Here is a 57,671-nt window from a genome sequence, read left to right on the forward strand (position 1 = left end):
ATCTTATATTCTTCTACGGCGGCAGTTGTCATTTCACAGTGCGGCTCTATTATCTTGACAAAGTCTGTTTTCGGATTCCCAAAAATTCATAGGCCCTCTTTAACTCGTTTCCTCCCTTAAACACTTCTGATAAGGCTTTTCCAAACCCCTCACTTAACTTTTTCCCAATCGAGAAGGCACGATTGTTTAGCCTCTCGTCTCCCAATTCACAACTGGCAAAGTTTTTTGTCCACCATTCCAACATTTTTTGACCTGCCCTTTAAGATTTTCTCCATTTTACAGTCTCATACTCCCTTCATCCTTTGTTTTTGAAATTTGAACGATAAGCGGGATGATGGCTTCAGAATATTTTTTTCCTGTCAAGAGAATCATTACTCAAACCCTTGCCAGATAAAGCCTCTAGAAGTTTGCATTGCTGGATTTTGGACTTAACGGGAAAAGTCAGCTACATTAATTAGTCTTGCTGTCATCATTGTTTCCTCTTTGTCACTTTTCATCTCATGTTAACACTTTTCTTTTCCTTCATCAACTAAAGGTCACACCCCTTCCAGTAATCTTCCTACCTGTCGAGGAGATATACTTTCCACTATTCCTTGCTTTACCAATTCCTCGGCTAATTCTCGTCCTGTCCAGTGACTGAGCGGACGAGCATAATCCCTTGGGTCATCACAGGCTAATTTGAACAACTGCAATATTTGTTCGCGTTTAAACTTGGCTGGTGCTCCACTACGCTCAGCATCTTTTATTCTTTATGTTATTTCTATTCCCTTTGCCTGCCCTGCTATCCATCTTTCTCTCCATTGACTTGCCATTTTTCGGCTGATTTTTAATTTTCTAGCAATTTCTCGATTATTTTCTCCCTCATCGGGAGCATCTCACCTTTGCAATAAGTAGAAATACTTAACGAGGTAAATGAAAGAGTCAAAAAAGGTAATCATTTAAATAGGAACAGCGATGACGAAGGACTTGTGGTACATTGTCAGAATTCCAACTCGCACCAGTAATTTTAAGACGATGACCAATTTGTTTAACTTGAGATTCGACAGAGCCAGAGCCAATGGAAATGCCCTCTGCCTGCAAATAACCATAATTGACAATCCGATGTTTATGCTTGTTTAAATAAATGATAAAATTCTCAGCTTGAGGCTCTGACCATCCCTCAAAACAGGAGATAGCGGCATCCACTTCACCCGTCCAAAGAAAAGACTTGACCTCCTCAATTCGCTGGAATGACCCCCCAACTTTATAGAGGTTTTCAATTAAGTGATACCAGTCCAAAATTTCAATTCGCTCATGTTTCTGTCCTATCTCACGAAATAAGTTCCAGATACCATCATGTCCATCTCCCAAACAAATTAAAGGCTTAGCCAAAATTTGAGAATTAACCAAGTCTAATAAAGCCGAGTTATCTTGAAAAAAGGCAGCTACCCCCAATTGATGAAAACTGACTCCTTTATAATCACGCCAAATTAAGGGTTCTCCCTTGGGAGTTCTGAGTCGTACCTTCCCACCATCTATGCTAATTTCTTCGACTTCTGTGTTAGAGGGTAATTCTTCAAAATGATAGCGATGTACAAGGCGTTGTTGCGTACTGTGAGAAACAGCAATTCCCGTCAATGATTGGATTTTCTTAGCTGCTTTTTCATAAGACTCATCGCCACTCAGTAGCAAACAGTTCTTCTCTAACATTGGACTCATCTGAGTTCGAGGCTTTAGTTCTAATTTCTTCGCTTGTTTTTCTGTAATGGGCAATTCCCCCAAAATACTTTGGCTCTTCCCCCAACTGTGTGGAAAGTGTATAATAGGGCTTGCTGAAAAAGTCAAAAAACGAAAGAAATGTGGGTTAGGGAAGTATGGACTGAAAAAGCATAGATAACTTATCCTTATGGAAACAAATCAAAATACAGATTTTGTTTAATCTATTGTTCCTTTCTGTCTAAAAAGGTCAACACAAATCACTCCTCACAAAAGAGAGGAAAATTAACACCATTTTTCACAAGAAAAACGACTCTACAACTTTTTACTTTTTGTCTTCTGAAGTAGAGTAGAAAGATTCATTACCAAAAAGTTCATCGCAATTACCGTTTCCGAGGTCTCAGGTAGTTTGGCCATCACTCGACCAAGACTAAATTTCCTCTTTCCCTGTCCGAATTTACCCTCAATGGCATTACGCACTCTTTCATCTGAGCGTGCCTCTTTCTTTTTTTCTTTGCTCACCTCTTTCGGCGGTCTTCCCAATCGGGGACCACTCATTCTTATATCCCTTTCTTTACAATAAGCTCGATTCGCTTTTGTTCGATAGATTTTATCCACATGAACCGATTCCGGATAACATCCTGTTTCCCTTTTATATTCTTCTATTCGCGCTTGTAAATCTCCCGATTCGTTGTAATTATCCCAACTTAATTTGTCTAAGAAGACAAAGCCATTCACATTACTTGCCGATATTTTAGCTCCAAACTCTACTGCTTTTCCCGCTTTTCCACGCACTATTGGACGCACGTGAGGTTGGCTTACACTCACAATTCTGTTTTCTACTTTATTTGTCTTTTTTTCATACATTTCTAACTGTTGCTCATACACTTTTCCTATCGTTACAAGCTCTTCTTGCTCTTTTTTCGTTAGTTTTTCTAACTTTGCTCCCTCTTCTATCATTTTTTCTATATCAGACAAGTTTCTTTTTATATATCCTAGTTGTTTTTTTGTTCCTTTTCTTCTTTCTTTTTTTGACACACGACGTTTTTTTGCTATGGCTAAGTACTCTTTTCTTGCCACTTCCCTATAAGTCCTCGGCTTTTCTTTCCTTTTCTCTTTTATTTCTTCATACAGCTTATCTATTATTTTTTCTGTTTTTTCTCTGGCATCATTCAATATTCCTATATCCGTTGGATATTTTATATCTGCTGGTGTACAAGTCGCATCTAACAATAACTTTCCTTCATTTTCTTTTTTTTCTGATGCTACACCCGTCGCTTTTTTCTATTTCTTTATTAATTTTATTTATTAATTCCATTCCTATTTTTTTACGAAAATGAACCATCATTGACGCATTAAATGCTTCTTTGCTACTATAGCTTTCCATTCCTATAAAGTACTGTAAATAAGGGTTCTCTTTTATTTGTTCTACTGTTTCTCTGTCACTTTTTCCTGAAATTTCTTTGATAATTAATGCTCCTAATGCCATTCTAAATGATTTGGCTGGGGCTCCTTTTTTTTCTGTGAAGTTTTTTGCATATTCTTCCTCATATTCTTCCCAAAGAATCATTTTTGACATTTCTATCCAACGATTTTCTTCGTCTAACTGCCCGCCGAACAGATTTTTCAAGTTTTCTGGTGTTTCAATTGAGTACTGTTGCTTTCGGTACATCTGCTTTCTCTCTTCTTAATGCAATGGTTTTGAGGCATTCTACCCTATTTTCGTGCATTCTAGCGGTTCTTAATTCGCCTACTATTTTTCTCCGTAAAGGTTTCAGCTTTTTTCAGCAAGCCCTATAATAGTAATACCACAGTAGGAGGTGGAGTATGTGGATAAACTTGGATGAGCTACTAGGTTTGCCAAAGGTAACAGTCGTAAACTATCGAGAAATAGATGGTGCTTTGTTCTTAAAATTAAAAATGAAAAACGAAGTAATGGAATGTCCAAATTGTCATAAAGAATTGGAAGATATAAATCAAATAGAATATAATTTGGTTCGGGATTTATCCCTATTGGGAAAGAAAGTATATCTGGAAGTGCCCCGCCGCCAGTTCCATTGTGAAAAATGTCAGAAATACATAACAGAAAGACTGGACTTTATGCGGCTAAGAAAACATTATACAATTCGTTATGAAGAAAAGATTTATGAGCAAGTAAAAAAGAAAAATGTAGAAGAGGTAAGGCAAGAAGAAGAAATAAGTTGGGGAACATTGGAATCAATATTTGAAGAGTATGCAAAGCAGGCAGAAAAGAAGGAATGGGAATTACCAGAAAAGATAAGTTTAGACGAATTTAGTAATAGAAAAGGAAAAAAAGACTTTATTACAACAGTGATAGATATAAATAAAAAGGAATTGTTAGAAGTAATAAAAGGACACAAAAAAGAAGAGATAATAGAAGCCCTAAAGGTGCAGCCAGCAAGGGTTAGAGAGAACGTAAAGGGGGTGCGACCTTTAGTTGATGAAGGAAAAGAAAAGTGTTAACATGAGATGAAAAGTGACAAAGAGGAAACAATGATGACAGCAAAACTAATTAATGTAGAGGGTTCAAAGATAAAAATAGAACTAACATTAGAACTCAGTCGTTCAATGTTGGATACAGAAATAAATATTCAAAAAGGCTTAAACGAAGTAGGTTGCATCGCCAGCAAAGAAGCCTTGAAATATTTAGATACAGATGGTTCACCCTTAAAAATCGGTGAAGAAATCTGGAAGAGTAAGGGAGAGCAACCGAAAGAATATCAAACACCTTATGGTGAGGTTATAGTGAATCGTCATGTATATCAGCGTTCACCTTTGAGGAAAAACGTATTGCCCCTTAGAAAGAGAAGCAAGGATAATCATAACATCAACGCCATTATTGGCAAAACAGGTATCCTCAAAAATGTCAGGGATGGCAGGCAAAGAGGTGAAAAATGATTTATTAGAAAATCATGGTAGAAAAGTAGCGCTATCCTATATCCAAAGATTGAGTGAAGCAGTAGGAAGTGTGGTACAGGCAAAAGAAGAAGCGTGGAGTTATGCCCCGCCCAAGGAGGATAGCCAAATTGCAACAGTGGGAATAGGATTAGATGGAACCTGTATGCTGATGTGTGAGGATGGCTACCGTGAAGCAATGGTGGGAACCGTTTCCCTATACGATAGTGAAGGCGAACGTCAACATACAATCTATCTAGGTGCGGCACCAGAGTATGGAAAAAAGAGTTTTCTAGAAAGATTAGAAAGAGAAATTGAGCGAGCGAAAAACCGTTATCCAGAGGCAACATTGGTCGGGATAGCAGACGGGGCAGAATCAAATTGGAAGTTTTTAGAAAAGCAAACGGAAGAACAGATATTAGATTTCTATCATGCCTCTGGTTACTTAGGTGCCTTGGCAGAAGCGTTGCATCCGAATACCGTGTCAAAACAAAAAGAATGGTTGACTGAAAATTGTCGAGAACTCAAGCATGAAAAAGGAAAAGCAGGAGAACTGCTAAATCTGATGAAAGAAGTCAAAGAAGAAAAAAGTCATTCTAAGAATCTTACCGAGAAACTACAAGCGGCGATTACTTATTACGAGAATCATCAGCATCAAATGGATTATGCTGAATACTTAGAGAAAAAGTATCCGATTGGTTCAGGTGTTACGGAAGCAGCTTGTAAGACGTTGGTCAAACAACGATTATGTTGTTCAGGGATGCGATGGAAGGAAAAAGGAGCAGGAATTATTTTGAGCCTACGAGCTTTGGTATTGACCAAGGAACGATGGAGTCAATTTTGGGCAAAACTTGATCAATATGGGTTCCCTGTAGAACCCTGATTACAACAGCTTTTATCAACTAAAGGTCGCACCCTGTTGACATTGCTTTCTGTTTTCCCTTTCTTTAATATAATGACAATAATAATAGTATAACAAAAACGGGAATATGTCCAGTCGTAAGTTATTTTCTATTTTCTCAAACTCTTACACCATAACTTTTTCTAGCTTTGATCACACGATACCAGTACCGGAATCAGCGTAATGCTCTATTTAGTGATTGATCAAGTTTGTTTGCAGGTTGCTGACTCTCCAAGAGGCTAAGATTCGAGGAGGAAGTACAAAAAACGTCAGAAATCAGCGAAATCTCTCTTGACCTCATAAAAGCGAGATAACGTCTGTATTTTCTGTTACCGTTTGAATTTGGAATTGCTGATTTATTTAGTCGGTTTTGGTCTCGTATATTTAGTGAGTCTTACCAATTGATGCAGACACCAGATCAGACTTTGTTCAGCATATTAGTATATCTTGATCCAAGTCACGGAACTAGTAGTCCAAGGCGTAAGTTTGGGTGCTATAAAATTTAGGCAGCCAAAACCTTCCCCCGATACGTCCATCGAAAGGGCTTCGCCATAGTGCGGTTAAAATAGTCGATGAATTCAAGAATTTGCGTTCTTAAATCATCTTGACTGAGAAAATTTCCTCGTTTCAGTAACTTACGCATTAAAATACCAAACCAAATCTCAATTTGATTGAGCAATGAACAATGCTTCGGTGTGAAGTGAAAAACAATTCGATGATTGGGGTCACTGAGAAAAGTTGCTCTACTCGCCATTGATTGAAGCCCACATTCCGCAGGTAAGCCAAGAGACAAAGTAGTACTTTTGACATGAAGAGCCAAGAAAGGAAAGAATATGTTTGTGTTTGGAGGTCAAATTAACGATAGTTTGAATGCCGTCAATCTCTAACCAACGGATAAACAGAAAAGACTGAAAGACCCAAAGCAGAGTGGGAATGGCGGTCGGTTTACCCTTTTGATTAGGAATAGTCTGATGGGCAAGAGCCAAAGCCTGTCGTAGGCGACGTTGTGCCAAAGTATAAACCAATAAAGAGACAACCATAATCATCATCAAAGCCATAATGCGTTGAGGATTCTTGAGAAAAAGAGCAGAGGCAAAAAAGAAAGGGTCTTTGAGAAAGCGAAAGCCGCGCTCGGTGTTTTGTTGAGCCTTATATTCAGCCAACATCTGGTCGGGACTCAAAACCTGAGAATCAAGAACATTAGTAGCTAAAATAAAGCGTCCAGCCCGATTGATAATCGCCTCGCGATCGACCATTGCCCCCAAATCATCTGATTCATAATGTCCGCCAAACGCCTCAGTAGCAGCCCAATCTAGAGCAAGAGCGTATATCTCACTAAATGTCTCAAACAATTCAGAATCAGCAATATATTTACCACCAGCCTTACGCCGCCGATTTGTTTTCTGAATTTCGTTAACCGCATTTTTGATTGACAGATCCCAAGACCTAGTTGTGCGTTTTTCCGCAGCCCGTTTAATCAAATGTAAGATGACAATCTTCGCGTAGCTAGAAATCTTGTTGATTTTGTCATCCTTGCTCATTTCTGTCATCTCCTCCACCAATAACAAAGCATCGGAGATATTGCCACCCATCAGCAATGTCCGTAATTCTAACAACTCTTCCATACTTTTAACCCCTAGCTTCGTAGCCTAATCTATAGTTTGCTTAACTTTAAAAACAGTATCATCAGTCGCGTTCACATAACGGCTAAGACATTTTCTTCGCTCCTCGTTAAAAAAACTGTTTTTATTATAGTAAAAGATTGGGCGTAAACGCATCGGGCGATCGCCATTTGCCCCTACAAGTTTCGGGGATTACTCTGATAATAAAGCAAAAATTTCTGCACGGCTAACATTTTCACCATTAATTCTTTCAGCGATCGCCTTCGCTAAAGCCATATCTTTCACTGCGGCCATTGCCGTAAAAAGTTTCATATCACCTCCTGTAAACTTGCAACTGAAACATGAGTTAAATAAAATTCTTCTCCTTCCGAATCGCGCAAAGCATCCAAATAAGCATCAATGCCACGCGGTTTGGGCAAGGTTTCTGTATCTGCCAAATGTAAAGCCAAGGCTGATCGCATTAGGGCAATTGTGGCTTCTAAAGTTTCCCCTGTTGCGATACAACCCGCCACATCAGGAGAATAGGCCGAAAAGCCCGTATCACTTTTTTCTAAGACAATAAGATATTGATCCATCATTTTAAACCTGCCTGTCTGAGAAGACTGGCTAAAGTTCCCTTACGAACATCATCGCTCAATTTTCCAGCCATTGTCACCTTTCCCGACTTAGTTGGATGCTTAAACTGCCGATGACTTCCTACTGTATCTATCAAAACCCAACCATCTGCCTCCACTAACCTAATCAAATCTCGAACTTTCGTGACCATAATGGTTAAAGATTAAACGAGTTATTTTGAGTTTGTTCCTAGCGGCTTCTTAACCACCCACTCCAGATGACGACAATAATCAATGCCTATGCTCAGGCTTCTAGTTAAGAAGATTCTAATTTTTGTCTTAACTTACTGCTAACTGCATCAATGACCGTAACAACGACCAATAAAACTATCATAAAAGTCGCCGCTTTGGGACGTTCAAAACCATTGATATAGGTGACTAATTCAAAACCAATTCCTCCGGCTCCGACGACACCGAAAATAGAAGAAATACGGATATTATATTCAAACATATAAAGGGTATAGCCTAGACAGAGCGGTAATATTTGCGGCAAAATTCCGTATTGAGTCATCTGAAACCAGGAGGCTCCGCTTATTTTTAATGCTTCTAAAGAATGGGGATCTACTGACTCGATCGCTTCTTGATAAAACTTAGCGAGATAACCAATGGTATAAACGCTAACGGCCAAGGTTCCAGCAATTTCACCTAGCCCCACTGCTGCCACAAAAATCAAGGCTAAAACAATAGAGGGAATAGAACGAATAAGATTTTGTAGAAAGTTAGCTCCCCAATTTAACCAAGGGGGAGAAAGGCGATGACTACTGGCGATCGCTAGAGGAAAGGAAAAAATAGCCCCCAACGTTGTTCCTACAATTGACATTTGAATCGTTTCAATCAGAGCTTGAAAGGCTAAATCAAGTACTGACCAATCGGGAGGATAAAAATCCGCCAGGAAAACCTGAAGATAATGGGCTGCATTATCTAACACTGTCGTGTCTATTTTTAATCCCTGCCAAGCCCAATAATAAATTAAGATGACAATAATAAGGATGCCAACTTTTTTAAAACCGCGCTGTAATTGTCGCCTATTATCTAATCTAAATTTCAACTTTTTTTCCATTTTTTAGCCCAAAAATTAGTTTAATGCCAGAGATAATTGAGCAGAATTAGACTGACTAAATTTCTGAGATAAATTGCAAGAAGAACCATCATAAATAATTTTACCGGCCTCTAAGATAATGGCGCGTTGGGCATAGCGACTAGCCATTACTAAATCATGTAGCACTGTGACTACCGTTAAATTTTGTTCGCGATTTAAACGGGCTAAATTGTCCATCACTTGATGGGCTGCGAAGGTATCTAAACCAGAAGTCGGTTCATCGGCTAATAGGATCTGGGGAGACTGAATCAAGGCACGGGCGATCGCCACCCGTTGTTGTTGGCCGCCACTCAGTTGACTGACCCGTTGCTCTGCTTGTTCTTGTAATCCTAAATCGGTTAATAAATTCAAAGCTAAACCGCGATCGCTTTGTTTAAATCCGGTCAAAGTCTGCCAGCTAGAACGGGAACCTAATAGACCACAGAGAACATTATCAAGGGCCGACAATTGATGAATCAAACCGCCTCCCTGGAAAATCATCGCTAAATAACGACGTATCTTCTTAAGGTTATGAGCCGTGATCAAATTATCATGAACTCGAATTTCTCCTCGTTTTAAAGGCAGTAAACCGACAAAGGATTTTAATAAACTCGATTTACCGGCTCCATTGAGTCCCAAGATCGCTACAAATTCTCCCGCTTCAATTTGACAGGAAATATCATTTAAAATGGGTCTGCCTGTTGCCGTTTGCTGTGAACTTAATAAATGATAACAAGCAATGGTCATGGTATTCAAAAATCAAACAATCAATAAAGTAATTGACATCAAAGTCTGTACATTTGAGAGATTAAGAAAGATTGCATTCCTCTGAAGGATAGAAACCATTAAGGCTCTAACTTGGCTCTTTCTAAGGCTTTTTCCATGGGAGCAATGTGGCGATTGTGATCAACTTTCACTAACTTCGTAGAATTGTATAAAGACTGAAACATCGTGTTATTACTGGGTTCGTTCAACTTTAAAAAAGCGGTAATCAGGTTGTTTCGTTCTGCGGTTGGTACATCGTCGTCAATGACAATGCCGTGAGCAGGAACCCCAGGAATTGACCAAATGACGCGCAATTGTTTGGCTTCTTCTGGGGTAATCCAGGGAGCTTTGAGTGCGTACTCAGAAACGGCTGCCACATCGGCCTGCTTTTTCAACACGGCTTGCAAGGCACTGGGATAACCATCACCATAGATAACTTGACCGAAAAACTGATTATAGCGATCGGGGTTGGGAATCAGTCCGAGGGCAACAAATTGACTGGTGGGCATAATAAAACCAGAGCCTGATGAACGAGAAGCAAAAGCCATCCGTTTACCGCGCAATTGGGTCAGGGTTTGCTTTTCCGTCGGTTGTTGTCGTAGGGGACTGTCTTTTCGCACCACTAAAACAGAGTTGTAGGTATGGCCACCAGAATAATCTTGGCGAACTTCCGCTAAATATAATTTTGCCTTAGTGGTTTTTTCGGCTCGAATGGCGGCCCGACTGCCTAAAAAAGCGACATCAGCACGGTTTGCCCGCAGAGCTTCAACGGCGGCTCCCTCATCAGCAACCATGGCTTTGACAGGTATTCCAGTTTGTTTTGACAAAAATTGAGCAATTTCATTGGCTTTTCGTTCTAAATCCGTTGCATCTCGACGATTCGCAAAGATGATCACCAGTTGTTTGGGGTTGGCTTGGGCAATCTGGAAAGGGGATGAAGATAGGGCGATCGCGGTTTGAGGAACGATTAAACTATTTAGATAAGTTCCTAACAGTAGAATGGTGGTAGCACCTAGAAAATAGCGGGTGAGGGGCAATGGCAAGGTCATAAAAATTGCAAAAGATTCTCAATAGACTTAGCCTACAATGAAACTATTGCAAATAATTCTCAAAACCCTGGATGATAAGCAAAACAAAAAGCTTAATAATAAAAACATAATATTATCTGATTATTGAGAGGGTTTAGTCGTCCCAAGGCGGCGATCGCCATTATTCCCCAAACTAAATCAGGGTTAGGGTGGTTTGCACTGTTCCGGCACGTTCCCCATAGGCCGTAACCTGAATCTCGGTTTCTAGCGGCCCCTTAACTACCCATTCCAGATGACGACGATAATCCAGTCCAGAGGCTAAAGAGGCAAAGGCTTTATTAGAACGTCCTTCTAGATGGGGAATTTCCTGTTTCAGCAAACCACTCACCAATACCACCGTTCCCGGCAACGTCAATACCACCTCAATGGGACGCACCGCTTTCCGTTCCAGGGCTTTCTGACTAGTGTAGGTTGGCAAAAATCCTTGATTTTCCCACTGCACTACAACATGAAAAATATTCTCTCCCTGGGCTGTTACCACGCTGCGGGCGATCGCTAAACGAGGAGAAGCTAGGGCATGGGCGATCGCAAACCGAAACTGCTTTTCACAGAGTTCTGGTAAATATTGACAAGGAGCATTTTGCCAAACCGATTTAAACTTCCACCCCCCAATTTCTACCCTGCCCAGTTGGGGATGATCAAACGGTTGCCAAGGCACAAACCCTTCACCCTTTAACGCCTCATCGTTCCATTTCAGCAACTGATAGTCATCTTCAGGGGAATGCCAATTCAACCATTGAATGTAATCCGCTTTTTTAATACCAGCCTCCGTCGGTGCATCCCAGAGTTCGATGGTAAAACCAAACCAGCCATAATGATCGTAAGCATAGTTATCCATCACTCCATAGATCACGTCTTTGGGATGGTAGCGAAAATCATGGAATGTAGATAGACACTCGTAACCCGTTAAACTTGTGCCTTTTTCTCCCAATAGTTTATAAATTTCTAAATCTTCAACCGGAAAATAGTCATCGGCATGGGTGCTGTAGGGTCGCAAAATGACTGCTGAATAGGTGTGATAGCTGATAAAGCCGTTAATATTGCGATGTTGCTGCCAAAACTCCGCTTCGGCACGGGTTTCAGGTTCAGAAAACGGAAAATCGCCGGCACCTGGTTGCTGGCCTTCTGGGGCCCAGAGATGGGGATAATTGCGGTTAAAATCCATGCCTTCTGGGGACGGAGCCAGACCAAATTCATAAGAAAAAGGTGGGAGTTTGGAAACTCAGCGTCTTCAGACCTGAGAGGAAAAACGACTCAGGGGAATTTATTCCCCCGTAAAATATGGGTTAAAAACTATAGGAGTAACCATCTTTACGATGAATTGCCCGACAGTATTTATGCCCAATTCCTTGTATTAGCTGTGAGGATGTTGAAATATTGAAACTACCACTAGAACGAACAGCAACTCGTCCAACGTAAGTTACGATTTTCTTTCCAGAAGTTACGATTGCCTTAACAATGTCACCTGTCTGAAATCCTTTAATAAACTTAAGGCGAGGGACATAACGAGATGGGAAGCCAAATTTATCGGTGCGACACATTTGACGGCATCCATGTCCTGTTGCCTTAATCAATAAAGGCTGCTTGGTGACAATCCGTAAAGAATCAATCGTTCCTACACAAGCGGCATCAATCCAATGAGCTTTAGTTAATTTTAATCGAGTGCGATTAAACTTAGTTTGTCCACCAGATCCCGTAGAAACAGGTAATCCAGTGATCTTTAAGGCATTAAATAAAGCCCAACGGGTCGAATTAACGGCGGCGGCATCCTTTAAAGGAGACTTTGCCTGACTCAATACTCGTTTCAAGACATCAGGTTTTCCTGAAAGAAAGTCTTTAATATCCTGAGTTCCCTTGCCAATATTACAGGGTTCACAGGCTAAACAAAGATTGGAAATGCGATTAGTTCCGCCCTTCGCCTTGGGTTGAATATGCTCAACTTGGAGAGGGATATTCTTTGCTCCACAATAGGCACATTGACGGTTCCATTTTTCCAAGAGATATTCCCGCACTTCGTAACCCTGTAACTCTCCTTGTTGGTATTCAATACCAGAGATTTCAGGGTTTTCCATTTTCTGTAAATCGAATCGAACCAACTCCTGAACAATGCTAGTGACAGGACAGTAACGAATCAATTTCTTGACCAAGGTTAGCGTGGTATCTACTCGATGTTGGAGACTGGGAGTTAACCATCCCTTTTCCTTTTTCCGATTAAGGAATCGAGCAGGACGATAGCGAGTTTTACGATTTCGGCGATTACGACGAATAGCGCGACGGGAATCTAAGTCGGACTTGATTTGTTGTCCTCGGTGAGATAATTCGGCTCCCCAAATGACATCTTCTCCATTGAGAATAGCAATCCCTGTTGCTTGAGAGCCTGGGTCGATTTTAAGAGTCAACGAATTGACTTCTACATCTTCTTGCTTCTCCTTGAGAATAATGGTGAAGGGATACCGACGAAATACAGCAGCTTTTTTCTGATTCAGTAACAATCGTGCTTGAGCAGGATGCACTGGATTACAAGGCTGTTTATCGGTATCAATAACAAAAACATAATTAGACATAGATAACTCCAATTTCTTGGGTAATGTTAGCCTCGGTAATGTTTTAAGAGCTTGTTAGATTGAAAGCACTTCCTTAACCCCGTAAAGATGTTTAACTTTCAACAACAGAGCGACAAACTGGCTACGCATTCGTCGGTGTTATGACTCAAAAAACGTAGTCCTCGAAGGACTTAACCTGGTCAGCTAACTGAAGTTAGAGGCACGAAGCCCCCGTACTTCAGTCGGGGGTGCTGACACTGATCATAATTGCGAATCAGTCCTTCCGTGAGCAAGGTATAGTAAGTACTGCCAAACTCTTCCGGCTCTCGTCGCACCATTACCCTGGCATCCTGTTCTGATACTTTCCATGCACCACAAGCATCCTGAATCCGCATTTGCAGAATCAAACCATCCTGGTTAATATCTTCGGGATAAAGACCATCTCGCTCTTCGGGGTAGGGATAGGCGCGAATACTAGAACGCAAACAGTAGGGAGTGGTTAAATATTTCTCGGCTCCATCCACCGCTAAACGAGGTAAAACATAGATAGTATAGTGATCTAAAAGATAGGTAATTTGTGGATCTTGGCCATACTGAGTCACCAGTTGATAGAGACTATAGAGGGCAACGGCTGAGCCAGTCACTTCCCCTGCATGGGTATTAGCATCAATCCAGTAACCCGGCTTGGTCAGGTAATGACCCGTTTGTTGTTGCGTAACGATTAAAACCCAAATATCTTGGCCGCCATAGCTTTGACCGATCACCTGTTGTTTAATTAATTGTGGATAATGAATGACGAGATCGGCTAGAAAGGCTTCAATTTCACGATAAGTAAAATAGTGGCTAAAATCAAAGGGTTGAACGGCCATAGGATAAATTGCTAAGTTAGGAAAAAGAAAAGGCTAGAGATTCAGTAATGGTGTGTGGCTTAATAATCGCTGTCGGCGACGCAGATACCCTTGCATTTAATCCCATTGTTGGCAGTGCGTTGGCAGTGGGAACAGAGGATCGGGTCATCTTGCAATTCTTCACCTTGGGTTGGATGATGACGATCGCTGGAAGGGTGGTTAGGGGTTGAGGTTAAAACGAGCATAATTTAGGGGTCAGAGCAAGAAGTGAAGATCAGGACTGAATTTCCGTCGCTAACATTCAGTCAAGGGTTCTATTTTTTTATTATCTATTTTTTCCTTCTTTTTCTGCAAGGCTGCGCTCTGATACTAGGGGACGGAAACCGAACACCCTACTTTTTCCGTCAATCTAGGGAGTGTTTGCCCTGAAAGCTTTCCACTGTTATCCTTGTTATTCAATCTGTCATTTTTATATCGATGCAATCAAGCTTTACTATTAATTTCAGGAATGACAGAACAGCCCAGGTTCTGAAGCTAATGTCAGATCAAGATTTAGCGGTGGCTTTGTCTGCGATCGGTTTGACAGAGAATCGTCCTGTTTTGGTGGTGATTGGAGGAGCTAGTTTAATTAGTGATGAGGATTTACAGCGTTTACAGCGTTTATTTAGCGAGGTTTTAGCTCCTTTAGCCCAGGAATTGGGGTTAATTGTGGCGGATGGGGGAACGGATGCTGGGGTCATGCGTTTGATGGGCAATGCGAGGGAAGAAATTTCAGGTACTTTTCCGTTGGTGGGGTTTTCTCCTGATGGTTTGGTAAAGTTGCCCGATGATGAAACTAGCTCAACGGAGTTAACGGATTTGGAGCCGCACCATACTCACTTTTTTCTAGTCCCTGGGGATCAATGGGGGGATGAATCACGTTGGTTAGCGAGAATTGCGAGTCAGATTGCGGGGAATTATCCTTCGGTAACGGTCTTGATTAATGGGGGAAGTATTGCGTTGGTGGATGCGCGGGAGAATTTAAAGGTTCATCGGCCGTTGGTGGTGATTGAGGGCAGTGGCAGGTTGGCGGATGAGATTGCTGAGGCGGTGAATCATCCTGAGCAGGAAATTCGGCAGGAAGTGGCTAATTTGACAGAAACGGGTGAGATTACGCTTTTTGATTTGGAAGATTCTTTTACTCAATTTGAGGCAATTTTAAGAAAAAAGTTTTTGTCTTTATGAATGAACCGATGGAATCACCCAATTCAACAGAAGTTTCGCCTCCTGTGAAGTTAAATAAAGATTTATTAGAGAATATTTCACGAACGTTTACGATCTATGACCGTAGTGCAACGAATGCTCAAAAGCGGTTTATTTTTCTGCGGTTATTGATTTTGCGATTAAGTGTGATTGTGACGTTGTTGGCTGTTTTACAGTCTGAGTTTAAAAATTATCACGATGGTTTCGATTTAACTTCGGCCTTGCGTCAATATTTCCCCTATTTTCCTAATGTTCGCAAATTTATGAGCGATTTTTTGGGATTTTTAGTGATTCTTGCTCCGATTTCGGTCAGTATTTTATTAGCTGGAACGGTTAAGTTTGGTCGGGGGGTTAATTGGATTTTGTTGCGGGCTAGTGCGGAAGTGATTAAGCAGGAAATTTATCGTTATCGTACTCAAGTGGGGAATTATAGTAATCCAAAGATGAGGGATCTTAATTTTGCTCAGGAGATTCAGGCGATTAATGAACGTTTGATGAAAACTCAGGTTAATCAAGCGGGTTTGGCTTGGAATGAACCCAATGTTAATAAGTGTCAATCTTGGTTAAAAAAGAGGATTGATAAGTTTTGGTCAAAGTTTTTACCTAGGCAATCGCAGAAAAAACAGGAGAATCAATCTGCTGTAAGCGATGCTAAGCCTGATCCCTATTCTTCGTTAACGGCTCAACAGTATATTAATGAGCGTTTGATCCATCAGTTGAAGTGGTATCGCAAGAAAACCTTGGATTTGGATAAAAAATGGCAATTATGGCAATGGTGGATTTATTTGTTGGGTGGTGTGGGAACTTTTTTGGCGGCGATGAAGTTTGATGTATGGATTGCGGTGACTAATGCGATCGCGGCTTCTATTTTGAGTTTTTTGGAGTTTCGGCGATTGGATTCGACTTTGATTGGTTATAACCAAACGGCAACGAATTTGGAAAATATTCTTTGGTGGTGGTACGCGCTGACTGATAAGGATCGGACGGAACCCAAAAATATTGAGAAGTTGGTGGAGAGTTCGGAGCGGGTGATTCGTTCGGAAACAACGGGTTGGGTACAGGAGATGAAGGATGCGATGGCGGATCTTTATAAGATGGATGAGGATCGTTTGGCTAAGGAGGCTGAAGAGGCTAAGAAAGCTAAAGAGACTGAGGAGGCTGAGAAAGCTGAGAAAGCTGAGGAGGCTGAGAGAAATGGTGATAAAAAGGCTGATGAGGAGACAAAATCGGTAAATCTGGAGGAAGTTCCTAAGCAGGAAGATTCTGGGTCAAATTTGTCATCAACTGATAATTAAATAGGGCATTTGATCCAAAAATCCTTTATAATCTCGATTAAGCATTATTTTACACAAACGCAAAAGCTATGTCGGACGTTTTTATTTCCTATTCCCGTAACGATTCAGAGTTTGTGCGTATTTTGAATAAGGCTCTAGAGAACAGCAAACGCAAAACCTGGGTTGATTGGAAAGGGATAGCCAAGGGGACGGAGTGGTGGAAGGAGATCGAGGAGGGGATTGAGGGGGCTGATACCTTTGTTTTTGTGATTAGTCCTGATTCGGTGGCTTCTACGGTTTGTCAGGATGAAATTAACCACGCCGTCAAATATAATAAACAGATTTTGGCGATTGTCTATCGGGATGCCGACGAGCTTTTAGAGGAAAAAAATTCTGCTCATACAGCAATTAGTCGTCCTAATTGGCTATTTTTTCGGGATACTGACAATTTTGAGCAATCGTTTAAAGAATTAATTGATGCGTTGAATTTGGATATTGCCCATGTTAAAGGTCATACTCGTTTTCTGGTAAGGGCTTTAGAGTGGGATAAAAAAAAGCGCAAAGACGGGTTTTTATTACAGGATGAAAACTTAATCGAAGCAGAGGATTGGTTAAAGTCGGGAGTGAATAAAGACCCGAAACCGACGGATTTGCAAAAGAAGTTTGTTGAGGCAAGTAGAGTATTACGCGATCGCAATATAAAACAGAAAAAACTTTTACTCGGCATTGTGTACTCAACTATTGGGTTGGTTGTTGCCATACCACTGACAATTGCAGGAACTATTTTAGGGAATTTGCATAATCGTCAGAACGTAGTTTTTGCTCAACAGGGTCAACACATTACTGGATCATCAAAATATAGACTCAGTTATACCAGACTATACCAGGGGAAGTTAGAGGCGGAGGGAGCAAAGAATGTACTGAACCAAATCGTGTTTGGAATTCCAATTAAAGATAATAATACATCGATAGATTGTATAGATATTGGTTCCATTCAGAGTAAAGAGCTTGATGGAGATACATCGGGCAAGCACGTAATTAATTTCAATGCTCCGAAAAGACCAGGTGTGTACTATATTTTTTTTGAGAGTGAAATGCAATATACTTGTGAGAACGCTAAAATTCAGTTTAATTCTAAAGATCCACAATCATCATCCCCCAAAAAATCACAAACCTCATCTATTGGAGTTGTGATTGTTGGTAATTTCGTGGACATTGTTTTTCATTGGAAAGATGTCCAACAAGCCTTCAACGACAATATATCTCATACAGTTATGGCTATATTAAAGGCGGATGGATTATTTGTTTCTTTATCTAAATTTTCACTATCACTAAAATCGTCCGATAAGTTAACAAGAGCTCCCAAGCCAATTCCATATCCCGACGGAACGATAGTCAAGATGCCTGGAAACGCGGCAGTGTTTCTCCTCAAGGGAAAGAAACGCCATGTTCTCACCAAGGAAATCTTTGACGACTGCAAGTACAAGGAGAAAATGAAAGCAATCTACGCTCAAGAATTATTAAAAGAGTACCCAGAGGGAGAAGATGTGTCGAGATCAGAGAAATGTTGGCCAGGGCAGAGTCGGGCGGGTACATATTTTACTTGGAAGAATGCAATACATTTAGGATTTTACAATCCCAATAAATCTAATCCAAGAGGTGCAGGCGACTTGATCGCGTATTGCACTTTTCGTGACCCAGAAAGCTTTGAGATGTATCAATCGGCTGTGGAGGTTGATAACGTGGGCCATCTAACCGATAATCAAGTTGACCCATTACAGTCTCAGGGTGCGTGTCCAATGCCTTTACCGTTAGGCTATTTTACTTGGAAAGGAGCAAGCTATTATTCAATGGGGAAAAGTAAATATTGTCTTAAGCAAGAATTCGTCGATCATAAAAATCGCCGTATTAAAGATAAAGAGCCGATCTTCGGTGATTTGAAATCTGAGCCTGATGAGTTTATGTCGCTTTCTGGAGACTGCGGTAAATAGCTGAATATTTGAAAGTGCGATGGCAAAACCTTGGCTTCTGCGAGTGATGACAAAACGGTGAAGTTGTGGAATTTTTACCTCGATAAATTAATGCAAGAAGGCTGCGATTGGATTGGTGCTTATCTCGGCAGTCATCCCGAAGCAACAGAATTACAGCAAATTTGTCAACCCTATCTCCCAGGAAAAACTAACCCAAAACCCTAAATTTACCGCATTTTCAATCGAGTTTAAGTGGCAGATTATAAGGTTAATCAAGATTAATCCCAGACTGTTGTAATAGTTGTTTGAGTCGAGCAACTTCTGCTTCTGCTTCTTCTGTCCGTTGTTGTTCTTGGCTGAGAGCTAACAAAACCTGATCGGCACGTTGTTTTTCTAAATCAGCCCTTTGTTTTTCGGATTCCGCAGGGGTGAGTAACCAGTTACCGTCTCGATCATACCAACGTAACCATAAACGCTCCCTGTTTTGAAAAGAACCTTGCCAAAGCCCTAATCCCAATTGAATTTCTTCTATCCAAATGCCCTGACCTTCTAGGGTTAAAGGTTGATAGCGATTCATTGTTAGGCCAAAGGCGTGGAAAGTATCGGTATAGCGATCAAAAACAAAATAGTAGGGAATCCGCAGAATCTGTTCATAGACAGTCCATTTATTGGGCGGTTGATTGATTTCCCGTAGAGTTTGCCCTAAATCCTCTTTTTCTGTCCCAGGAGAAAGTAATTCAATGGCGATAAATGGATTAACCCCCTCTTGCCAGACGACGTAACTCAGACGTAAATTTTGTTGATCATAGCGACGGAGCGGCCCCAACACCGCAAACCAATCTGGACGCTTATACCATTGGGATTGACGCAGATCGTAGTAAAGATTGAGGTCACTGGCGGTAAATACCTCGTCTTCGGGATAGCTTGGGGGTCGAAAGGTATCGCGCAATAACTCAGGCTGGAGTAGGTGAAATTCATCAGGCAAACCAGGGTCTCCTATTTCTTCGCTGGGAAGGTCGTACATGGTAGGGAGAGCTTGTCGGGGAGAGAGTTGCGGCGAGACTTGATACATCTTACGGCTTGGAAAGGAAGCTATTTTAGTTTAACCCAGAAGTTAGAGCGCGATCGCCCATTCCTGATTTTAAAAATGCGATACCGATTAATTAATAATTATCCATTGTCAATTATCAACTGTCCATTCAACACGCGATACTTTAATAAGATTGAGGTTGAAAATTATCAGGAGTATCCAGTTCAAATACTTCATCGTGAATGCGAGCAACATAAAAACCTTCTTGTAGTGTTTTTTGACGCAACTCAGGAGACATATCAACAGCCGCTAAAATGCCATAGAGTCGTTTATCCCGATGTTCAGGAAAAAAGCTACGAAAACGTTGCAAAATACTTTTTAATTGAGCAATAGACTCTTCCCTGGCATGACTCTTCACCTCGACAATATAGGCAGTATTCAGATCGCCATTAGAATAAGCAAGAACATCAATTTCCACGTGTCGGCCTTCTTTGCTCACTCGCACACTAGGACTAACAACTTCCATACCAAAGCGTTGTCTGAGAATCTTTTCCATTGAAGGAAGCGCAAGACCTTCCGTAAAACTGCCAAATTTTGCACCCAGTCCTCTAATTTGCTTACCTAATTCTTTGAGTTGGCGATCGGTCTCTTTTTGTGCAGTGCTTAATTCAGCGAGAATTTGCCAGACATCATCTGCGGTCGTTACCATAGATTATTTACCTTTATTATTTTCTCTATTTTAATTGGTAGATTAACCCTTAATCCAAGTTAATCTGCGATCGCTGTAAAAGTTGTTTCAGTTTCACAATTTCTAATTCCGCCAGATTAGCCAGTTGTTTTTCTCGTTCGGCTCGCTGCTAGGAAGGTCGTACATGGTCGGCAAGGCTTGTCGAGGGGAGAGGGTTGGTGAGACTGGGTACATCTTACGGCTTAAAACAGAAGCTACTTTAGTTTAGCCTAGGAGATTGCAGAGATAACGGGGGCAAGCCTTGGTTTAGCGATCGCCGTTTTAGATGAAGATAGGAAGAGAGTGTAACGTTCATACATTAAAAAATATTTAAACTCAATGCTTACTGTTAAACAAGAAACCATTTCCCTGCTGACCCGCGATCGCCTGCGACTAGATGCTGATATTTATTACCCTGAAACAACTGAAGCTTTACCAATCCTATTAATGCGCCAACCCTACGGTCGTAAAATTGCCTCTACGGTGGTTTATGCCCATCCCCGTTGGTATGCAGCCCAGGGTTATATTGTCATCATTCAAGATGTGCGGGGTAGAGGAACTTCTCAAGGAGAATTTAAATTATTTGAAAACGAAATTCTGGACGGATTAGATACCTTAAATTGGCTGGCTCAACTGCCGAATAGCACTGGGGAAGTGGGAATGTATGGTTTTTCCTATCAGGGCATGACCCAACTCTATGCTGCCGCCAGTCAACCGCCTAACTTGAAAACGATTTGTCCAGCGATGATTGCCCAGGATTTATATCAGGATTGGGCCTATGAAAATAACGCCTTTTGTTTACAGTTAAATATGGCTTGGGCGATACAATTAGCCGCAGAAACGGCCAAATTAAGGGGAGATAATGACGATTTTCAAAAACTTTATTACGCTTCTCGTCACTTACCCTTAACCGACAATATTCCTGCTAATCCTCAGATCTTGCAAGAATTAGCCCCTGACTCTTTTTATCACGACTGGCTAAATCGTCCTCAATCCGATCCCTACTGGCAGAATTTATCGCCCCAAAATCTACTAGAAAATATCGATTTGCCGATACTCCATATTGGTGGTTGGTTCGATCCTCATCTGCGGGGTAATCTTCGTCTTTATCAAACGTTACAAAACCGTTGTCGATCGCCGCAACATTTAGTGGTTGGCCCTTGGGGACATTTACCCTGGGGGCAGAGTCTTGGTGAAATAAATTATGGCGAAGCAGCTAATAGTTTTATTGATCAGATGCAAATTGCTTGGTTTGACTATTTCCTTAAACAGAAAAACTCAGCTTTGATGACTAATCTGCCCGTTAAGTTATTTGAAATGGGTAGTAATCAATGGCGATATTACGATAATTTTACTTCAGGCAAACAACAGATTCATTATCTTCATAGTAATGGATTAGCTGCTATTAACAATCAGGCGGGAAAATTAGTCACGACTCTCCCTGATGTTGAAATCCCTGTAACGGATTATTTTGTCCATGATCCCTGGCGACCCGTACCTTCTTTAGGTGGTCATGCAAGTTTTCCGGCGGGAGTTTTTGAGCGATCGCTGTTAGATTGTCGCACCGATATTGTCACCTATACTTCAGAGCCACTAACGACAGATTTACACCTTTTAGGTTCTCCGATGGTCGAGATTCAAGTCCAAGCAGATAGCGAAAGTTTTGATCTCTGTGCCATTTTGTCTAGAATGACTGCCGATGGCAACGTTTATCATATTAGCCAGGGCTATCGTCGCCTTAATCAGTCTCAAGCAGTTGTCAATCTCTCTCTTCAGGCAACTTGTATTAAAATTCCCAAAGGCGATCGCTTACGATTGAGTCTTAGTGGTGCTTGCTTTCCGGCCTATAATGTTAACGCGGGTACAGGAAAAGCTTTAGCAGAAGCACAATTATTAGAGCAGCAAGTGATTACTATCAGTATTGAATTAGGCAAGCATTTTAATAGTAAACTTTGTCTGAGTTTAAACAAAAACATAGTCTAATTTATGATCTTTTCCCCCTAAAGTTGCTGCCGTGTAAACACAAGTGTTTGGTTTTCTGTTTAACCTTATGTAGCCCCCTTGTTTTGGTGGTGATCGGGGGGGGCCAGTTTAATTAGTGAAGAGGATTTACAGCGTTTACAGCGTTTGTTTAGCAAGGTTTTAGCTCCTTTAGCCCAGGAGTTGGGAGTGATTGTGGCGGATGGGGGAACGGATGCAGGAGTGATGCGATTAATGGGCCAGAGAAGAGGTTCAAGGCAGTTTTCCATTGGTGGGGGTTTCTCCTGTTGGTTTGGTGAGGTTGCCCGATGTTGAAACTAGCTCAACGGAGTTAACGGATCTGGAGTCTCACCATACTCACTTTTTTTTAGTCTCTGGGGATGAATGGGGGGATGAGTCTCCCTGCTTAGACAGAGATTGACTGTTTAGTTGTTGGTGATTATGCTCAAATTATAAGATAAGATTATGCAACAAACACAAACGATTAATTTACCGCTAAGGAGTTTAACAACAATGGCAGATCCAATTACAATCCTAACAGCAAGCGCGATCGCCAATTTAGCGTTCCAAGAATTTATTAAATCAGGGGCAGGGGAACTTGCTAAGAAGTTTACAGCAGAAGCGATCGCTAAAATGTCAGACTTGCGTAAAATAATTATTGCCAAGTTACAAGGTAAATCTCCCAAGGTTGATGAAGCCTTGGTTAAAGCAACGCAAGGTGATTCTACCGCTTTAGATACTATTGCCAAAAATCTAGATGTGTTGATGGATGATGAGCCTGAGTTTGCCGAGGAGTTACAGATTTTAGGTCAAGCAATTCAAGCAGGAGAAATCAGCCAAGTGGGTTTAAGAGGTGTTACGGCGGGTCGAATCAAAGCAGAAATCGAGCAAACTGCTAAGGGCGATCGCGTTGAACAGATTGGCGCGGAGCAGATCAAAGCCGATGGAGATGCTATTTTTACAATTAAGCAAGACATTAACTAATCTTTATGACAATTATGGATAACAAAAGTCAGACAGCATTTCAAAATGTGACGCTTGGTAACAATGCTCAAATTGAGATTAACCAAACGATTAATTCACCGCAAACAAGTACAAAGATTCCCAGTGATGTACGGCTAGGCTCTCCTAATTTTGTCGGAAGAAAGCCAGACTTAAAAAACTTGCATGAGGCATTACAAAGCGAGGGTAAGGTTTCGGTTTGCGCGGTGCGGGGTATGGGGGGTGTGGGTAAAACTGAGTTGGCGGTTCAGTATGCGTTATCAGAAGAGTTTCAACAATCATATCTAGCTTGTTATTGGTTTTCTCTCAATCAAGGAGATTTAGCGACTCAAATTTTGTTGAAAGCCTCGCCTTATTTAGCAATGCCAGAAGCGTTACAGAAATCGGGAAGCCTTGAGGCACAAGTAAAATGGTGTTGGCAAAATTGGCATCCGTCAACAGGGAATATTCTAGTGATTATTGACGATGTTAAAAATTTAGCAGATATTCCTCCAGCGTTAATGCCCATTGCTGCTCGTTTTAAGGTGATGGTGACGACGCGACAAAGGAATCTGAGTCCGAGTTTTCGTGAATTACCATTGGGTATATTATCAGAAGCAGAGTCTCTGGAATTGTTCACAAAAATTGTGGATGCTCAAGGAAGTTCACGCATTAAGAATGAAAGAGAAACAACGAAAGCAATTTGTAAATATCTGGGTTATTTACCGTTAGCGTTAGAGTTGGTTGCTAATTATCTCAAAGATGATGAAATGTTGTCTCTGGAAGACTATTTACAGCAGTTACATCTTGAGGATGAATCGCTTGCCGATGAAATGGTGAGGGGAATCACAGCAGAGAAAGGTGTGATCGCGGCCTTTAATTTGAGTTGGCAACGTTTAACCGGTTTAGCGACTCAGTTGGCGATGCTGTTGGGTCGTTTTGCGGCGGCGGCTATTCCTTGGCAGGATTTGGTGGAGCCGACACTGAACAGTTTGGGCTATGAGAAGAAAGCAGTCAAGGAAGCCCGCAAGCAGTTAGCGAATTTGTCTCTGATTGAGATTGAGGATGGCAAAAATATTGTTATTCATGCTTTACTGCGAGAGTATTTCCGTTATCAGAGTCAACAGGAAGGGGATGATTTTATTCATACTTTGCAACAGGCCATTGCCAGCAGTGGGATTGCCATAGCGGAGACGATTCCCTATACTCTTGTTCTGGCAGATATTGAAAGAGTGGGTCTGGCGATTCCTCATCTGGAGTTACTCAGTCAAGAGATGCTGGATGATATTCCTGATCCTGATAATGATTTGTTTTGGGCATTTGTTGGTTTGGCAAGGTTTTATCAAGGACAAGCACAGTATAACTTAGCAGAAAGATATTTAGATAATTGTCTCAAAGCAGTACAATCTCGTTTAGGGGAGAATCATCCCGATGTTGCTTCTTCCCTCAACAATTTAGCAGAATTATACCGTTCCCAAGGAAGGTACGAATCAGCAGAACCCCTCTATTTACAAGCCTTAGAATTGTGGCAACGACTCTTAGGGGAGAATCATCCCGATGTTGCAACTTCCCTCAACAATTTAGCAGGATTGTACAAATCCCAAGGAAGGTACGAAGAAGCAGAACCCCTCTATTTACAAGCCTTAGAATTGAGGCAACGACTCTTAGGGGAGAATCATCCCGATGTTGCAACTTCCCTCAACAATTTAGCAGAATTATACCGTTCCCAAGGAAGGTACGAATCAGCAGAACCCCTCTATTTACAAGCCTTAGAATTGTGGCAACGACTCTTAGGGGAGAATCATCCCTATGTTGCATCTTCCCTCAACAATTTAGCAGAATTATACCGTTCCCAAGGAAGGTACGAATCAGCAGAACCCCTCTATTTAAAAGCTTTAGAATTGACGCAACGACTCTTAGGGGAGAATCATCCCGATGTTGCTACTTCCCTCAACAATTTAGCATTATTGTACAAATCCCAAGGAAGGTACGAAGATGCTGAACCCCTCTATTTACAAGCTTTAGAATTGAGACGACGACTGTTAGGGGAGAATCATCCCTATGTTGCGAGTTCTCTCAACAATTTAGCAGCATTATACTATTCCCAAGGAAGGTACGAAGATGCTGAACCCCTCTTTTTACAAGCCTTAGAATTGAGGAAACGACTATTAGGGGAGAATCATCCCGATGTTGCTACTTCCCTCAACAATTTAGCAGAATTATACCGTTCCCAAGGAAGGTACGAAGATGCTGAACCCCTCTATTTACAAGCTTTAGAATTGAGGAAACAACTATTAGGGGAGAATCATCCCTATGTTGCTACTTCCCTCAACAATTTAGCAGAATTATACCGTTCCCAAGGAAGGTACGAAGATGCTGAACCTCTCTATTTACAAGCTTTAGAATTGTGTAAACAACTATTAGGGGAAAATCATCCCTATGTTGCGAGTTCTCTCAACAATTTAGCAGCATTATACTATTCCCAAGGAAGGTACGAAGATGCTGAACCTCTCTATTCACAAGCTTTAGAATTGTATAGACGACTATTAGGGGAGAATCATTCCCTTGTAGCACTTTCCCTCAACAATTTAGCAGGATTATACCGTTCCCAAGGAAGGTACGAAGATGCTGAACCTCTCTATTTACAAGCTTTAGAATTGTGTAAACAATTATTAGGGGAAAATCATCCCTATATTGCTACTTCCCTCAACAATTTAGCAGCATTATACTATTCCCAAGGAAGATATGAAGAAGCTGAACCCCTCTATTTACAAGCTTTAGAATTGAGGAAACGACTATTAGGTGATAATCATCCCGATGTTGCTACTTCCCTCAACAATTTAGCCATATTTTATGAAACTCAAGGAAAATATAATGAGGCAGAAAACCTCGCCCAACAAGCCTTAACTATTTGTCAAGCTGTATTAGGTACACAGCATCCACATACCCTTAAGTCATTGTTTGGAGTAAAATTGTTGCAGGTTATGAATTTGCTGCAATGCGACAAACAAACCCTAATTAGTATTCTACAGGCAATCGCACAGCAAGCAGAGTTACCCCAACTTAATAATGAATCAGCCTTAATGTTGCTAGATTTAATTACTACCGATTCAGAGTTATTGCAGAATATACGGTTATCCTTGCATTCTGATAAGATGCCAACGAAGCGACAAAAACCCAAACCTAGCTTATTAACTTGGTTACAGAGGATAGTAATTATCTTATTGACACCGTTTGCTTGGCTATTTAGGCTGATTCGGTGGTTAATGCGTCGTTTTATTAGGTAAAGTGTCTTAACTGTGATTGATGTGATTATGTCAAGTTTTTAGGAAATTAAATCAGTTTATTCTTAATCAAACTCAAACGGAGAAAATTAATGCCAACCAACCTATTAAATAATGCTGTTACCATAGATAACGAAATCCAACATGGTAAACCTATTTTAACAGGAACCCGAATCCCGATCGCCATTATTATTGGTTCCCTGGCAGGTGGAATGAGCTATGAAGAAGTCATGGAAGAATATGGAGTTACCCAAGAACAAATTCTTGCTTCTTTAGCATATTTTTCTGAACTTTTAAATAATGAAATCATTTATCCAATGGAGAAAGCCAGTTGAAAATTCGTTTTCTAATTGATGAAGACTGTCCCCTAAGTTTAAGCAATCTGCTAAATTCTAAAGGTTATGACGCTATTCATGTAAAAACCTCTGGGCTAAGTGGCACAAAAGACCCTGAGCTATTTCGATTTGCTCAACGAGAACAGCGAATTATTATTAGTCGTGATCTAGGATGGGCTAATATCAAAAACTATCCTCCCAATACCCATTGTGGTCTTATTATTTTACGATTACCCTTTGAAGCGATCGCGGTAGAAATTAGACAGGTTTTAGAAAATTTTATCAACACCGTAGATATAGAAGAAATTATTTACTCAACGGTGATTGTGGATAAAAATAAGTTTAGGATTAGAAAATTGGGTTGATAAATTAGTAGTGTTCCTGATGTAAATTAAACAGCGATCACCACTTTTAAACCTGATAGAAAAACAGCAATTCTTTTACAGTTCATTAAATTGTAATTGCTTTTTCCCTACCCAATAAACCCAACAGAATAAACCCATGAATACAGCAACCCAAACTATCAAAGTCTATGACGAAATTATTGAATTAATTGCAAGGGGAACAACGCCCCAATCCGTGATTAACTTTCACCTTTCCGATACCGCTCAAAATCGCCTAGAAGACCTAATTTATAACGCTAAAAATAATGAACTTACCCAAGATGAAAAACAAGAACTTGATGCTTATTTAATGCTAGAACATATTATGACTCTAGCAAAAGCTAAAGCTCACCAATATCTCAATGGAGCTAACTAAAATGGCTCGACCTTACATCAGTGTAGAATTACGAAGATTAAAAGAAGCTTTCATTCAACCAATCACTGACATTGGGAGCGTAACAGCAAGAATTTTAGATTTTAATAACAAAGAACGTTTACAAGAACGACAATTATTAATAGAAATTACTAAATATCCACCTGTTTCTGCTAAAGAAAGACTACTTTAATCTAAAAACAAATGCGATCGCCGCTTTTAAACCTACCAAGAGAAAGAATACCTAATCTTGCCATTCAATATCTAACTGATACCCAAGGCAATCCAAACGCTGTTATTACTGCGATCGCCATTTGGAAACAAATTTTTCCTGAAAACCTGAACTCTGTAGAAATGCTAACGGAGAGTATCGAAGATTATTGCCTAAATCGGGCAATGGATGAAGCCTTAGAAACGCCACTTTTATCTCAAGCAGAAGCTCTCAAGTTTTTAGAGGAAGATTCTGATAAAGGGTGACTATCGTATAGGAATCAGCAATTCTAAATTTAGGGTTTCATGACATAAAAAGCCTTATAACAAAAGGGTTGTACAATTCTTAACAATTGGAGTGATCGCTGAAACGACGCAAAATCGTTCCAAATTTATTTTTGCTGGGATTATGTGACACAAACAATGCAACTCAAAAAAACTCTTTTCAAACTGTTCTTTACGCAAATCTCCCAATCTATAAACTCATACCAAATCCGCTTGTAAAACACCGTTAATATTTTGTAGGAGTTTGATTCCCAAATCCATAGAGTGTAAGGCTTAGAGACTAAGCTCCTACCTCGAATAAAAAGGAATTTGAAAACAAAATTTGGTATCAAAGCCATGCACAGTAAGTCTTTGGGTCGTTGCCCCCCTTTTTAAGGCTAATGTGTACACACAAGTCTTTGATTTTCCGTTTAACCTTCTCTAGCCCCCTTGTATCTTAAAGGAAGAGTGGTAGACCGATTCCCCCTTGGTTATAAAAGCCGAGATTTAGTCTAGGTCGCCACTCATCAATCCTTCAAAAACTCGAAAAATCGAGAGGGTCACGAACCCGCAGTGAACAAGGTCGAGTAATGAAGATAAAAACTCAAAGTAAAGGGGTAAAAGCATGGAAACTCAAGTAGCAGGCCAATGGGTTGGTATAGATGTCAGCAAAGCCAAGTTGGACATAGCTTTACGTCCAGTGAATAAGGTTTTGCAAGTAACCAATCAAGAGTCAGGCTGGCTGGAATTAAGCGAACAACTCAAAAAATACAAAATTGAGTTAATCATCATCGAATCAACAGGAGGAATGGAAAGAGGAGTGGCTCAAAAGCTGCAAAAGGAGGAATTCAAGGTAGCAGTGATTAATCCCAAAAGAGCCAGGGATTTTGCCGAGGTATTAGCCCATTTTGGAGAAGCCTTGCAACCAAGCCCAAAACCGTTAGCATCAGAATCTCAAGTAGCTTTATCCGATTTGGTCAATCGTCGTAGTCAGTTAGTGGAAATGCTAAACAGTGAACAAAAACGATCGCACTATTGCTCTTTTTACGGCGATCGCTCTTTTTAATCGTAAACAACAAAACCGCGATTTCAGCAAACCCTAATCAAGTATTAAGGTAGATTAGAGACATTCCCTACTTCTCCTAACGCCGATGACAGTCACCACTGAACGCTTAGTTGCTTCCCCTCCCTCTGAAGCGACAGAAACCCCAGAGATTTTTTATCCCAGTTCCGACGGAGAACCCTTGGCCGAAACCCATCAGCACGTCCTCGCTATTTTAATGGCCCTTGCTCTTCTGCGCTTGTATTTGCAGGAACAGCCCGCCGTTGTCTTTGCTAATCAGTTTTTTTATTACATTGAGAACAATCCCAAGGCACGGGTCGCTCCCGATGTGATGGTGGTGTTTGATATTCCCAAAAAGCTCTACGGTAATTACAAATTGTGGGAAGGAAAACAAGCTCCTGCCATTATTTTTGAAGTCACTTCCGCAGGGACAAAGGAAACGGATTGGGGTTTCAAAAAAACGCTCTATGAGCAGTTAGGGGTAACAGAATATTGGTTATTTGATCCCTATGGGGAATGGATAACAGAGCAGTTAAAGGGTTATCGGTTAAATGAGGAGGGAATGTATAAGCCGATTACGGATAGTTGTAGTCAAGTATTGCAATTAAGATTAGAGGCGGATGAGTACCTGATCAGTTTTTATCGGTTGGATAATGGGGAAAAGTTATTGACCCCAGAGGAGTTGTTTCTGGCGGCTCTGGAGGCTAATCAACGGGCAGAACAGGAGAAAGTAAAGGCAGAGGAAGCTCAACTACTGGCTGAAGAAGCCCAGTTACTTGCCCAACAGGAAAAAGCAAAGGCGGTAGAAGCTGAGTTAATCGCCCAACAGGAAAAAGCTAGAGCAGATCGCCTAGCGGAAAAATTGCGACAATTAGGCGTTGAGGTGGATTAGGGAAATTCTTCTAAGAGAATAGACATCTTGCACAATAGCGTTTGATCCCCCTAAATCCCCCTTAAAAAGGGGGACTTGTCCCTGGAATGTATCTAAAAAAATTACAGTTCCCAAAATGGACGGGGTTTATCGTCTAATATAAATTTGTGGTCTTTCGGTAAGCGGTTTAGGATTGGCACATACCACTTGATCAAATCATATAACCTCTGAATTATTTTTAATTCATTTGTACTCACAGTGTTTTGAAAATCCTGGGTAAAGGGTAAAGGGATAATAAGAAAAGAGGGTAACGAAGCCTAGAACGAAGAAAGAACCAAGCGAAAACCGATGCTGATGTACCTGCCGTCCGCATTGTACCAGTACCGAAACGCCGAACGACAGTACCCCGAATTGATGAACCAAGAACCACCGCGCAGTACATGATAGCTTTCATTACTATCTGACCATATAATACTTCCATTGTTTTTGATGTTCTCTGGTTTATTGGCATAACTATCATGCCAAGAGTCTTCACACCATTCCCAGACATTGCCGTGCGTATCGTATAAACCCCAATCATTTGGCTTTTTATGTCCCACTGAATGAGTTTTGGAATCTGAGTTCTCGTCATACCAGGCATAGTCTCCCAGTTGGCTTTCATCATCACCGAAATAGTAACGGGTTTGCGTTCCTGCTCGACAGGCATATTCCCATTCAGCTTCGGTGGGTAAGCGAAAGTCTTGTCCTGTTAATTTCCTCAGTTTTTGACAGAAAGCTTGGGCATCCTGCCAACTGACCTGTTCAACGGGATTTTTAGGATTATCTTGAAACTTCGAGGGATTGTTGCCCATGACTGCTTGATATTGCTCTTGGGTTACGGGATATTTCCCTAGAAAATATTTCTGCAAAGTGACTCGATGTATAGGTAATTCACGGTTAAATACCTCTATTGAATATTTTTGATTAAGGCGTTGCACTTCTGCCTCGTCTGTTCCCATCAAAAAACTGCCTCCAGGAATTTCCACCATTTGACCTAAAATTTGGTCAACGACCACTTGTAAATCGGGTGCTAATAAAGACGATAGATTTTTTACAACCAGACCTTGATTTTGGCGAATGACCTGGGGCGAAACCTGCAATAATTTCTGAACGTTAAGATTGGCTAGGCTAAATTGAGAACTAACTTGATTGCTTTCCGACTCCTTTACATTTTCTTGAACATTATAAGCTAATAACGCCCGTAACTTATCGTGACCTAACCAATAGATGAGTCTATTTTTTTCTTGAGATGAAAATTCGCCCTGACCTTTGACATTATCAAAGTTTTTTCTGTTTCCTACTAAATCATATCGATAAAGTGTAGAAAGTAACGATTTATCTAACTCTAAATCCAACAACAAGAGAGGATATTTCAAACTAATAGCCGTAAACTTCGCTAACTGGAAAACCGTTAACGGCTCTTGGCTCATAGTTCCTTCACCCTCTTCAATTCGATCAAATAAGCCCGTTAAATAGGCAATATAAAACTTAAGGCGAAACAAATTGAGAAATTGCTTAATCCGACGAGGATTGTAATCAAAAATAGGCGCGACCATGCGAATTGCATCCCGTTCTGTCGAGGAATCTTGATCAAAGATTACTTTGATAGTTTCTAATCGCTTTTGGGTTTGAGTCGGTAGGAATTTTGCTTCAGTCTGAACCAATTGCTGAGTGATCGCCGTTAGGTTGGTTGTCTGCTCAATCGTTTCAGGAATTTGACTGGTTTGCAAGTTTTGATTCTTACCTTTAAACCAAGTCAATTTTGGTAACGTCCAAAACGATCTTTGCGTAGGTGTTATTTTCGTGGAAGCCGATGGGGATTTAGACTTCGTTAATTGCTCAAATAAACGATCAAAATCGGTGAGAGACGGTTGCGGAACCTGGAAAGGAAGTTGCACAAACTTTTCAATAAAACTATAACCGTAGGCTAAACCCTTATCGAGTTTTCTCTGAACTAAAATCTCTGGGTCAATCTCCTGGATTTCTGATGGTAAATAGGTTAAAAGCTGCTCGTATTTAACCGCTAAACTGGCCGCCACCTTTTCCCGATCCATTCCCAAAATAAAAACCACAGAAGGATCTTCCGCGATCATTAAATTAATCGCCTGCATTAAATCCGCCGCCTTGGGATGCTCACAACGGTCTAAATCATCAATAAAAACAAAGACTTTACCCTCGCCAATATAGGCATCGACAATTTTGCCAAAATCTTCGTGAAATTCTTCAATAAAAGCCGATTGTTTTTTGTAATCTGGAGCTTCTATATATTTAATGAGATTGTTTTTAGGATTATTGAGTAATTTTTGAAAATTTCCAAATAAACTTCGGATTCCCGCAATAACTCCTGTACCCGATAAGGTTAAACCACCAACGGTAAATAAGATTTTGAAAGCAGCTTGTATTCTGTTCCAAAGAACATCCTGAGAGTTTGTCGCTTTGACCAATTCTGTAATACCCTGTACTCCATAGATAGCCAAAATCAAAGGAATGGCAATAGTGGTACACACAACAAAAAGCATTAACGGCAAGGATTTGATTAATTCAAATAGCCCTTTTTCTAGGTTAAAACGCAAAAATTGTAATTTGAAATATCCGTAGAGAATCCGAGGCCAATCGCGCCAACTTTTAGGGGTAGAAATTTGCTTAATAAATGACAGAGCAAAAGTTGCCCAAACGGACTCCGCTTTATCGTGTCGCCAGGCATTAAACCAAACCGTTCTTTGTCCCTTCTCCCGTAAATATTTATCCAACTGCTTCATAAAAGAAGACTTGCCACTGCCCCACTCTCCTTCAATGGAAAGCGTCAACGGCGGCTCTGTATCAGGATTTAATAAAAATTCGGCGATCGCCGTCACATAGGGAGTAAAACCAAGAGCATCATCCACCGTTGCCTGGTCACTCAGACTGGTACGGTAAACCGTGAAGGATTGATCACGCTCAGAAGGTTCAGAGGACTTTGTTGATACCGTTTTGTCTCCCTCAGAAAGATTTTCAAACTCCGATACAACAGGCGGTGACTCCATGATAGTGATTCCAATCCTAGAAACAGCGATGACAACGAATTGCCTCTTTTTAGCTTAACTGTTTTCGGTACAGTAGTCAGTAACCAGATCCCCTCTTAACAGACAGGGAAAGAGTTAATCGCTTTTGTTCATCCCCAATCACGCTTTTGTTCATCCCTAATCAGCGATCGCTAGATAAATAAAAAATGCCCCTTGCCCGACTATAGACAGAAACAACCACACCCGTCAAAATGAAAATAATTGTTATGTTTTGTAAAGAAAATGTTCGGTAAAATCCCTCTCGCTTTAGTTGGTTTGATCGTTGGTGGACTATTGACGGTGATGGGTTTTGTCGCCTATGCCTTGGATTATGCCACCTTAAACCTGGCAGGTTTTTTCTATGGTGTTCCCCTGCTACTGGGAGGATTAGCCCTCAAAGCCGCAGAACTAAAGCCGATTCCTTTTGCTGAACCGACCTCAGAATCAGTATTGGCCCTGCGAAAAGAACAGGCAACCCCCACTCAAAATCAGATTCGCAAAGATGTCACCCGCTATCGTTATGGTCAAGAAGCTCATTTGGATGATTCACTGCAACGCTTAGGACTGAGTCCCACCAGTGAAGAACGTCCTGTTTTAACTGCAATTCGAGAAACTAGCATCGGCGATCGCTATAGTTTAATTCTGACCTTTAAATCCCCTTTTATTCATTTAGCCACCTGGCAAGAGAAGCGAGAAAAGATTGAAAAGTTTTTTGGCCCCAATATTGAGGTGCAATTAGAACAGTCTGAAGAAAATAAAATAGAAGTGATTATGATTGCTGTCTAAAGCTTAAACGGTTGATAATCTAATATTTTCGATTTTAAACTTGGCATGAGTCAGGGCAAACGCATCTAAATTCTAGACTCCTTATCTGATAAGACTTTCAGCATTTCATAAAAAATCAATCATGATCTCGGAAACCTTTATCCAGCCTACCTTTCAAAAATAAGATGCGTTCGCCCTGTGGCATGAGTCAATATTTGACATTGAATTATCTCATTTATGATTACTGAATCTCCCCTCTCTGAACCGACTTGGCTAACCATTGTCCGGCTTCTCCGTTGGCATAAACCAGCCGGCCGCTTAATTTTAATGATTCCGGCTCTGTGGGCCATTTTTTTAGCTGCCGAAGGGAAACCGCCCTTACCTTTAATCGGCATTATTATTTTAGGAACCTTGGCTACCAGTGCCTTGGGCTGTGTGGTCAATGACCTCTGGGACAGAAATATTGATCCCCAGGTGGAACGCACCAAAAGCAGACCGATCGCAGCCCGAACTCTCTCCATTCAAGTGGGTATTGGCGTGGCGATCATTGCCCTACTCTGTGCAGCCGGTCTAGCCCTCTATTTAAACCCCCTGAGTTTTTGGCTGTGTGTGGCGGCGGTTCCTGTGATTATTGGTTATCCCTTGGCTAAACGGGTTTTTCCAGTCCCTCAATTGGTTTTATCTATAGCTTGGGGGTTTGCTGTTCTGATTAGTTGGACGGCGATCTCGGCCCATCTAGATTTTGCTGCCTGGGTATTGTGGTTAGCGACCATTTTTTGGACATTGGGATTTGACACCGTATATGCCATGGCGGATCGGGAAGATGATCAACGCATTGGGGTAAAGTCCAGTGCCATCTTTTTTGGTCAATACGCAGGGGAAGCCGTTGGTATTTTCTTTGCCAGTACGATCGCTGCTTTTATCTATTTGGGGATGATTTTGCCCCTGAATATTCTCTATTGGTTGGCCCTAGCGATGGCGATCATGGGATGGGTGATTCAGTATCTTCGCCTGAGTCAGTCGGAAATTCCGGCCCATGCCTACGGTGAAATTTTTGGACAGAATGTTTGGATTGGCTTTATTTTGTTGGGGGGGATGATTTTGGGTTGGCTTTAGGAGACTGGGGGAGACTGGGAGACTGGGGAGATGGGGGAGATGGGGAGACTGGGAGACTGGGAGATGGGGTTAGGATTTGAGCAGGGTTAATAGGGGTTGGGCTAACCAGTTAAAGCCAACGGTTAACTGATGTTGCCAGGTGGGTAGTCGATAGAGATAGACTAAGCGACGGGCGATCGCGGCGGCGGGGCCAGTTAATTTCAGACCTAAACCACTGAAGGTGGCATCTTCTCGACCGAGGGATAACATTTCTCCCAAGGCTTGATAACGGAAGGGCAAAAGGGGGCGATGGGTCAAGGTGGCCCAAATATTCCAAGCACAATAGTCGGACTGTTGAAAAGCAACCTGGGCTGTGGCTGGAACCCGTTGTCCATTAGTATCTTCACAATAGGCCGCATCCCCTAAGCTATAAATCTCAGGATGATCCGTCACCTGTAAATAGACATTAGTATTTAATAGACCTGAATGATGATGCGCTAAGGGTAAATCACGAATCAGTTCTAAAGCTTGATTGCCCACCGTCCAAAGAACTAAATCCACAGGAATCGTATCAATCTGTCCTTTGTAGCGCAAGTCTAAACTAGCTGCCGTCACGGTTTCCACGTCCGTTTCCAAATCGAGCCAGATGCCCCTACTTTCTAGAGCCTTTTGGGCCGTTTCGCGATTATATTCTGGGGATTGACTGAGGATGGTATCATTGCGCTCGATCACCCGAATCCGTCCCCTTTCCCCTAAGCGATCGCTGATTTTGCAAGCTAATTCGATGCCACTGTAACCCCCGCCAACGATTACAACCCGAATTTTTTCTGACTCCGATTGTTCTAATAAACGTAAGCGTTCTTTGAGACGATAGGCATCCGCTAGGGTACGGAAGGTTAGGGCATAATCCTTGGCACCTGGTACGGTCGGCACAGGACTTTTACCCCCCATCGAGATCACCAATTGATCATAACTCAGAGAGTAATCGGCCTGATTTGAGGGAGTAATGTGAATCTGTTTATGGTCAATATCAATGGCAGTTACCTGGCCCTGATGGAAACGAATGCCGGTTTCGCTCAATAATTCCTCAAAAGGTGGTGCAATTTCCCAGGTCTGCATTTCCTCGGTAATCAATTCGTAGAGAAAAGGCAAGAAGAGAAAACGATCCTGTTGATCAACGAGAATAATTTCCGGCGTTTGGTGACGTTCCCAGGGCAGTTGGCTAAGACGCAGAGCCGTATAAAGCCCCCCAAATCCGCCGCCCAGGATGCAAATTCGTAAACGATGTTCAGTCATAGGAAGAAATTTTGGGTTCAGGGTTTGGGGTTGAGAAAGAAATCCTTCCCTATTCTAAACGCTTTAGCATAGCAGCCCTGGCACGGTGGGCCAAACTATCGTCTAAGGTTTCTAACTGGATGGTGGTTTGATATTTACGTTCTAGGGCTGTCTTGATCAGCCAATCCGCTAAAAAGGGATTTTTGGGTAACAGGGGGCCATGGGAATAGGTGGCGATCGCATTGCGATAAAAGGCCCCTTCATAGCCATCTTCGCCATTATTGCCGTAGCCTTTCTGCACTTTACCGAGAGGAGAAACGCTTTGCAGATAGGTACGACCGCCATGATTTTCAAAACCAATGACAACGGGAGTTTCACCCGTCATGGCTTGCAGTTGTTCCGCCAGGGGAGAGGCGGTAATTTCAAACACCACATTGCCAATACAGCGTTTTGCCTGGGGGCCAGGATGTTTACTGACTAAATCCAATAAACCCAAACCATCAATTCGTTGCCCTAAAGCCGGTTCGTAATAGTGACCGAGCAGTTGGGGTGAGCCACAGGTAAATACCCCAGGCGTTCCGGTTTCTAATTGACTTTTAAGGGCCTCTGCTTTAGCTCCTTGCAGATCTCGCATCACAATTTCCTGTTGGCGATCCTGCGCTCCTCCGCCCGCAATAATATCAACCTGACGAAAGATACTCGCCTCGGTTTGCTGTTCGAGGGGGACCATCTCAGCTTCGATACCGCGCCATTGACAACGTCGTTGAATACAGATCACATTACCGCGATCGCCGTAGGTACTCATGAGGGTGGGATAAAGCCAACCAATGCTTAATTTCATGGTCATTAAAAATAAACGAGGGCCTACAAGCTATTATACTTCAAACGTTCATAATCTGAGATTTATCAAAGCGTTGAAATCGTAAGGTGAGCAAAGAATCAAGCTCCTCCTTATATTTTACGTTAGCATCTTCAAGACATCCTGAAATTGCTGCAGAAAACTGCGTAAAATCTTCATAATATTTTGCGTATAAACACTTCTTTTTCACAAACTTCCACAGTCTTTCAATTAAATTCAAGTTAGGAGAATAAGGAGGTAAGTACAGTAACTCTATTCCTAATGATTCTGCCAACTCCTGCACAATTCGGCATTTTTGATAACGAGCATTGTCTAATACCAACGTAATCGGTATTAATAGTCCTAATTCTGCTATCTTTTCTAGGAGTTCACAAACCTGAGTTCCCGTAATATAAGAACTGTTCGTTACCATAATTACTTCATGGGTAATTGCATTTAATGCTCCTAACACATTAAAACGTTTTCTCCCTGATGGTGACTTAATAAAAATCCTCTTGAAGCACCATATAAAATTTACAAATGCTCCCATTACAAAATGAGAGGCATCTACAAAGAAAACTGCCCTTTTTCCTGCTTTTGCCTCTTCTAGCCTTGGTTCTAGCTCTTTTTCTCTATAGCTATCCTGAGCTTCTACATCTGCTTTTGATGGAATTGTTCCCACCTTTAGACACCTCATTCCTATTGACTTTAAAAATTTTCTGACTTGCGTTGGACTTCTTTTTATTCCCGTTAATTCTTCTATTCTTTTTACTGCTTCATTTATTGTTGCTGGTGGATTTGACTCAAAATATACCTCAATTGTCCCTTGATGCTCTGTTAACTCGCTTTTCGGGCGATTAAATTTTATTTCTTTTAGTTTTTCTATCCTCTATCCATCCGTGTCAACTTAAAGGAATGGGTTCCCAAATTTGTTGATTGAGAGCGGCCTTTTCTCGATGTCGCTTTCTCTCAGCTTTGACCAAACCAAATAACTTAGCACGTTCAGCCAGATAGGTTACTGTATCAGGCTTTTCTCCTCTAGCAATAGCCTTCGCTACATAGTATAGACTCCGAAACACCATCTCTACTGAGATTTTTTCTTTCGGTTGATTTAGAGCAATCGCCACTTCCCCTACCAATTGATTTAAGACCGTATAGAAAATCAAAGTGCAAATAATCTGGATTTGGACACCATTCTTATTCCCTACCCATAAATAGGCTAGTCCTAAAAGTCTTTTCGTTAATAAAAAGGCTTCTTCGATTGTCCATCGTCTTCGATATAAATCACAGACCTCTTCGGCGGACAGTTGTTCGGGAGACAACACATTTGTTAAATACTGATACCAGATTGTTCCCCATAATACTGAGACTAATCTCACCGGATGCTTGCAAGGATTAGAACGGTAATTTCCCATAATGATAATCTCATCTCTGTAATGACTACCTTGAGACAATACTTGTTTGGTTTTGTAAGATGTACCCGCTCTAAATCTGGTTAGAAAAAACTTTTTAGCTTCTGTTAACAAATCAAACCACACAAAGCTAAAAAATCCCATATCTACGAGAATTAAACCATTTTCTGGTAATTTAGCTGCCAATTCTTCACACCATATTTTATCATTTGATTTATCATTTTCTGTGTACCACAAAGTAACGGGTCTTTGGGTAAAGGCTTCCACTACCATCATTATTTTACCCCCCAATTTACTCTTTTCTTCTTTACTTATTTTCATATTTTTCCTTATCTGCTCTAGCGTTTAGCCATCTGCTATCCACACTGCACTAAACTTTTCTCTTATTTTTTCCCATTTTTCTCCTACTTGGAGCTTCTTCCCTTTTTCGGCTGCTTTTTCTAACACTCCTTTTAGTAATATTGCAAATATTTCGGCTGGCACATTCATCATTCTTTTTGATACTGCCTGTTTGCTTACTTTTAATGATGCTACCCATAGCAATCCCTCTTCCTCTAACAGTCTTACCGCTTCACTTATACCCGCTATTTGACGATACACTATACTTAACACTAATGCCACCATTACTGGTAAATTTAGCACCCTATCTCTCATCATTTTCTCATGAGTTCCCTGTAAATATTTTAATGGTGTAAACATTGTGGGTTCTAGTAATTCAAACAACTCTTTTGTTATTTCAGGGATTTCTACCCCTGGCTGATTTGTCTTACGACGTAAGTCTGGGTTTCCTTTTCTCCGAGGATGTTGTCTTGCCATTTGTTTTTTGCTCACTTTTTTATATACTAACCTTTTTTTCAGCCTACTCTTACTTCCGCCTGCTTTTAGGCTAATCTTTTGTGAGTAGGCATTTTGGCTTAAGTTGACACCAATGGCAACTGCTTGTCCACTACAATTGCAAAAATCTTTTAAATGACCGAAATAACCAACATACCAAAACTAAAAAAACTATGGGTGCAAACTCAAGGTGATCCTAAGATTTGTGTAGCTGTACTTGATGGTATAGTGGATCAAAGTCATCCTTGTTTTGACGGTGCTGTGGGTAGGTACGGCACAAAAAGAATTAGAAAAAACAAGAATTGAAAATATTAGACTTTATTATTATAAATCATTCAAAATGGAGTAAGCTTTATGTTGACAATAAAAGTGAATGATTTAAAACAACTCCATGACCTTGATGATGCTCAATGGCTAGAAGAAACCGTTAGCTTACTAAAAAAGCATCAATTTCAACAGCTAGATTTAGATCATTTAATCGAGGAATTAGAGGATTTAGGAAGAGAGAAAAAAAATACGGTAGCCAGCCTGTTAGAAAAAATTATCCGTCATTTATTATTACTGCAATACTGGACAAGGGAATCCGAATATAATGCAGTTCATTGACAAGAAGAAATTTATACCTCCCGTACTCAATTAGGACGAAAAATGACCACCCATCTCCGCAACTATTTAGAGAAAGAATTAAATTCTATCTATCAAGATGTGTTAGGATTTGTAGAGATTAAAACAATGAGTGCGGTGACCTTTCCCGCTCAATGTCCTTATTCTCTGGAACAATTGCTAGATCGCGATTGGTTGCCATAAAAATTTAAGATAAATAAAAAAATCAAGATAATGATTACCGCAGAGCCTATTATTTTAAACCTCAACGCCGTCAACTTAAGCGATGAGCAATTCTATCAACTTTGCCATAGTAATGACGAGTGGCGACTAGAACAAACTGCCCAAGGAGAACTCATTATTATGCCCCCGATTGGTGCCATTAGTGGCAACCGCGAATCTGATTTAAACGGCTTTGTTTGGTTATGGAATCGTCAAACCAAACTCGGTAAAGTCTTTAGCTCTTCCACTATCTTTACCTTGCCCAATGGTGCGAAACGTTCCCCTGATGTCGCTTGGATCGCCAAGGAACGCTGGGACGCTTTACCCCTAGAAGAACAAGAAAAATTTGCTAAAATTTGCCCCGATTTTGTAATAGAATTAAGATCTCGCACGGATTCCTTAACCCAACTCCAAGCAAAAATGGAGGAGTATCTTGTTAATGGTGTAAGACTCGGTTGGTTAATTGATCCCATGAGTCAACAGGTAGCCATCTATCGCCCACATCAAGCAGTAGAAATTATTTCATTACCAACGACCTTATCTGGGGAAAACGTTTTACCAGGATTTACTTTAGAACTACCTCTTTTTTAATCCAATGACTCAAATTACTTTCGTTGAAAGCAGATTGACATTCACCTAATTAATTTCAGACATAATTTTATCAAAAATATTGAAATAAAAATTATTTTAATTTATCCGTAACTTGAATATTACCTTTTATCATTAACAATTCAGAAAACCATCAACATAGCCAAAATGACTAACATTCCTGGACTAAAAAAACTATGGACAGAAACTAGAGGTGATCCTAAAATTTGTGTCGCTGTCCTTGATGGTATAGTTGACCAAAATCACCCCTGTTTCGACGGTGCAGACCTGACTCGACTCCCTAGTTTAGTCTCAGGAGAAGCCAACGAAAATGGCTCTATGTCCACTCACGGAACCCACGTTGCCAGTATTATCTTCGGTCAACCTGACTCCCCCGTTGAAGGCATCGCGCCCCATTGTCGAGGCTTAATTGTTCCCGTATTTGCAGATGATCGCCTGCGGTTATCTCAACTCGATTTAGCCAGAGCCATTGAACAAGCTGTTAACGCGGGAGCCAATATTATAAACATTAGTGCCGGTCAATTAACCGATGAAGGCGAAGCCGATACTTGGTTAGAAAAATCTGTACAACTCTGCAAAGAAAATAATGTTTTGCTGATAGCCGCAACAGGCAATGATGGCTGTGAATGTTTGCACGTTCCTGCCTCTTTACCTACCGTTTTAGCAGTCGGTGCAATGGACGACCAGGGCAAACCAACCAATTTTAGTAACTGGGGAGGCGAGTACCAAAATCAAGGCATTCTGGCCCCTGGTGAAAACATTTTAGGGGCGAAACCTGGCGGCGGAACCACTCGCTTAAATGGAACCAGTTTTGCCACTCCCATTGTGAGTGGTGTTGTGGCCTTATTGCTCAGTTTGCAAATTAAAAGAGGAGAAAAGCCAGACCCGCAAAAAGTGAGAACGGCCCTCCTGGCAACTGCGACTCCCTGTAATCCCAAAGACACCGATGAGCAAAATCGCTGTTTAATGGGAAAATTAAACATCCCTGATGCTATAGAATTTTTATTAGGAGAAACTATGTCCGACGAATTAGACTTAGAAACAGTGGAAGCTTCTGGTTGTGGCTGCGGCGATAATCCAGATGAGTCCGTCCTCAATGAACCCCTAGAAACCAGCGAACTTAAATTAGCTGAAGTGACTCCTAGTCAAACAGAAATTGTGTCCGTGCCGCCCTCCGTTTCCCCCGTTATTAGTCAACCTAATCCCGTTAATACCATGTCCAATTCCACTAATTTTGTGACCGCCAGCGAAGCTCCGAGTGAACTTGAAGGCAAAAATTTAGTTTATGCTCTCGGTGTTTTAGGCTATGATTTCGGTTCTGAAGCTCGTCGCGATTCCTTTAAACAATTAATGCCAGGAGTTAGCGTTGAGGGAACATTAATTCCCGCCAATCCCTACGATGCTCGTCAGATGGTGGATTATTTAGGGGAAAATTTACCCGAAGCTAAGGCTCTAATTTGGACATTAAATTTAGAATTAACGCCTATCTATGCGATCGAACCTGTAGGCGGTTTTTCCCGTGATGTTTATGAGGTATTACAGAGCCTTTTGGACGGCCAAATTCAAGCTGAAACCGATCCCAACTTTGTACAAAGAGTTAGTATTCCTGGGGTCTTAACAGGCCGTAGTGTTAAGCTTTTCTCTGGTCAAGTTGTTCCCGTTGTTGAGATTAATAATACACGCGGTTTATACGGCTGGAAAGTTAACACTCTCGTTACTGCGGCGATCGCTTCTGTCCAGGAACAGTCTAATGATGCAGAAGAAGATGCCATCCGTCGCACTCTAAGCAGTTTCTTGAATCGCATTTATTATGATTTACGTAATTTAGGCACAACATCCCAAGATCGGGCCTTAAATTTTGCCTCTACTAATGCATTCCAAGCGGCTTCGACCTTTGCTCAGGCAGTGGGTGCGGGTTATGAATTAGATAGTATTAATGTGGAAAAAAGTCCTTTCTGTCGTTTAGATAGCGATTGTTGGGATGTTAAACTGAAGTTCTTTGATCCAGAGAATAGTCGTCGTGCTAAAAAGATTTATCGCTTTACGATTGATGTGAGCGACACTATTCCTGTCACCTTGGGTGAAGTCCGTTCTTGGTCTAGTGCTTATTAATTAAATTCCCTTTCGTATCCTTTTGAAAGTAAAATCCCCCCTAGCCCCCCTTTGAAAGTAAAATCCCCCCTAGCCCCCCTTTGAAAGTAAAATCCCCCCTAGCCCCCCTTTGAAAGTAAAATCCCCCCTAGCCCCCCTTTGAAAGGGGGGGAGTGAGAATTATGAGATTACCTGTTTTGTCTCCGCCAGTTAAAAGACCTGATGTGATTTATCCCCATCGTTCTGTTGATGTCATTCACGGTACGGTGGATGAGTTGCTGAGTATTCGCATGAAGTTATTGCACGGTGCGAATTATAATGATCCTGCGGCTTTTGCCAATCGCAGTTATCAGCAACTTAAGTCGTCGGGTTGTCGATGTGCTTTTTAGGGTTTGATCCCCCCTAACCCCCCTTAAAAAGGGGGGCAAATATAATAATAAATAGGAGCTAATTTTAATTATGACTACCGAGAAAAAAACAGAAACTACGCCTAAAACCAGTGGCGATCGCCCTGAAAAGAAAAAACCTGTCAAATATAAATTCCAACAGGATACTTTGACAACGGGACTTTCTGATTATGGGTTTTGGGCGCACCAGGTCACAAAAGAACGGGCAAAACTACCTGAAGTTGATCCCCCGTTTCGTCGTGGTAGAATTTGGTGATAATTGTCTGATCCAATTTTCAAGGAATTTTCGACAACATGAAAACCAGTAAACTTCTGCCTAAATTGACTGCTCCCGTTCAACGTTCTGCGATCGCGGTTGTTTCCGATCAATCTTTTGCAGTTACGGCCTCTACCCATTGCGACATTGCAACTCGTCAATGTTTTCCCTTTGCAGGGGATGATGCGGAGTAATCCTATTTGTCACGATTGAATATTCAAAAGAGCGATCGCTGTTTTAATGGATAATTGACAATGGATAATTATTAACTGTTCATTATCAACTATCAATTAATCGGCGATCGCTTTTTTTGTATTTATTTACGGACAGACCAGGAACGAACTTCTCCCAAGGTGACAGGAATCAGATAACTGACATCAATGGTAAATAAATAGACTTTTTTAGCTCTTAAACCGCGATCAGGATCAAAGAATTTTAGTTTGATATCCCAACAATCGCTATTAATACGGCAGAAAGGACTTTTTTCCACTTCAATGGTGTCTAATTCCATGCCCGTAGCGATCGCCTGAGCAAAACTAGAAGCCGCTTGAAAAGCATTGGTTGCCGCAAAATTCAGAGCGCGATCCTTGGCAGTTTGTCCTAAGTTTTGCAGATCAAAATAAACTCGTTTCAGGAAACTACTCAGGCTTCTTCGCATTTTAATTTCATTCTCATCAACCAGTTCCTCCGAAAGAATTTGTAATGCCGCATCCACTAAACCGTTAACCTTCCAGCCGTACATTCCCCGCGTATTGTTGACCGTAATAACAGGGACTTCTTGACCAGAGAAAAGTTCAATCTTTTTATCTGTTAGTTGTCCTGGAATACTAACTCGTTCAATAAAATTATCGCTGTCTTCAGGTTCTAATTGACCTGCTAACATTAATTGCAACATTTCATAAATATCACTTGCAAATCCCCCTTTAACCTCAATGACATAAATCGGATTTAGTTCTTGATTAATTGTCCAGATTAAGGATTTATGTTCCGAGGGATTTTCTGCTAAGTAATTCACCAATTGACGAGCATCGTAGGGATTGGCTGGAATTGTTGTACCGTCAATTTCCACCGCAGGCATTAACTGTTTAAAACTATCCCGTCGAGCTTCACTACCGAAATCATAACCAATTGTCCCCAAAACATAAACCCGTTTAGAGTCCGAACTCGCCGTAATTCCTTGAATAGTTTCACTAACCGTAATAGAAGCGATCGCTACAGTCGCAGAATGATTACTAGGAATTACATCGCCTACCGTTACTAACGAATTATTAACAAAATTTTCTGTTCTTTTAAGAGGACTAACACGATTACTAGGAGCATTAATTGTTGAAGGAATAATGTTAGGGCTTTCAATAATCGCTAAACTTTTGTCTGTGAGTAACTGGTAAGCACCTGGAATATTCAGCTTACCTAATAAACAACGTTCGGGTTCTTCAACTTGTTTTGGGTCACAGGGAATGGCACTCTTTAAAATCGCTTGTCGCACTTTTTCCGCATTGGGTTTTTCCCCTCGTTGCAATTGCAAACTCATTAATAAAGCCGAAATTCCCGTCACAATTGGAGCCGCGCAACTGGTTCCTTTTTCTCTGATAGGTTCATCAGTGCCTGGGGTTGCTCCTAAAATATTTTCCCCATTAGCCATGACTCCTTTATCTTGATAGTCACCACCATAATTACTAAACTTAAAGGGTTGACCATCATCACGCATCGCTCCCACCGTTAAAACATCGGGTAAAATCGCAGGAATACACCAACATTCACCCTTATCATTTCCCCCAGGCGCAATAATTAAAATATTACTGTCTTGGCATTGTTTAACGGCACGGGCAAAAATTTCCTGAGCCATGCCTGATTGAGTGGGATGACAAGCGGCAATATGAATAATATTAACCTCTGCTTTTAAGGCTTCGTTAATCGCGTGGGTAAGATTGACGAAAGAAATAAAATTGTTGTCAGCAAAGGTAATCGGAATATTAATAGCAGTGCAATCGGGAGCAATGCCTTCCACAGGAGAACCGTGTTGTCCTAAAATCGTGCTGGCGATATGGGTGGCATGACTAGAAAAATCAATGCGGGCGCGAATCGGCTCAGGAAAATGTTCAAAAAAAGCGTCCCTTTCTTTTTTAGCTTCCTCTTTGTCGTGATCAGGATCTTGCTCTTTTTTAGCTTTTTGTTCCTGATTAAAATCCGTTGCTAATTTCAGATAATGATAATACTCGTCATTGAGTTCAATATCTTCAGCCCAGTAGGGTTTAAATTGGCTAATATTTGCGCCTCGAAAACAAGCGCGATCTAAATCGGCCGCACCGTCGAGAATGGCAATTTTAATACGCGGGTCGCCTTTGGTCTTTTTCCAAAGTTCGGGAATTCCAGGAATAGTAATTAAATCTGGCATTGTAACTTTCAAATTTTGGATTAAGGTTAAAGTTTAGCCTGAAACTGAATTATACAGGGAGTGGGAATCTCTCGTGACGGGTTCCGGTGAGCTTTTGAGACAAGAGTCATTCAGACTCGATTATCTTGGTGTATCTTAAACTAATTAAGGTTACGCCATAACGTTAGATTTTTTGAATTACGGTGTGAGGGTTTTTTTGTGGTTTTCCCAACTTCTCCGACTAAGCGTTCTTCTCGGCCCTCTTCCTCTAAACGAAAATCCTCTAAGCATTCTCCCCAAAAACAGAAAGGGAACTGGGTTCTGACTACGCTCGGTTTAACGGCGATCGCCCTTCTCTCTGCCACCGCAGGTGCATTGCTTGCTTTTTCGATGGCCTCCATTCCCCTAGGACAGTCGAAACTAACCCCCGCCCAGTCCGCTGTTTTTAATAAAGCTAAGACTATTTCCTATCAAAGCCTCAATCTCCCTCAACTCAGTCGTCCCATTAATATTCTTGTTCTCGGAACAAAGGTTCTAACTTCCGACGTGGGAGACAATTCGGCTAAAACCTTGGGATATCAAGCGTTGGTTAATTCACTGAGTGGGCTGACCGATACGATGATGCTGATCCGTCTTGACCCTGAAAAGGAAAAACTGACGGTTGTTTCTCTTCCTCGTGATACCCAGGTCGAAATTGAGGGGCATGGATTACAAAAAATCAATGAAGCTAATGTCTATGGTGGGCCATCCCTCGCGGCGGAAACTGTGAGTCATCTTTTAGGAGATGTACCAATTGATCGCTATGTGCGGGTTAATGTGCAGGCAGTGGAAAAGTTGGTAGATGCCCTCGGTGGAGTAACAGTCTATGTTCCTAAAAATATGAAGTATCAGGACGATAGCCAACATCTTTATATCAATCTTCAGGAAGGACAACAACATCTGGACGGCAATAAAACGCTACAACTACTTCGTTTTCGTCACGATCAATTGGGAGACATTGGACGGATTCAACGGCAACAAATGGTCAGTCGCGCCATTATTGAACAAGCTCTCAAGCCGCAAACTTTACTGAAAATTCCTGATGTCCTCTCAATTGTCCAATCTCATATTGATACCAATGTTAATCTTGAAGAATTAATTGCGATCGCCGGATTTGCAGCCCAAACGCAGCGTAGTAATGTGCAAATGTTGATGTTACCGGGCAACTTTAATAGTAACGGTCGCACCGAAACCAGTTATTGGTTGCCTGATGCTGCTAAAATCCAGACCCTAGTCGCTCAATATTTTGGAGGTTCCCCCTCAGCTACTTCCAGTCTTGACAACCCAGAAACGGTCGCTTCAGAACCGGAGCAAGATCCGAGCAAATTACGCATTGCGATCCAAGACAGCGCAAATAATCCTGCTGCCGTCCAATCCTTGGTACGAACTTTGAACGAAGTAGGTTATCGGCGGGTTTATGTGGTTGAACATTGGCGACAACCCTTAGCGACAACTCGAATTGTGGCTCCTAATGGCAATGATTTGGGGGCTTCTCAGGTAAGAGCCAGTCTTGGTATAGGGGAAGTGTTAGTGGATAGCAATGGCTATTTAGTTTCCGATGTCACTATCCAAGTGGGACAAGATTGGGTTGAGCGGACGCAACAGGGAAATTAAAGATTATCCTGTCACTAGCAGGCATGACATACATATTTAATGATTTGCAGGTAGATGTAATTTGGGATCTTGAGCGACCCAACCCACTGGAGACTGGAAACGAACCTCAAAATGCACATGAGTTTCAGGAATATCTGGGCGGCCGGATATACCGACGTAACCAATGACTTGTCCAGATTGTACGATTTGTCCAGCTTCAGCTTGAAATTGACTGAGTTGGGCATAACGAGTTTGTCGTCCATTGCCATGATCGATGACAACCAGAAAACCATAGGGGCCTTCTTTACTAACTAGAAGCACTGTCCCTGATGCAGCGGCTAGCACTGGTGTGCCTTCTGGGGCCAACAAGTCAATACCACTGTGAAAAAAAGTTTGTTGGCCGGGTGAATGGGATTGCCAACCGTAGTCCAGACCAATTTTGGCCGGATGAGGAAGCGGATAATGGGTTAGGCCGGTATAGGTATCCACTGGTTTTTTTTCACTGGCAGTCCAAACCACGCCTGGAATAAAAACAACTTTAGGTTTTTGGGTACAACCATTGACTTCAAAAAGAATATCAGCACGAATTCCGTAGGCTTTGGCTACATCTTGCCAGGTGGCTCCCTGGGGCACTTCAATGCGAATACCATTAAAAGGCGGAATTAAAATGACAGTTCCAACGGGGGCTTTACCCTTTTTGAGTTGGGGATTAAGACTACTGAGGGTTTCGGGGACAAGATGATATTTTTGGGCAAGGCTGGCCAGGGTTTCTCCCGCCCCAAGACGATGGCGTTGCAAGCGAGAAAGAGCCGGAGTAGGACAATTTTGAGAAAGGTTGGGAGATTGAGCAAGGGTGAGAGTGGTTCCTATGCAGAAATAAAGCCATAAACTGAATTGTCCTAGAATATATTTCCCTACCCCAAAGGAGCTTTTTGTCATTCTCAGGTTGGCCAGCAAAGATAAAATCATAGAGTTTTGCAATTTAACATTTACTTCTGTCAATGCCAATGTTCACATTTGGTTATAGCAAATCTTTAGTCTTTTCCAAGGTTAACAATTCAATGTTTGGCAACAGGAAATATGATAGAGGGGAGATGATGTTACTCAAAGATCCATCCCCCTATGAAAGCCAAAGATGTTCAGGTATTTCCCCTTGCTCCCCAAACTTTTGTGCTGCGATCGCGGACTTGGGAGCGATTAAAGTTTGAAATTGAGTATGGACTACAGCGAGGAACCACCGCCAATGCTTTTTTGATAGAAGCCGAAAAGTTAGCTCTTTTTGATCCGCCAGGGGAATCTTTTAGTGAAATTTTTCTTCAGGCTCTCCAGTCTCGATGGGATCTTCAGCAATTAGATTATCTGATTTTGGGCCATATCAACCCAAACCGAGCCGTTACCATCAAAGCTTTATTATCCCTTGCCCCTCACCTAACGCTAGTTTGTTCTAATCCAGCGGCCCAATCCCTGGAAAAATTATTAGAAGAGCAACCCTATAAAATCAAAATCATTAAAGGGGAAGATCGCCTCGATCTAGGTCAAGGCCATCAGCTTGAATTTATTCCCACTCCTAACCCCCGTTTTCCCGATCAACTCTGTACCTATGATCCCCAAACTGAGATTTTATTCACAGATAAATTATTTGGGGCTCATGTCTGTGGGGATCAAGTCTTGGATGAAGGTTGGACTGTTTATAACGAAGACCGACGCTACTATTTTGATTGTTTGTTAGCTCCTTCGGCCAAACAAGTTACCAATGCCCTGGATAAGTTAGGGAGTAAGATAGCCCATCTCTATGCCCCAGGCCATGGCCCCCTGGTCAAATATGGCTTGCAGGAATTAACGAATGCCTATCGTCAGTGGCTACAAGAGCAACAGTCAAAAGATCTCTCGGTCGCGCTGATCTATGCGTCGGCCTATGGTAATACGGCTACTTTGGCCCAGGCGATCGCTCGTGGGATTACCAAGGCGGGGGTGAGTGTGGAGTCTATCAATGCTGAAATTACAGAGTCAGAAGAGATCAAATCCGCCATTTCCCAATCCGCAGGCTTTATTTTTGGCTCTCCGACCTTAGGCGGCCACGCTCCAACACCGATCCAAACGGCTCTGGGAATTACCCTCGCTAATGCGGAAAAAAGTCAACTGTGTGGGGTCTTTGGCTCCTTTGGCTGGAGTGGAGAGGCGATCGATCTACTGGAAAATAAATTTCGAGATGCGGGCTACCGTTTTGGGTTTGAAACGATCCGGGTCAAGTTTAAACCAACGGAACAAACCCTTAAACTCTGTGAAGAGGCTGGAACGGATTTTGCCCAGGCTCTCAAAAAAGTTCAGCGATCGCGTCAACCCAAAGCCTCGGTTAGTGAATCCCAGTCAGCGAGAACGGAACAAGCACTCGGTCGCATTGTGGGATCTCTTTGTATTGTCACCACTAGTCAGGGAGAAGTGAAAGGCGCGATGTTGGCCTCCTGGGTTGCTCAAGCCACCTTTACTCCCCCCGGATTGACCATTGCCGTTGCCAAGGAACGGGCGATCGAATCCCTGCTCTATAACCATAGTCATTTTGTTCTCAATATTCTGCCAGAGGGAAAACACCTCAGTTTAATGAAACATTTTCTGAAACCCTTCGCCCCTGGAGAAGATCGCTTTGTGGGCGTTGAAACAGAAACAGCAGATAATGGCGCGCCAATTCTCAAGGAAGCTTTAGCCTATCTAGAATGTACTGTCCAAAACCGGATGGAGTGCGGCGATCACTGGATTATTTATGTCACGATTGCGTGTGGTAAAGTCCTCAACGAAGGATTAACCGCCGTTCATCATCGTAAATCTGGTAGCTATTATTAGCGTTTAGCCCCTGTGTGACTGTGCCGAAAAATAAAGTGACCATTTCTTCAACAGCCTGCTAAAATTCTAGAAACTTGGCAGATTTAAACTTCAGTTTACAAAACTTGACGCGAGGTCATAAAAATTTACCCGAAAACGCCCATGAAAAAAACAAGTCAATGGTTTACCCCCCTAGCAATTCTTGCTGCCACCAGTCTTGCCTGGACTTCCCCCAGCGTTGCTAACGAGGCTTATCCAACGGCAAGTGTCGATTATTTTCAGGGGCAACAGTCGATCCCCATTGGGGTTGATGCGCCAGAAATGGAGGAAACGCCCAATAATAATGATAATTTTGGTAATTTTGGCTCTCCCATCTATCAAGGAACCTGTCCTGCTACCTTAGATCCGATTGTTCGCCGTATTATTGGCTCTGATACTGCTAATCGCTGGGGCATTCTCGTGGAAACCCTACAGGACGGGAAAATTCTTTACAATCACAACGGCGATCGCAACTTTATTCCCGCCTCCAATAACAAGATTTTTACTACCGCCGCCGCTCTACAACGCTTAAGTCCCGACACCCCGATCAAATCCAATGTCTCCCTGCAACAGTGGGTAATGGTGACCAACAAGCGCAGTCATAATGGTTATGCTGATACCTTAATGCGCTATATTGGCGGGCCGGGTGCAGCCAAAGCGACTTTAACCCAACTGGGAGTCGATCCCAGATCCTTCCGATTAGCAGATGGCTCTGGTCTTTCCCGTGCCAACACTACGACTCCTCGTGCCTTGGTTGATACTCTGCGAGCGATGTATTCTTCTCCCCAAGGAGAACTATTCGTGGCTTCCCTTCCCGTTGCTGGCATGAATGGCACCCTAACGCGACGGATGCGTTCTACTCCTGCCCAGGGCAACGTTTATGCCAAAACAGGAACCTTAACAGGGGTGCGGGCCCTTTCTGGCTATATTAACAACTCTACCTATGGAACTCTAGTGTTTAGTATTTTGGCTAATGATTCCCGTCGCCCTGGCACTTCTTTGGTTCATGCCATTGACCAGATTGTTGTGCAATTAAATATGATGAATCAGTGCAATTAAGTGCAAACTTAAGCTAATGGTTTAATTCTAGACAGTTCAAACAACAGTAGTTTTTCAAGGTTAGTACCAAGAAAACTTACTGGGTTTTTGGCTTGTTGAGATAAATATTCAAGTAGGAATTGTCAATTAGCTTAGGTTATTGCAAATGGGAAGTCACAGCGACTATGATGGGTTGTAAACCTAGTTCCTTACCTTTTGACGATGCCCCATACTGCTAATTCTCTCAAAGCAGAATTAAATGCCAGAGGCTGGCGATTGACTCCACAACGGGAAAAAATTCTCACAATTTTTCAGAATCTACCCAAAGGTAACCATCTGAGCGCAGAAGAGCTACATGAGTTAATGGAAAAACAGGGTGAGGGAATTAGTCTGTCCACCATTTACCGTAGTGTCAAGTTAATGTCTCGTATGGGTATTTTACGAGAATTAGAACTGGCTGAAGGTCATAAGCATTACGAACTTCAACAACCCTATCCCCATCATCACCATCATATTGTCTGCGTTCAATGTAATCGCACCATTGAATTTAAAAATGACTCGATTTTAAAGCATAGTCTCAAGCAATGTGAAAAAGAAGGATTTCAATTGATCGATTGTCAATTGACAGTAACGACTATCTGTCCTGAGGCGATCCGTATGGGTTGGCCGTCCGCTTTACCCAGTAACTGGTGTTGTACCCGTACCATCTCCAAAGGACATATTGATGGACAAGAAGCCGGTGAACCACCGGGGAGCCTCCCTGATTTGCAATGAGTCAAAGTACTTAGGAAATATGTTGTTCACTATCTAAAAACCCACATTCCGTACTTGGCAACAAGAATTTTAATTAATACGAACAAGTCTAGTAGTCCAAGGCGTAAGTTTAGGTGCTATAAAATTTAAGCAGCCAAAACCTTCCCCCGATACGTCCATCGAAAGGGCTTCGCCATAGTGCGGTTAAAATAGTCGATGAATTCAAGAATTTGCGTTCTTAAATCATCTTGACTGAGAAAATTTCCTCGTTTCAGTAACTGGACAGTGGGAAGTTCTCGAGGCGTGTAAGTGGAGAAAAGAAAATCGGACATCCGATACAAAAGAGTGCCGTTATGTCCGAAACTGGCTGATATAAGAAAATCGATAGCCAGTGCTATCTATCAATTATGCAACTATGTCAGCGACTAGAGCAAATCCTCAATCAGGGCAAACGCATCTAAATTCTAGACTCCTTATCTGATAAGACTTTCAGCGTTCCATAAAAAAATCAATCATGATCTCGGAAACCCTTATCCAACCTACCTTTCAAAAATAAGATGCGTTCGCCCTGAATCCTCAATAATCTCCGTCCAGCCTTTAGCCGAGAAGCAACGTTCCAATGGTTTATCCTGTTAGTCTGGGGAGTAGTGCTCAACAGCCAACCCAGCGCAATAACTAGCTATGTCAATGCCATTGGCTGAACAGAGAGCTACTACAATCAGGCTCTACATTGGTTTGATTCCAAGGCGTTTAGGGTCGAAGGACTAACTTTACAATGGTCAAAGTGGCTAAGTCAGCATGAAAGTCTATACAGAATTAAAGGGAAACGGGTGTATGTGGGTGATGGCATCAAAGTGGGGAAAGAAGGACGCAAGATGCCAGGTGTAAAACGACTACACCAAGAATCGGAAGATGTGTCCAAGCCAGAGTGGATAAGGGGTCATTACTTCAATGCCTTGAGTATTTTGGTGGGAGTAGGGAAAGCCTGCTTTGCCTTGCCCTTAGTGTTGCGGCTAGACGATGGCATCAAGTCCAAAGCAACCGAGAAGGGGGAGGGAAAAGGCAAAAAAAAGGTGAAGACGAGCCTGGTGACAAAAATGGCTGACCTTTGTGTTACTTAGGGCTTGCTGAAAAAGTCAAAAAACGAAAGAAATGTGGGTTAGGGAAGTATGGACTGAAAAAGCATAGATAACTTATCCTTATGGAAACAAATCAAAATACAGATTTTGTTTAATCTATTGTTCCTTTCTGTCTAAAAAGGTCAACACAAATCACTCCTCACAAAAGAGAGGAAAATTAACACCATTTTTCACAAGAAAAACGACTCTACAACTTTTTACTTTTTGTCTTCTGAAGTAGAGTAGAAAGATTCATTACCAAAAAGTTCATCGCAATTACCGTTTCCGAGGTCTCAGGTAGTTTGGCCATCACTCGACCAAGACTAAATTTCCTCTTTCCCTGTCCGAATTTACCCTCAATGGCATTACGCACTCTTTCATCTGAGCGTGCCTCTTTCTTTTTTTCTTTGCTCACCTCTTTCGGCGGTCTTCCCAATCGGGGACCACTCATTCTTATATCCCTTTCTTTACAATAAGCTCGATTCGCTTTTGTTCGATAGATTTTATCCACATGAACCGATTCCGGATAACATCCTGTTTCCCTTTTATATTCTTCTATTCGCGCTTGTAAATCTCCCGATTCGTTGTAATTATCCCAACTTAATTTGTCTAAGAAGACAAAGCCATTCACATTACTTGCCGATATTTTAGCTCCAAACTCTACTGCTTTTCCCGCTTTTCCACGCACTATTGGACGCACGTGAGGTTGGCTTACACTCACAATTCTGTTTTCTACTTTATTTGTCTTTTTTTCATACATTTCTAACTGTTGCTCATACACTTTTCCTATCGTTACAAGCTCTTCTTGCTCTTTTTTCGTTAGTTTTTCTAACTTTGCTCCCTCTTCTATCATTTTTTCTATATCAGACAAGTTTCTTTTTATATATCCTAGTTGTTTTTTTGTTCCTTTTCTTCTTGCTTTTTTTGACACACGACGTTTTTTTGCTATGGCTAAGTACTCTTTTCTTGCCACTTCCCTATAAGTCCTCGGCTTTTCTTTCCTTTTCTCTTTTATTTCTTCATACAGCTTATCTATTATTTTTTCTGTTTTTTCTCTGGCATCATTCAATATTCCTATATCCGTTGGATATTTTATATCTGCTGGTGTACAAGTCGCATCTAACAATAACTTTCCTTCATTTTCTTTTTTTTCTGATGCTACACCCGTCGCTTTTTTTTCTATTTCTTTATTAATTTTATTTATTAATTCCATTCCTATTTTTTTACGAAAATGAACCATCATTGACGCATTAAATGCTTCTTTGCTACTATAGCTTTCCATTCCTATAAAGTACTGTAAATAAGGGTTCTCTTTTATTTGTTCTACTGTTTCTCTGTCACTTTTTCCTGAAATTTCTTTGATAATTAATGCTCCTAATGCCATTCTAAATGATTTGGCTGGGGCTCCTTTTTTTTCTGTGAAGTTTTTTGCATATTCTTCCTCATATTCTTCCCAAAGAATCATTTTTGACATTTCTATCCAACGATTTTCTTCGTCTAACTGCCCGCCGAACAGATTTTTCAAGTTTTCTGGTGTTTCAATTGAGTACTTTTGCTTTCGGTACATCTGCTTTCTCTCTTCTTAATGCAATGGTTTTGAGGCATTCTACCCTATTTTCGTGCATTCTAGCGGTTCTTAATTCGCCTACTATTTTTCTCCGTAAAGGTTTCAGCTTTTTTCAGCAAGCCCTATGTAATTTTGGATGCTTATTTTGCTTGCGAACCAGTGCTCAAAAGTTTTCGCCAGAACGCCTTGCATCTAATCACAAGAGTGCGTTGCTCCACCGTCGCCTATGCCCCCTTTTGTTCCGTGCCGACGCTGACGGGGAGAGGACGACCACGGATTTGGGGGAGTTCGATAAAAGATAAAACTAGAAAAGCTGTTCGCTCTGGCGGCGGACTTTCCGACAGCTAAAGTCTGGCTCTATGGTCAACAAGTCACGGTTTCTTATCAGTGCTTTGAGTTCCACTGGGATAGTCCCCATCAGCTCGTCAAGTTTGTTCTGACCCAATTGCCTAACGGACGACGACTGATTCTGCTTTCTACTGATCTCTGTTTGACTGGACCTAAGATTATTGCCGCTTACGGTCTCCGATTGAAGATTGAAGTCACTTTTCGTCAATTAGTCCATCTTTTGGGCAGCTTTGCCTATCGTTTTTGGCTTAAGAGTCTTCCTACTTTACCTACCTGGCCCAGCAATCTTATCCTCAGTGACTATCCACAAGCTGTTCAGACTCAGATTTTAAACAAGGTAGAAGCCTTTGAGCGTTTTGTTAACCTTAATGCCATTGCTTTAGGGCTACTTCAAATTCTCGCCTTAGAGTTACCCCAGGGGATTTGGGCTAATTTTCCTCGATGGTTTCGGACATTACCATCCTATGGCTACCCTAGTGAACGGATTGCTCAACTAGCCCTTCAACATCAAGCCCAAATGATTTTTCCTCAAAGTCCACCCAGTCTGCTTTTGCCTAAATTCCTTACCGCTAAACTTGCCTCTTCCCCAAGCCCTGATATGCTTACTTTCGTCGCATAGTCATTACCTTATCTGGCATCCATAAACTTCCCACTGTCCAGTCACTAAGGCGTATAAAAATAATGTCTCTTGTAATCCTGATAATTTCTTTTCCCAATTCAATATTGTTGTTTTCGCGTAGCCGAATACTCGGGCTGCTGCATTTAATCCTATTCCTTCCATTCTGGCTTTTAATACTTTTACAATTTCACTTAATGGGGTTTCTAAGCCAGCGATTACGCTACCATAAGTCTCAGCAAAACAAGAACAGCAATTCCAAATTCAAATGGTATAAATAGAGACAGAAAAACTTTGACCTATAGGAAGTTATGAATAAAGAGAAAAGTGTCTACTGATTTTGCAGAGAGAAAGATGGAAGTAAACGACCTAAGTTTTGACGGAATCGTTCACTGTTTAAACGAGGTCATTGGGAAGATAGATGACCCCCGTTCGGTTAGTAATGCAACGAAATATAGTCTAAGAGAGGCGATACTGGGGGCATTTGCCGCCTTTTTTATGCAAAATGAGTCATTTTTAGAGTACCAACGTCAGCTTAACAGCCGTTGTGGGCGAGATAATGCTCAGAGCTTGTTTGGACTAGAAAAAATACCAACAGTAGAACAGATTCGCAACATTGTGGATGGGGTAGCAGCGAGTAGTCTATTCCCTTTGTTTGGGTTAATTTACCAAGCATTGAGGAGCATGGGATTCTTGAAAGCCTATGAAATATTGAGGGGAAATCTTCTAGTAGCAATGGATGGGACAAATTACTACAGTTCGGAAAAAGTAAATTGTCCATGCTGTTCAACCAAAACGTCAAAACAGGGAAAAGTCACCTACTTCCATCAGGCATTATTGCCCGTGATTGTTTCCCCAGACCATGAATCAGTTTTTTCCTTACCCCCTGAATTTATTACCCCTCAAGACGGTTCTGAAAAGCAAGATTGTGAGCAAAATGCGGCGAAACGTTGGATAAGTAACCATGCTAGTCTGTTTGCGGGACAGAAGATAACTCTGCTAGGGGATGACTTGTACAGTCGTCAGCCCACTTGTCAGCACTGTCTCGACCACGATTTCAACTTTATCTTCGTCTGTTTACCGACTTCTCATCCCACACTCTATGAATGGTTAAACTATTTAGAAACTAATGGAGAAGTCAAAACCACTCAACACCGACGTTGGAATGGGAAGTATTTCGAGATTTGGCACTGCCGTTATCTCAATCAGATTCCCCTGCGAGACCAACAGCCTGCTTTGTTGGTTAACTGGTGTGAGCTAAAAATCCACCGCGAATCCGATGCTCAACTTCTTTATCACAATAGTTGGATTACCAATCATTTTCTCACCCCTCACATCGTTCTTGATGTCTGTCGTGCTGGACGGACTCGTTGGCGTACTGAGAACGAGAATCACAATATTCTCAAAAATCGAGGCTATCACTTAGAGCATAATTTTGGGCATGGTAAACAACACCTCGCCTCTGTTTTGCTTACCCTGAATTTGCTGGCTTTTCTCTTGCACACGGTTTTAGGTTTGGTTGATGAACGTTACCAGAGAATTCGCGTCCAACGCGGCACTCGTAAGGGATTCTTTCAAGATATTCTCTCTTTGACCAAATATCTGTTCTTTGAAAGCTGGCATCATCTTTTAGATTTTATGCTTGATGACTCAGTTTCTCTCGCTGTCTCGAATTCTTCCTAGTTGATTAATTGGCAATTTTCATAGCAAAACCCTTGCCAGTAAATACATCGAGCCTTTTGTATTTTTGACTACATTCTGAATTTGGAATTGCTGAAACAAGAACTACATTCTTGACAAATGAACATTTTACGTTCCCCGTTAC

At 41.6% G+C, this 57,671-nt stretch carries 51 protein-coding genes and 11 pseudogenes (2 of these 62 only partly in view); 34 read left to right on the forward strand and 28 right to left on the reverse strand.

Going from position 1 to position 57,671, the window contains the following annotated elements; genetic code table 11:
* The 5 genes and pseudogenes from KA717_28250 to KA717_28270 form a co-directional block, all read right to left on the reverse strand.
* Positions 1-32: the start of an IS4 family transposase gene (locus KA717_28250; protein UXE59626.1), read on the reverse strand. It extends 1,144 nt beyond the left edge of the window; only the first 32 of its 1,176 coding nucleotides appear in the window; it begins with the start codon at positions 30-32; its stop codon lies off the left edge, out of view.
* Positions 33-49: 17 nt separating this feature from the next.
* Positions 50-244: a transposase gene (locus KA717_28255; GenBank protein ID UXE59627.1), complete on the reverse strand. Its 195-nt coding sequence runs from the start codon at positions 242-244 to the stop codon at positions 50-52.
* Between the two features lie 292 nt (positions 245-536).
* Positions 537-686, reverse strand: coding sequence for a hypothetical protein (locus tag KA717_28260; protein UXE59628.1), 150 nt, complete (start codon positions 684-686; stop codon positions 537-539).
* A 235-nt stretch (positions 687-921) separates the two neighbouring features.
* Positions 922-1,770, reverse strand: a pseudogene (locus KA717_28265) (ISKra4 family transposase).
* Positions 1,771-2,031: 261 nt separating this feature from the next.
* Positions 2,032-3,367: pseudogene (locus tag KA717_28270) on the reverse strand (IS5 family transposase).
* Positions 3,368-3,522: 155 nt separating this feature from the next.
* On the opposite strand from KA717_28270, the pseudogene KA717_28275 reads away from it, so the two are divergent.
* A pseudogene (locus KA717_28275) lies at positions 3,523-4,143 on the forward strand (transposase family protein).
* Between the two features lie 69 nt (positions 4,144-4,212).
* Positions 4,213-5,494, forward strand: a pseudogene (locus tag KA717_28280) (ISKra4 family transposase).
* 646 nt (positions 5,495-6,140) lie between these two features.
* On the opposite strand, the pseudogene KA717_28285 reads toward KA717_28280, so the two are convergent.
* The 11 genes and pseudogenes from KA717_28285 to KA717_28335 form a co-directional block, all read right to left on the reverse strand.
* Positions 6,141-6,242: pseudogene (locus tag KA717_28285) on the reverse strand (transposase).
* Between the two features lie 13 nt (positions 6,243-6,255).
* Positions 6,256-6,741: pseudogene (locus KA717_28290) on the reverse strand (IS1634 family transposase).
* Positions 6,742-6,867: 126 nt separating this feature from the next.
* Positions 6,868-7,053: pseudogene (locus KA717_28295) on the reverse strand (DUF29 domain-containing protein).
* 389 nt (positions 7,054-7,442) lie between these two features.
* Positions 7,443-7,712 (reverse strand): type II toxin-antitoxin system HicB family antitoxin, encoded by a 270-nt coding sequence (locus KA717_28300; GenBank protein ID UXE59629.1) that lies wholly within the window; start codon positions 7,710-7,712, stop codon positions 7,443-7,445.
* On the reverse strand, positions 7,709-7,900 hold the full coding sequence (locus tag KA717_28305; GenBank protein ID UXE59630.1) for a type II toxin-antitoxin system HicA family toxin: 192 nt from the start codon (positions 7,898-7,900) through the stop codon (positions 7,709-7,711). The genes KA717_28300 and KA717_28305 overlap by 4 nt, the downstream gene beginning before the upstream one ends.
* Positions 7,901-8,004: 104 nt before the next feature.
* Positions 8,005-8,808 (reverse strand): phosphonate ABC transporter, permease protein PhnE, encoded by an 804-nt coding sequence (gene phnE / locus KA717_28310; GenBank protein ID UXE59631.1) that lies wholly within the window; start codon positions 8,806-8,808, stop codon positions 8,005-8,007.
* A 15-nt stretch (positions 8,809-8,823) separates the two neighbouring features.
* Entirely contained in the window at positions 8,824-9,573 is a 750-nt protein-coding gene (locus tag KA717_28315) for an ATP-binding cassette domain-containing protein (protein UXE64801.1), read from the reverse strand.
* 98 nt (positions 9,574-9,671) lie between these two features.
* Complete coding sequence (locus KA717_28320) at positions 9,672-10,640, reverse strand: phosphate/phosphite/phosphonate ABC transporter substrate-binding protein (GenBank protein UXE59632.1); 969 nt, start codon at positions 10,638-10,640, stop codon at positions 9,672-9,674.
* 172 nt (positions 10,641-10,812) lie between these two features.
* Entirely contained in the window at positions 10,813-11,844 is a 1,032-nt protein-coding gene (locus KA717_28325; GenBank protein UXE59633.1) for a hypothetical protein, read from the reverse strand.
* A 121-nt stretch (positions 11,845-11,965) separates the two neighbouring features.
* Positions 11,966-13,243, reverse strand: a complete 1,278-nt coding sequence (gene iscB, locus KA717_28330; GenBank protein UXE59634.1) for an RNA-guided endonuclease IscB — start codon at positions 13,241-13,243, stop codon at positions 11,966-11,968.
* 179 nt (positions 13,244-13,422) lie between these two features.
* Positions 13,423-14,091 (reverse strand): hypothetical protein, encoded by a 669-nt coding sequence (locus KA717_28335; GenBank protein UXE59635.1) that lies wholly within the window; start codon positions 14,089-14,091, stop codon positions 13,423-13,425.
* Between the two features lie 47 nt (positions 14,092-14,138).
* Between KA717_28335 and KA717_28340 the strand changes: the two genes are divergently transcribed.
* From KA717_28340 to KA717_28360, 5 genes are all read left to right on the forward strand, one after another.
* On the forward strand, positions 14,139-14,300 hold the full coding sequence (locus KA717_28340) for a hypothetical protein (GenBank protein UXE64938.1): 162 nt from the start codon (positions 14,139-14,141) through the stop codon (positions 14,298-14,300).
* 307 nt (positions 14,301-14,607) lie between these two features.
* Positions 14,608-15,294 carry a hypothetical protein gene (locus KA717_28345; GenBank protein ID UXE59636.1) on the forward strand — a complete coding sequence of 229 codons (687 nt, stop codon included), beginning with the start codon at positions 14,608-14,610 and terminating at the stop codon, positions 15,292-15,294.
* Positions 15,291-16,607 (forward strand): DUF4231 domain-containing protein, encoded by a 1,317-nt coding sequence (locus KA717_28350; GenBank protein ID UXE59637.1) that lies wholly within the window; start codon positions 15,291-15,293, stop codon positions 16,605-16,607. Before KA717_28345 ends, KA717_28350 begins: the two co-directional genes overlap by 4 nt.
* Positions 16,608-16,675: 68 nt before the next feature.
* Entirely contained in the window at positions 16,676-18,577 is a 1,902-nt protein-coding gene (locus tag KA717_28355; GenBank protein UXE59638.1) for a toll/interleukin-1 receptor domain-containing protein, read from the forward strand.
* Between the two features lie 30 nt (positions 18,578-18,607).
* Positions 18,608-18,781, forward strand: coding sequence for a hypothetical protein (locus KA717_28360; GenBank protein ID UXE59639.1), 174 nt, complete (start codon positions 18,608-18,610; stop codon positions 18,779-18,781).
* Between the two features lie 43 nt (positions 18,782-18,824).
* On the opposite strand, the gene KA717_28365 is transcribed toward KA717_28360, so the two are convergent.
* Both KA717_28365 and KA717_28370 read right to left on the reverse strand, forming a co-directional pair.
* Positions 18,825-19,580: a Uma2 family endonuclease gene (locus KA717_28365; GenBank protein UXE59640.1), complete on the reverse strand. Its 756-nt coding sequence runs from the start codon at positions 19,578-19,580 to the stop codon at positions 18,825-18,827.
* Between the two features lie 190 nt (positions 19,581-19,770).
* On the reverse strand, positions 19,771-20,295 hold the full coding sequence (locus tag KA717_28370) for a DUF3782 domain-containing protein (protein UXE59641.1): 525 nt from the start codon (positions 20,293-20,295) through the stop codon (positions 19,771-19,773).
* A gap of 357 nt (positions 20,296-20,652) precedes the next feature.
* Between KA717_28370 and KA717_28375 the strand changes: the two genes are divergently transcribed.
* The 11 genes from KA717_28375 (at position 20,653) to KA717_28425 (ending at position 30,078) form a co-directional block, all read left to right on the forward strand.
* Positions 20,653-22,296 carry a CocE/NonD family hydrolase gene (locus KA717_28375; protein ID UXE59642.1) on the forward strand — a complete coding sequence of 548 codons (1,644 nt, stop codon included), beginning with the start codon at positions 20,653-20,655 and terminating at the stop codon, positions 22,294-22,296.
* A 144-nt stretch (positions 22,297-22,440) separates the two neighbouring features.
* The gene (locus tag KA717_28380; GenBank protein UXE59643.1) at positions 22,441-22,608 is read left to right on the forward strand and encodes a hypothetical protein; all 168 of its coding nucleotides are present in this window, start codon (positions 22,441-22,443) and stop codon (positions 22,606-22,608) included.
* A 150-nt stretch (positions 22,609-22,758) separates the two neighbouring features.
* Complete coding sequence (locus KA717_28385) at positions 22,759-23,277, forward strand: hypothetical protein (GenBank protein ID UXE59644.1); 519 nt, start codon at positions 22,759-22,761, stop codon at positions 23,275-23,277.
* A gap of 5 nt (positions 23,278-23,282) precedes the next feature.
* On the forward strand, positions 23,283-26,561 hold the full coding sequence (locus tag KA717_28390; GenBank protein ID UXE59645.1) for a tetratricopeptide repeat protein: 3,279 nt from the start codon (positions 23,283-23,285) through the stop codon (positions 26,559-26,561).
* 89 nt (positions 26,562-26,650) lie between these two features.
* Entirely contained in the window at positions 26,651-26,893 is a 243-nt protein-coding gene (locus KA717_28395) for a DUF433 domain-containing protein (GenBank protein ID UXE59646.1), read from the forward strand.
* Positions 26,890-27,258: a DUF5615 family PIN-like protein gene (locus KA717_28400; GenBank protein UXE59647.1), complete on the forward strand. Its 369-nt coding sequence runs from the start codon at positions 26,890-26,892 to the stop codon at positions 27,256-27,258. Before KA717_28395 ends, KA717_28400 begins: the two co-directional genes overlap by 4 nt.
* Positions 27,259-27,394: 136 nt before the next feature.
* Positions 27,395-27,652: a hypothetical protein gene (locus tag KA717_28405; protein UXE59648.1), complete on the forward strand. Its 258-nt coding sequence runs from the start codon at positions 27,395-27,397 to the stop codon at positions 27,650-27,652.
* 1 nt (position 27,653) lies between these two features.
* Positions 27,654-27,842 carry a hypothetical protein gene (locus KA717_28410; GenBank protein UXE59649.1) on the forward strand — a complete coding sequence of 63 codons (189 nt, stop codon included), beginning with the start codon at positions 27,654-27,656 and terminating at the stop codon, positions 27,840-27,842.
* Between the two features lie 11 nt (positions 27,843-27,853).
* A complete protein-coding gene (locus tag KA717_28415; protein UXE59650.1) occupies positions 27,854-28,126 on the forward strand; it encodes a hypothetical protein in 273 nt (90 codons plus the stop codon).
* Positions 28,127-28,748: 622 nt separating this feature from the next.
* On the forward strand, positions 28,749-29,189 hold the full coding sequence (locus tag KA717_28420; protein ID UXE59651.1) for a transposase: 441 nt from the start codon (positions 28,749-28,751) through the stop codon (positions 29,187-29,189).
* An 85-nt stretch (positions 29,190-29,274) separates the two neighbouring features.
* On the forward strand, positions 29,275-30,078 hold the full coding sequence (locus KA717_28425) for a Uma2 family endonuclease (GenBank protein ID UXE59652.1): 804 nt from the start codon (positions 29,275-29,277) through the stop codon (positions 30,076-30,078).
* 296 nt (positions 30,079-30,374) lie between these two features.
* Here KA717_28425 and KA717_28430 read toward each other — a convergent pair whose 3' ends face one another.
* Entirely contained in the window at positions 30,375-33,119 is a 2,745-nt protein-coding gene (locus KA717_28430; GenBank protein ID UXE59653.1) for an SUMF1/EgtB/PvdO family nonheme iron enzyme, read from the reverse strand.
* A 261-nt stretch (positions 33,120-33,380) separates the two neighbouring features.
* Between KA717_28430 and KA717_28435 the strand changes: the two genes are divergently transcribed.
* A complete protein-coding gene (locus KA717_28435) occupies positions 33,381-33,923 on the forward strand; it encodes a DUF2854 domain-containing protein (protein ID UXE64802.1) in 543 nt (180 codons plus the stop codon).
* 216 nt (positions 33,924-34,139) lie between these two features.
* Complete coding sequence (locus KA717_28440; protein UXE59654.1) at positions 34,140-35,018, forward strand: 4-hydroxybenzoate solanesyltransferase; 879 nt, start codon at positions 34,140-34,142, stop codon at positions 35,016-35,018.
* 69 nt (positions 35,019-35,087) lie between these two features.
* Here KA717_28440 and KA717_28445 read toward each other — a convergent pair whose 3' ends face one another.
* The 4 genes and pseudogenes from KA717_28445 to KA717_28460 all read right to left on the reverse strand — a co-directional run bounded on the left by KA717_28445 (position 35,088) and on the right by KA717_28460 (position 39,338).
* On the reverse strand, positions 35,088-36,293 hold the full coding sequence (locus tag KA717_28445; protein UXE59655.1) for an NAD(P)/FAD-dependent oxidoreductase: 1,206 nt from the start codon (positions 36,291-36,293) through the stop codon (positions 35,088-35,090).
* A gap of 49 nt (positions 36,294-36,342) precedes the next feature.
* Positions 36,343-37,119, reverse strand: coding sequence for a type 1 glutamine amidotransferase (locus tag KA717_28450; GenBank protein UXE59656.1), 777 nt, complete (start codon positions 37,117-37,119; stop codon positions 36,343-36,345).
* Between the two features lie 34 nt (positions 37,120-37,153).
* Positions 37,154-37,996 (reverse strand): annotated as a pseudogene (locus tag KA717_28455) (IS630 family transposase).
* Positions 37,997-38,012: 16 nt separating this feature from the next.
* Positions 38,013-39,338: pseudogene (locus KA717_28460) on the reverse strand (IS4 family transposase).
* A gap of 372 nt (positions 39,339-39,710) precedes the next feature.
* Between KA717_28460 and KA717_28465 the strand changes: the two are divergent.
* From KA717_28465 to KA717_28490, 6 genes and pseudogenes are all read left to right on the forward strand, one after another.
* A pseudogene (locus tag KA717_28465) lies at positions 39,711-40,163 on the forward strand (DUF29 domain-containing protein).
* 30 nt (positions 40,164-40,193) lie between these two features.
* On the forward strand, positions 40,194-40,772 hold the full coding sequence (locus KA717_28470; protein ID UXE59657.1) for a Uma2 family endonuclease: 579 nt from the start codon (positions 40,194-40,196) through the stop codon (positions 40,770-40,772).
* A 165-nt stretch (positions 40,773-40,937) separates the two neighbouring features.
* Positions 40,938-42,902, forward strand: coding sequence for a PatA/PatG family cyanobactin maturation protease (locus KA717_28475; protein UXE59658.1), 1,965 nt, complete (start codon positions 40,938-40,940; stop codon positions 42,900-42,902).
* Between the two features lie 176 nt (positions 42,903-43,078).
* Positions 43,079-43,270, forward strand: a complete 192-nt coding sequence (locus KA717_28480; protein ID UXE59659.1) for a cyanobactin biosynthesis system PatB/AcyB/McaB family protein — start codon at positions 43,079-43,081, stop codon at positions 43,268-43,270.
* A 70-nt stretch (positions 43,271-43,340) separates the two neighbouring features.
* On the forward strand, positions 43,341-43,544 hold the full coding sequence (locus tag KA717_28485; GenBank protein UXE59660.1) for a cyanobactin biosynthesis PatC/TenC/TruC family protein: 204 nt from the start codon (positions 43,341-43,343) through the stop codon (positions 43,542-43,544).
* A gap of 38 nt (positions 43,545-43,582) precedes the next feature.
* Positions 43,583-43,738 (forward strand): anacyclamide/piricyclamide family prenylated cyclic peptide, encoded by a 156-nt coding sequence (locus KA717_28490; GenBank protein ID UXE59661.1) that lies wholly within the window; start codon positions 43,583-43,585, stop codon positions 43,736-43,738.
* Positions 43,739-43,860: 122 nt separating this feature from the next.
* On the opposite strand, the gene KA717_28495 is transcribed toward KA717_28490, so the two are convergent.
* Positions 43,861-45,939 carry a PatA/PatG family cyanobactin maturation protease gene (locus KA717_28495; GenBank protein UXE59662.1) on the reverse strand — a complete coding sequence of 693 codons (2,079 nt, stop codon included), beginning with the start codon at positions 45,937-45,939 and terminating at the stop codon, positions 43,861-43,863.
* 198 nt (positions 45,940-46,137) lie between these two features.
* Here KA717_28495 and KA717_28500 point away from each other — a divergent pair, with 198 nt between their 5' ends.
* Positions 46,138-47,571, forward strand: coding sequence for an LCP family protein (locus KA717_28500; protein UXE59663.1), 1,434 nt, complete (start codon positions 46,138-46,140; stop codon positions 47,569-47,571).
* Between the two features lie 36 nt (positions 47,572-47,607).
* Here the strand turns inward: KA717_28500 and KA717_28505 are convergent, their stop codons facing one another.
* Positions 47,608-48,489 (reverse strand): M23 family metallopeptidase, encoded by an 882-nt coding sequence (locus KA717_28505; GenBank protein UXE59664.1) that lies wholly within the window; start codon positions 48,487-48,489, stop codon positions 47,608-47,610.
* 183 nt (positions 48,490-48,672) lie between these two features.
* Here KA717_28505 and KA717_28510 point away from each other — a divergent pair, with 183 nt between their 5' ends.
* From KA717_28510 to KA717_28525, 4 genes are all read left to right on the forward strand, one after another.
* Positions 48,673-50,388, forward strand: a complete 1,716-nt coding sequence (locus tag KA717_28510; GenBank protein ID UXE59665.1) for a diflavin flavoprotein — start codon at positions 48,673-48,675, stop codon at positions 50,386-50,388.
* A 141-nt stretch (positions 50,389-50,529) separates the two neighbouring features.
* The gene (gene dacB / locus KA717_28515) at positions 50,530-51,465 is read left to right on the forward strand and encodes a D-alanyl-D-alanine carboxypeptidase/D-alanyl-D-alanine-endopeptidase (protein UXE59666.1); all 936 of its coding nucleotides are present in this window, start codon (positions 50,530-50,532) and stop codon (positions 51,463-51,465) included.
* 201 nt (positions 51,466-51,666) lie between these two features.
* Complete coding sequence (locus tag KA717_28520; GenBank protein ID UXE64803.1) at positions 51,667-52,218, forward strand: transcriptional repressor; 552 nt, start codon at positions 51,667-51,669, stop codon at positions 52,216-52,218.
* An 809-nt stretch (positions 52,219-53,027) separates the two neighbouring features.
* Positions 53,028-53,318, forward strand: coding sequence for a hypothetical protein (locus KA717_28525; protein ID UXE59667.1), 291 nt, complete (start codon positions 53,028-53,030; stop codon positions 53,316-53,318).
* 226 nt (positions 53,319-53,544) lie between these two features.
* Here KA717_28525 and KA717_28530 read toward each other — a convergent pair.
* Positions 53,545-54,882 (reverse strand): annotated as a pseudogene (locus KA717_28530) (IS5 family transposase).
* 132 nt (positions 54,883-55,014) lie between these two features.
* On the opposite strand from KA717_28530, the gene KA717_28535 reads away from it, so the two are divergent.
* Together KA717_28535 and KA717_28540 are read left to right on the forward strand one after the other, a co-directional pair.
* The gene (locus KA717_28535; GenBank protein ID UXE59668.1) at positions 55,015-55,230 is read left to right on the forward strand and encodes a hypothetical protein; all 216 of its coding nucleotides are present in this window, start codon (positions 55,015-55,017) and stop codon (positions 55,228-55,230) included.
* A 97-nt stretch (positions 55,231-55,327) separates the two neighbouring features.
* Positions 55,328-55,849: a hypothetical protein gene (locus KA717_28540; GenBank protein ID UXE59669.1), complete on the forward strand. Its 522-nt coding sequence runs from the start codon at positions 55,328-55,330 to the stop codon at positions 55,847-55,849.
* A 3-nt stretch (positions 55,850-55,852) separates the two neighbouring features.
* On the opposite strand, the gene KA717_28545 is transcribed toward KA717_28540, so the two are convergent.
* Positions 55,853-56,011: a hypothetical protein gene (locus KA717_28545; GenBank protein UXE59670.1), complete on the reverse strand. Its 159-nt coding sequence runs from the start codon at positions 56,009-56,011 to the stop codon at positions 55,853-55,855.
* A gap of 162 nt (positions 56,012-56,173) precedes the next feature.
* On the opposite strand from KA717_28545, the gene KA717_28550 reads away from it, so the two are divergent.
* Positions 56,174-57,529: an ISNCY family transposase gene (locus KA717_28550; GenBank protein UXE59671.1), complete on the forward strand. Its 1,356-nt coding sequence runs from the start codon at positions 56,174-56,176 to the stop codon at positions 57,527-57,529.
* Positions 57,530-57,597: 68 nt separating this feature from the next.
* Here the strand turns inward: KA717_28550 and KA717_28555 are convergent, their stop codons facing one another.
* Positions 57,598-57,671 carry the 3' end of a hypothetical protein gene (locus tag KA717_28555; protein UXE59672.1) on the reverse strand. It continues 142 nt past the right edge of the window, so only the last 74 of its 216 coding nucleotides appear in the window; its start codon lies beyond the right edge, outside the window — the gene reads right to left on this strand; the stop codon is at positions 57,598-57,600.

This window comes from Woronichinia naegeliana WA131 (assembly GCA_025370055.1).
Taxonomy (GTDB): Bacteria; Cyanobacteriota; Cyanobacteriia; order Cyanobacteriales; family Microcystaceae; genus Woronichinia; species Woronichinia naegeliana.

Excerpts from the sequence above, each read along its gene's own strand:
- KA717_28255 (UXE59627.1), bottom strand. The coding sequence starts at position 244 with ATGTTGGAATGGTGGACAAAAAACTTTGCCAGTTGTGAATTGGGAGAC.
- KA717_28300 (UXE59629.1), bottom strand. The coding sequence starts at position 7,712 with ATGATGGATCAATATCTTATTGTCTTAGAAAAAAGTGATACGGGCTTT.
- KA717_28305 (UXE59630.1), bottom strand. The coding sequence starts at position 7,900 with ATGGTCACGAAAGTTCGAGATTTGATTAGGTTAGTGGAGGCAGATGGT.
- phnE (UXE59631.1), bottom strand. The coding sequence starts at position 8,808 with ATGGAAAAAAAGTTGAAATTTAGATTAGATAATAGGCGACAATTACAG.
- KA717_28315 (UXE64801.1), bottom strand. The coding sequence starts at position 9,573 with ATGACCATTGCTTGTTATCATTTATTAAGTTCACAGCAAACGGCAACA.
- KA717_28320 (UXE59632.1), bottom strand. The coding sequence starts at position 10,640 with ATGACCTTGCCATTGCCCCTCACCCGCTATTTTCTAGGTGCTACCACC.
- KA717_28325 (UXE59633.1), bottom strand. The coding sequence starts at position 11,844 with ATGGATTTTAACCGCAATTATCCCCATCTCTGGGCCCCAGAAGGCCAG.
- iscB (UXE59634.1), bottom strand. The coding sequence starts at position 13,243 with ATGTCTAATTATGTTTTTGTTATTGATACCGATAAACAGCCTTGTAAT.
- KA717_28335 (UXE59635.1), bottom strand. The coding sequence starts at position 14,091 with ATGGCCGTTCAACCCTTTGATTTTAGCCACTATTTTACTTATCGTGAA.
- KA717_28340 (UXE64938.1), top strand. The coding sequence starts at position 14,139 with ATGGTGTGTGGCTTAATAATCGCTGTCGGCGACGCAGATACCCTTGCA.
- KA717_28345 (UXE59636.1), top strand. The coding sequence starts at position 14,608 with ATGTCAGATCAAGATTTAGCGGTGGCTTTGTCTGCGATCGGTTTGACA.
- KA717_28350 (UXE59637.1), top strand. The coding sequence starts at position 15,291 with ATGAATGAACCGATGGAATCACCCAATTCAACAGAAGTTTCGCCTCCT.
- KA717_28355 (UXE59638.1), top strand. The coding sequence starts at position 16,676 with ATGTCGGACGTTTTTATTTCCTATTCCCGTAACGATTCAGAGTTTGTG.
- KA717_28365 (UXE59640.1), bottom strand. The coding sequence starts at position 19,580 with ATGTACGACCTTCCCAGCGAAGAAATAGGAGACCCTGGTTTGCCTGAT.
- KA717_28370 (UXE59641.1), bottom strand. The coding sequence starts at position 20,295 with ATGGTAACGACCGCAGATGATGTCTGGCAAATTCTCGCTGAATTAAGC.
- KA717_28375 (UXE59642.1), top strand. The coding sequence starts at position 20,653 with ATGCTTACTGTTAAACAAGAAACCATTTCCCTGCTGACCCGCGATCGC.
- KA717_28385 (UXE59644.1), top strand. The coding sequence starts at position 22,759 with ATGCAACAAACACAAACGATTAATTTACCGCTAAGGAGTTTAACAACA.
- KA717_28390 (UXE59645.1), top strand. The coding sequence starts at position 23,283 with ATGACAATTATGGATAACAAAAGTCAGACAGCATTTCAAAATGTGACG.
- KA717_28395 (UXE59646.1), top strand. The coding sequence starts at position 26,651 with ATGCCAACCAACCTATTAAATAATGCTGTTACCATAGATAACGAAATC.
- KA717_28405 (UXE59648.1), top strand. The coding sequence starts at position 27,395 with ATGAATACAGCAACCCAAACTATCAAAGTCTATGACGAAATTATTGAA.
- KA717_28410 (UXE59649.1), top strand. The coding sequence starts at position 27,654 with ATGGCTCGACCTTACATCAGTGTAGAATTACGAAGATTAAAAGAAGCT.
- KA717_28415 (UXE59650.1), top strand. The coding sequence starts at position 27,854 with ATGCGATCGCCGCTTTTAAACCTACCAAGAGAAAGAATACCTAATCTT.
- KA717_28420 (UXE59651.1), top strand. The coding sequence starts at position 28,749 with ATGGAAACTCAAGTAGCAGGCCAATGGGTTGGTATAGATGTCAGCAAA.
- KA717_28425 (UXE59652.1), top strand. The coding sequence starts at position 29,275 with ATGACAGTCACCACTGAACGCTTAGTTGCTTCCCCTCCCTCTGAAGCG.
- KA717_28430 (UXE59653.1), bottom strand. The coding sequence starts at position 33,119 with ATGGAGTCACCGCCTGTTGTATCGGAGTTTGAAAATCTTTCTGAGGGA.
- KA717_28435 (UXE64802.1), top strand. The coding sequence starts at position 33,381 with ATGTTCGGTAAAATCCCTCTCGCTTTAGTTGGTTTGATCGTTGGTGGA.
- KA717_28440 (UXE59654.1), top strand. The coding sequence starts at position 34,140 with ATGATTACTGAATCTCCCCTCTCTGAACCGACTTGGCTAACCATTGTC.
- KA717_28445 (UXE59655.1), bottom strand. The coding sequence starts at position 36,293 with ATGACTGAACATCGTTTACGAATTTGCATCCTGGGCGGCGGATTTGGG.
- KA717_28450 (UXE59656.1), bottom strand. The coding sequence starts at position 37,119 with ATGACCATGAAATTAAGCATTGGTTGGCTTTATCCCACCCTCATGAGT.
- KA717_28470 (UXE59657.1), top strand. The coding sequence starts at position 40,194 with ATGATTACCGCAGAGCCTATTATTTTAAACCTCAACGCCGTCAACTTA.
- KA717_28475 (UXE59658.1), top strand. The coding sequence starts at position 40,938 with ATGACTAACATTCCTGGACTAAAAAAACTATGGACAGAAACTAGAGGT.
- KA717_28485 (UXE59660.1), top strand. The coding sequence starts at position 43,341 with ATGACTACCGAGAAAAAAACAGAAACTACGCCTAAAACCAGTGGCGAT.
- KA717_28490 (UXE59661.1), top strand. The coding sequence starts at position 43,583 with ATGAAAACCAGTAAACTTCTGCCTAAATTGACTGCTCCCGTTCAACGT.
- KA717_28495 (UXE59662.1), bottom strand. The coding sequence starts at position 45,939 with ATGCCAGATTTAATTACTATTCCTGGAATTCCCGAACTTTGGAAAAAG.
- KA717_28505 (UXE59664.1), bottom strand. The coding sequence starts at position 48,489 with ATGACAAAAAGCTCCTTTGGGGTAGGGAAATATATTCTAGGACAATTC.
- KA717_28510 (UXE59665.1), top strand. The coding sequence starts at position 48,673 with ATGAAAGCCAAAGATGTTCAGGTATTTCCCCTTGCTCCCCAAACTTTT.
- dacB (UXE59666.1), top strand. The coding sequence starts at position 50,530 with ATGAAAAAAACAAGTCAATGGTTTACCCCCCTAGCAATTCTTGCTGCC.
- KA717_28520 (UXE64803.1), top strand. The coding sequence starts at position 51,667 with ATGCCCCATACTGCTAATTCTCTCAAAGCAGAATTAAATGCCAGAGGC.
- KA717_28545 (UXE59670.1), bottom strand. The coding sequence starts at position 56,011 with ATGGAAGGAATAGGATTAAATGCAGCAGCCCGAGTATTCGGCTACGCG.